This is a genomic window from Micromonospora siamensis, from assembly GCF_900090305.1.
In the GTDB taxonomy this organism is placed as follows: domain Bacteria; phylum Actinomycetota; class Actinomycetes; order Mycobacteriales; family Micromonosporaceae; genus Micromonospora; species Micromonospora siamensis.
Map to the genome: position 1 here is coordinate 3,843,105 of NZ_LT607751.1, position 54,580 is coordinate 3,897,684.

General features: G+C 73.9%; 57 protein-coding genes (2 of these 57 only partly in view). 22 read left to right on the forward strand and 35 right to left on the reverse strand.

From position 1 onward, the window contains the following. Positions 1 to 1,140, forward strand: the 3' portion of a protein-coding gene (locus tag GA0074704_RS17905; RefSeq protein WP_088971570.1) for an aminotransferase-like domain-containing protein. It extends 246 nt beyond the left edge of the window; only the last 1,140 of its 1,386 coding nucleotides appear in the window; its start codon lies beyond the left edge, outside the window; the stop codon is at positions 1,138 to 1,140. 14 nt (positions 1,141 to 1,154) lie between these two features. Here GA0074704_RS17905 and GA0074704_RS17910 read toward each other — a convergent pair whose 3' ends face one another. From GA0074704_RS17910 to GA0074704_RS17935, 6 genes are all read right to left on the reverse strand, one after another. Beyond that, positions 1,155 to 2,204 (reverse strand): aldo/keto reductase, encoded by a 1,050-nt coding sequence (locus GA0074704_RS17910; protein WP_088971571.1) that lies wholly within the window; start codon positions 2,202 to 2,204, stop codon positions 1,155 to 1,157. A 112-nt stretch (positions 2,205 to 2,316) separates the two neighbouring features. Further along, on the reverse strand, positions 2,317 to 3,069 hold the full coding sequence (locus tag GA0074704_RS17915) for a hypothetical protein (RefSeq protein ID WP_088971572.1): 753 nt from the start codon (positions 3,067 to 3,069) through the stop codon (positions 2,317 to 2,319). A 107-nt stretch (positions 3,070 to 3,176) separates the two neighbouring features. After that, positions 3,177 to 3,791 carry a LutC/YkgG family protein gene (locus GA0074704_RS17920; protein ID WP_088971573.1) on the reverse strand — a complete coding sequence of 205 codons (615 nt, stop codon included), beginning with the start codon at positions 3,789 to 3,791 and terminating at the stop codon, positions 3,177 to 3,179. Further along, entirely contained in the window at positions 3,773 to 5,182 is a 1,410-nt protein-coding gene (locus GA0074704_RS17925) for a LutB/LldF family L-lactate oxidation iron-sulfur protein (RefSeq protein ID WP_088973774.1), read from the reverse strand. Before GA0074704_RS17925 ends, GA0074704_RS17920 begins: the two co-directional genes overlap by 19 nt. A 17-nt stretch (positions 5,183 to 5,199) precedes the next feature. After that, positions 5,200 to 5,973 carry a (Fe-S)-binding protein gene (locus tag GA0074704_RS17930; RefSeq protein ID WP_088971574.1) on the reverse strand — a complete coding sequence of 258 codons (774 nt, stop codon included), beginning with the start codon at positions 5,971 to 5,973 and terminating at the stop codon, positions 5,200 to 5,202. A 58-nt stretch (positions 5,974 to 6,031) separates the two neighbouring features. Next, positions 6,032 to 7,108, reverse strand: coding sequence for an NYN domain-containing protein (locus tag GA0074704_RS17935; RefSeq protein ID WP_088971575.1), 1,077 nt, complete (start codon positions 7,106 to 7,108; stop codon positions 6,032 to 6,034). Between the two features lie 112 nt (positions 7,109 to 7,220). On the opposite strand from GA0074704_RS17935, the gene GA0074704_RS17940 reads away from it, so the two are divergent. Together GA0074704_RS17940 and GA0074704_RS17945 are read left to right on the forward strand one after the other, a co-directional pair. Continuing rightward, positions 7,221 to 7,919 carry a response regulator transcription factor gene (locus GA0074704_RS17940; protein ID WP_088973775.1) on the forward strand — a complete coding sequence of 233 codons (699 nt, stop codon included), beginning with the start codon at positions 7,221 to 7,223 and terminating at the stop codon, positions 7,917 to 7,919. Continuing rightward, the gene (locus GA0074704_RS17945) at positions 7,912 to 8,937 is read left to right on the forward strand and encodes a sensor histidine kinase (RefSeq protein ID WP_088971576.1); all 1,026 of its coding nucleotides are present in this window, start codon (positions 7,912 to 7,914) and stop codon (positions 8,935 to 8,937) included. Before GA0074704_RS17940 ends, GA0074704_RS17945 begins: the two co-directional genes overlap by 8 nt. A 41-nt stretch (positions 8,938 to 8,978) precedes the next feature. On the opposite strand, the gene GA0074704_RS17950 is transcribed toward GA0074704_RS17945, so the two are convergent. Genes GA0074704_RS17950 through GA0074704_RS17960 form a run of 3 tightly spaced genes read right to left on the reverse strand, consistent with a single transcriptional unit; the run spans position 8,979 to position 11,112 of the window. After that, positions 8,979 to 9,743: a class I SAM-dependent methyltransferase gene (locus tag GA0074704_RS17950; RefSeq protein WP_231926521.1), complete on the reverse strand. Its 765-nt coding sequence runs from the start codon at positions 9,741 to 9,743 to the stop codon at positions 8,979 to 8,981. Continuing rightward, positions 9,740 to 10,441: a TIGR04282 family arsenosugar biosynthesis glycosyltransferase gene (locus tag GA0074704_RS17955; protein ID WP_088971577.1), complete on the reverse strand. Its 702-nt coding sequence runs from the start codon at positions 10,439 to 10,441 to the stop codon at positions 9,740 to 9,742. The genes GA0074704_RS17950 and GA0074704_RS17955 overlap by 4 nt, the downstream gene beginning before the upstream one ends. Beyond that, the gene (locus GA0074704_RS17960; RefSeq protein WP_088971578.1) at positions 10,438 to 11,112 is read right to left on the reverse strand and encodes a glycosyltransferase family 2 protein; all 675 of its coding nucleotides are present in this window, start codon (positions 11,110 to 11,112) and stop codon (positions 10,438 to 10,440) included. The genes GA0074704_RS17955 and GA0074704_RS17960 overlap by 4 nt, the downstream gene beginning before the upstream one ends. Before the next feature lie 178 nt (positions 11,113 to 11,290). Here GA0074704_RS17960 and GA0074704_RS17965 point away from each other — a divergent pair, with 178 nt between their 5' ends. Next, the gene (locus GA0074704_RS17965) at positions 11,291 to 12,643 is read left to right on the forward strand and encodes a hypothetical protein (protein WP_088971579.1); all 1,353 of its coding nucleotides are present in this window, start codon (positions 11,291 to 11,293) and stop codon (positions 12,641 to 12,643) included. A 37-nt stretch (positions 12,644 to 12,680) separates the two neighbouring features. Here GA0074704_RS17965 and GA0074704_RS17970 read toward each other — a convergent pair whose 3' ends face one another. After that, complete coding sequence (locus GA0074704_RS17970) at positions 12,681 to 13,742, reverse strand: NAD-dependent epimerase/dehydratase family protein (RefSeq protein WP_088971580.1); 1,062 nt, start codon at positions 13,740 to 13,742, stop codon at positions 12,681 to 12,683. A gap of 188 nt (positions 13,743 to 13,930) precedes the next feature. On the opposite strand from GA0074704_RS17970, the gene GA0074704_RS17975 reads away from it, so the two are divergent. Together GA0074704_RS17975 and GA0074704_RS17980 are read left to right on the forward strand one after the other, a co-directional pair. Beyond that, positions 13,931 to 15,283 (forward strand): molybdopterin-dependent oxidoreductase, encoded by a 1,353-nt coding sequence (locus GA0074704_RS17975; protein ID WP_088971581.1) that lies wholly within the window; start codon positions 13,931 to 13,933, stop codon positions 15,281 to 15,283. Next, the gene (locus GA0074704_RS17980; RefSeq protein ID WP_231926522.1) at positions 15,276 to 15,773 is read left to right on the forward strand and encodes a hypothetical protein; all 498 of its coding nucleotides are present in this window, start codon (positions 15,276 to 15,278) and stop codon (positions 15,771 to 15,773) included. Before GA0074704_RS17975 ends, GA0074704_RS17980 begins: the two co-directional genes overlap by 8 nt. Positions 15,774 to 15,783: 10 nt before the next feature. Here GA0074704_RS17980 and GA0074704_RS17985 read toward each other — a convergent pair whose 3' ends face one another. Further along, positions 15,784 to 16,386, reverse strand: coding sequence for a mycothiol-dependent nitroreductase Rv2466c family protein (locus tag GA0074704_RS17985; protein ID WP_157743820.1), 603 nt, complete (start codon positions 16,384 to 16,386; stop codon positions 15,784 to 15,786). 128 nt (positions 16,387 to 16,514) lie between these two features. Between GA0074704_RS17985 and pdxR the strand changes: the two genes are divergently transcribed. The 3 genes from pdxR (at position 16,515) to GA0074704_RS18000 (ending at position 18,763) form a co-directional block, all read left to right on the forward strand. After that, positions 16,515 to 17,948, forward strand: coding sequence for a MocR-like pyridoxine biosynthesis transcription factor PdxR (gene pdxR / locus GA0074704_RS17990; protein ID WP_088971582.1), 1,434 nt, complete (start codon positions 16,515 to 16,517; stop codon positions 17,946 to 17,948). A 125-nt stretch (positions 17,949 to 18,073) separates the two neighbouring features. Beyond that, the gene (locus GA0074704_RS17995; RefSeq protein WP_088971583.1) at positions 18,074 to 18,304 is read left to right on the forward strand and encodes a hypothetical protein; all 231 of its coding nucleotides are present in this window, start codon (positions 18,074 to 18,076) and stop codon (positions 18,302 to 18,304) included. Positions 18,305 to 18,343: 39 nt separating this feature from the next. Continuing rightward, positions 18,344 to 18,763: an OsmC family protein gene (locus GA0074704_RS18000; RefSeq protein ID WP_231926524.1), complete on the forward strand. Its 420-nt coding sequence runs from the start codon at positions 18,344 to 18,346 to the stop codon at positions 18,761 to 18,763. Positions 18,764 to 18,793: 30 nt separating this feature from the next. On the opposite strand, the gene GA0074704_RS18005 is transcribed toward GA0074704_RS18000, so the two are convergent. The 13 genes from GA0074704_RS18005 to GA0074704_RS18065 form a co-directional block, all read right to left on the reverse strand. Beyond that, entirely contained in the window at positions 18,794 to 19,702 is a 909-nt protein-coding gene (locus tag GA0074704_RS18005) for an aminoglycoside phosphotransferase family protein (RefSeq protein ID WP_088971585.1), read from the reverse strand. 60 nt (positions 19,703 to 19,762) lie between these two features. Continuing rightward, the gene (locus tag GA0074704_RS18010) at positions 19,763 to 21,349 is read right to left on the reverse strand and encodes a DHA2 family efflux MFS transporter permease subunit (protein ID WP_088971586.1); all 1,587 of its coding nucleotides are present in this window, start codon (positions 21,347 to 21,349) and stop codon (positions 19,763 to 19,765) included. A 268-nt stretch (positions 21,350 to 21,617) separates the two neighbouring features. Next, complete coding sequence (locus GA0074704_RS18015) at positions 21,618 to 23,111, reverse strand: FGGY-family carbohydrate kinase (RefSeq protein WP_088971587.1); 1,494 nt, start codon at positions 23,109 to 23,111, stop codon at positions 21,618 to 21,620. Positions 23,112 to 23,123: 12 nt separating this feature from the next. Beyond that, positions 23,124 to 24,188: an alcohol dehydrogenase catalytic domain-containing protein gene (locus GA0074704_RS18020; protein WP_231926933.1), complete on the reverse strand. Its 1,065-nt coding sequence runs from the start codon at positions 24,186 to 24,188 to the stop codon at positions 23,124 to 23,126. Between the two features lie 44 nt (positions 24,189 to 24,232). Then, positions 24,233 to 25,240: an ABC transporter ATP-binding protein gene (locus tag GA0074704_RS18025; protein ID WP_088971589.1), complete on the reverse strand. Its 1,008-nt coding sequence runs from the start codon at positions 25,238 to 25,240 to the stop codon at positions 24,233 to 24,235. Next, positions 25,233 to 26,291, reverse strand: a complete 1,059-nt coding sequence (locus GA0074704_RS18030) for an ABC transporter ATP-binding protein (RefSeq protein ID WP_231926526.1) — start codon at positions 26,289 to 26,291, stop codon at positions 25,233 to 25,235. The genes GA0074704_RS18025 and GA0074704_RS18030 overlap by 8 nt, the downstream gene beginning before the upstream one ends. Beyond that, positions 26,288 to 27,214, reverse strand: coding sequence for an ABC transporter permease (locus tag GA0074704_RS18035; protein WP_088971590.1), 927 nt, complete (start codon positions 27,212 to 27,214; stop codon positions 26,288 to 26,290). Before GA0074704_RS18035 ends, GA0074704_RS18030 begins: the two co-directional genes overlap by 4 nt. Then, positions 27,211 to 28,140: an ABC transporter permease gene (locus GA0074704_RS18040; RefSeq protein ID WP_088971591.1), complete on the reverse strand. Its 930-nt coding sequence runs from the start codon at positions 28,138 to 28,140 to the stop codon at positions 27,211 to 27,213. Before GA0074704_RS18040 ends, GA0074704_RS18035 begins: the two co-directional genes overlap by 4 nt. Further along, complete coding sequence (locus GA0074704_RS18045) at positions 28,140 to 29,219, reverse strand: LacI family DNA-binding transcriptional regulator (RefSeq protein ID WP_088971592.1); 1,080 nt, start codon at positions 29,217 to 29,219, stop codon at positions 28,140 to 28,142. The genes GA0074704_RS18040 and GA0074704_RS18045 overlap by 1 nt, the downstream gene beginning before the upstream one ends. Before the next feature lie 29 nt (positions 29,220 to 29,248). Further along, complete coding sequence (locus GA0074704_RS18050; RefSeq protein ID WP_088971593.1) at positions 29,249 to 30,778, reverse strand: ABC transporter substrate-binding protein; 1,530 nt, start codon at positions 30,776 to 30,778, stop codon at positions 29,249 to 29,251. A 48-nt stretch (positions 30,779 to 30,826) separates the two neighbouring features. Beyond that, positions 30,827 to 31,156, reverse strand: coding sequence for a hypothetical protein (locus GA0074704_RS18055; protein WP_197697544.1), 330 nt, complete (start codon positions 31,154 to 31,156; stop codon positions 30,827 to 30,829). 23 nt (positions 31,157 to 31,179) lie between these two features. Next, positions 31,180 to 32,142 (reverse strand): DUF6772 family protein, encoded by a 963-nt coding sequence (locus GA0074704_RS18060; RefSeq protein WP_197697545.1) that lies wholly within the window; start codon positions 32,140 to 32,142, stop codon positions 31,180 to 31,182. A 317-nt stretch (positions 32,143 to 32,459) separates the two neighbouring features. Next, complete coding sequence (locus GA0074704_RS18065) at positions 32,460 to 33,611, reverse strand: phospholipase D-like domain-containing protein (protein WP_088971595.1); 1,152 nt, start codon at positions 33,609 to 33,611, stop codon at positions 32,460 to 32,462. A gap of 390 nt (positions 33,612 to 34,001) precedes the next feature. On the opposite strand from GA0074704_RS18065, the gene GA0074704_RS18070 reads away from it, so the two are divergent. The 6 genes from GA0074704_RS18070 to GA0074704_RS18095 all read left to right on the forward strand — a co-directional run bounded on the left by GA0074704_RS18070 (position 34,002) and on the right by GA0074704_RS18095 (position 38,316). Next, complete coding sequence (locus GA0074704_RS18070; protein WP_088971596.1) at positions 34,002 to 34,334, forward strand: STAS domain-containing protein; 333 nt, start codon at positions 34,002 to 34,004, stop codon at positions 34,332 to 34,334. Beyond that, the gene (locus tag GA0074704_RS18075; protein WP_088971597.1) at positions 34,331 to 34,927 is read left to right on the forward strand and encodes an STAS domain-containing protein; all 597 of its coding nucleotides are present in this window, start codon (positions 34,331 to 34,333) and stop codon (positions 34,925 to 34,927) included. Before GA0074704_RS18070 ends, GA0074704_RS18075 begins: the two co-directional genes overlap by 4 nt. 74 nt (positions 34,928 to 35,001) lie before the next feature. Further along, positions 35,002 to 35,292 carry a BON domain-containing protein gene (locus tag GA0074704_RS18080; RefSeq protein WP_231926934.1) on the forward strand — a complete coding sequence of 97 codons (291 nt, stop codon included), beginning with the start codon at positions 35,002 to 35,004 and terminating at the stop codon, positions 35,290 to 35,292. A gap of 57 nt (positions 35,293 to 35,349) precedes the next feature. Then, complete coding sequence (locus GA0074704_RS18085) at positions 35,350 to 36,696, forward strand: MFS transporter (RefSeq protein WP_157743709.1); 1,347 nt, start codon at positions 35,350 to 35,352, stop codon at positions 36,694 to 36,696. A 145-nt stretch (positions 36,697 to 36,841) separates the two neighbouring features. Further along, on the forward strand, positions 36,842 to 37,330 hold the full coding sequence (locus GA0074704_RS18090; protein ID WP_088971600.1) for a GNAT family N-acetyltransferase: 489 nt from the start codon (positions 36,842 to 36,844) through the stop codon (positions 37,328 to 37,330). A gap of 50 nt (positions 37,331 to 37,380) precedes the next feature. Further along, positions 37,381 to 38,316, forward strand: coding sequence for a quinone oxidoreductase family protein (locus GA0074704_RS18095; RefSeq protein ID WP_088971601.1), 936 nt, complete (start codon positions 37,381 to 37,383; stop codon positions 38,314 to 38,316). A gap of 12 nt (positions 38,317 to 38,328) precedes the next feature. On the opposite strand, the gene GA0074704_RS18100 is transcribed toward GA0074704_RS18095, so the two are convergent. Both GA0074704_RS18100 and GA0074704_RS18105 read right to left on the reverse strand, forming a co-directional pair. Beyond that, positions 38,329 to 38,952 carry a CG0192-related protein gene (locus GA0074704_RS18100; protein WP_088971602.1) on the reverse strand — a complete coding sequence of 208 codons (624 nt, stop codon included), beginning with the start codon at positions 38,950 to 38,952 and terminating at the stop codon, positions 38,329 to 38,331. A 55-nt stretch (positions 38,953 to 39,007) separates the two neighbouring features. After that, complete coding sequence (locus tag GA0074704_RS18105; RefSeq protein ID WP_088971603.1) at positions 39,008 to 40,582, reverse strand: Na+/H+ antiporter; 1,575 nt, start codon at positions 40,580 to 40,582, stop codon at positions 39,008 to 39,010. A gap of 193 nt (positions 40,583 to 40,775) precedes the next feature. On the opposite strand from GA0074704_RS18105, the gene GA0074704_RS18110 reads away from it, so the two are divergent. The 3 genes from GA0074704_RS18110 to GA0074704_RS18120 all read left to right on the forward strand — a co-directional run bounded on the left by GA0074704_RS18110 (position 40,776) and on the right by GA0074704_RS18120 (position 42,651). Next, positions 40,776 to 41,141: a hypothetical protein gene (locus tag GA0074704_RS18110; RefSeq protein WP_157743710.1), complete on the forward strand. Its 366-nt coding sequence runs from the start codon at positions 40,776 to 40,778 to the stop codon at positions 41,139 to 41,141. Between the two features lie 83 nt (positions 41,142 to 41,224). Then, the gene (locus GA0074704_RS18115) at positions 41,225 to 41,833 is read left to right on the forward strand and encodes a phosphatase PAP2 family protein (RefSeq protein WP_377472234.1); all 609 of its coding nucleotides are present in this window, start codon (positions 41,225 to 41,227) and stop codon (positions 41,831 to 41,833) included. A 32-nt stretch (positions 41,834 to 41,865) separates the two neighbouring features. Continuing rightward, positions 41,866 to 42,651, forward strand: coding sequence for an enoyl-CoA hydratase/isomerase family protein (locus tag GA0074704_RS18120; protein ID WP_088971605.1), 786 nt, complete (start codon positions 41,866 to 41,868; stop codon positions 42,649 to 42,651). Positions 42,652 to 42,658: 7 nt separating this feature from the next. Here the strand turns inward: GA0074704_RS18120 and GA0074704_RS18125 are convergent, their stop codons facing one another. Both GA0074704_RS18125 and GA0074704_RS18130 read right to left on the reverse strand, forming a co-directional pair. Beyond that, positions 42,659 to 44,116, reverse strand: a complete 1,458-nt coding sequence (locus tag GA0074704_RS18125; RefSeq protein ID WP_088971606.1) for an SDR family oxidoreductase — start codon at positions 44,114 to 44,116, stop codon at positions 42,659 to 42,661. Between the two features lie 147 nt (positions 44,117 to 44,263). Further along, positions 44,264 to 44,716, reverse strand: coding sequence for a hypothetical protein (locus GA0074704_RS18130; RefSeq protein ID WP_231926528.1), 453 nt, complete (start codon positions 44,714 to 44,716; stop codon positions 44,264 to 44,266). Between the two features lie 82 nt (positions 44,717 to 44,798). Here GA0074704_RS18130 and GA0074704_RS18135 point away from each other — a divergent pair, with 82 nt between their 5' ends. Next, positions 44,799 to 45,188, forward strand: a complete 390-nt coding sequence (locus tag GA0074704_RS18135) for a ribosomal maturation YjgA family protein (RefSeq protein ID WP_088971607.1) — start codon at positions 44,799 to 44,801, stop codon at positions 45,186 to 45,188. A gap of 7 nt (positions 45,189 to 45,195) precedes the next feature. Here GA0074704_RS18135 and GA0074704_RS18140 read toward each other — a convergent pair whose 3' ends face one another. From GA0074704_RS18140 to GA0074704_RS18155, 4 genes are all read right to left on the reverse strand, one after another. Beyond that, complete coding sequence (locus GA0074704_RS18140) at positions 45,196 to 45,903, reverse strand: RraA family protein (RefSeq protein ID WP_088971608.1); 708 nt, start codon at positions 45,901 to 45,903, stop codon at positions 45,196 to 45,198. 68 nt (positions 45,904 to 45,971) lie between these two features. After that, entirely contained in the window at positions 45,972 to 47,195 is a 1,224-nt protein-coding gene (locus GA0074704_RS18145) for a multidrug effflux MFS transporter (RefSeq protein ID WP_088971609.1), read from the reverse strand. 148 nt (positions 47,196 to 47,343) lie between these two features. Continuing rightward, positions 47,344 to 48,033, reverse strand: coding sequence for a hypothetical protein (locus GA0074704_RS18150; protein WP_088971610.1), 690 nt, complete (start codon positions 48,031 to 48,033; stop codon positions 47,344 to 47,346). Positions 48,034 to 48,095: 62 nt separating this feature from the next. Beyond that, complete coding sequence (locus GA0074704_RS18155; protein WP_088971611.1) at positions 48,096 to 48,881, reverse strand: ThuA domain-containing protein; 786 nt, start codon at positions 48,879 to 48,881, stop codon at positions 48,096 to 48,098. 300 nt (positions 48,882 to 49,181) lie between these two features. Between GA0074704_RS18155 and GA0074704_RS18160 the strand changes: the two genes are divergently transcribed. The 3 genes from GA0074704_RS18160 to GA0074704_RS18170 all read left to right on the forward strand — a co-directional run bounded on the left by GA0074704_RS18160 (position 49,182) and on the right by GA0074704_RS18170 (position 53,788). Then, complete coding sequence (locus GA0074704_RS18160) at positions 49,182 to 51,293, forward strand: PQQ-dependent sugar dehydrogenase (RefSeq protein WP_088971612.1); 2,112 nt, start codon at positions 49,182 to 49,184, stop codon at positions 51,291 to 51,293. Positions 51,294 to 51,311: 18 nt separating this feature from the next. Continuing rightward, a complete protein-coding gene (locus tag GA0074704_RS18165) occupies positions 51,312 to 52,259 on the forward strand; it encodes a sugar phosphate isomerase/epimerase family protein (protein WP_088971613.1) in 948 nt (315 codons plus the stop codon). Between the two features lie 299 nt (positions 52,260 to 52,558). After that, positions 52,559 to 53,788 (forward strand): cyanophycinase, encoded by a 1,230-nt coding sequence (locus GA0074704_RS18170; protein ID WP_088971614.1) that lies wholly within the window; start codon positions 52,559 to 52,561, stop codon positions 53,786 to 53,788. A 95-nt stretch (positions 53,789 to 53,883) separates the two neighbouring features. Here the strand turns inward: GA0074704_RS18170 and GA0074704_RS29680 are convergent, their stop codons facing one another. From GA0074704_RS29680 to GA0074704_RS18180, 3 genes are all read right to left on the reverse strand, one after another. Further along, positions 53,884 to 54,009 (reverse strand): hypothetical protein, encoded by a 126-nt coding sequence (locus GA0074704_RS29680; RefSeq protein ID WP_269458902.1) that lies wholly within the window; start codon positions 54,007 to 54,009, stop codon positions 53,884 to 53,886. A gap of 231 nt (positions 54,010 to 54,240) precedes the next feature. Next, positions 54,241 to 54,540, reverse strand: coding sequence for a MoaD/ThiS family protein (locus GA0074704_RS18175; protein WP_088971615.1), 300 nt, complete (start codon positions 54,538 to 54,540; stop codon positions 54,241 to 54,243). Continuing rightward, positions 54,537 to 54,580, reverse strand: the final stretch of a protein-coding gene (locus GA0074704_RS18180; RefSeq protein ID WP_088971616.1) for a WD40/YVTN/BNR-like repeat-containing protein. It continues 1,072 nt past the right edge of the window; the window shows 44 of its 1,116 coding nt (coding positions 1,073–1,116); its start codon lies off the right edge, out of view — the gene reads right to left on this strand; it ends in the stop codon at positions 54,537 to 54,539. Before GA0074704_RS18180 ends, GA0074704_RS18175 begins: the two co-directional genes overlap by 4 nt.

A 54,580-nucleotide genomic window follows, 5' to 3' on the forward strand; every position in this document is an offset into this window, starting at 1 on the left:
ACCGTCGCGCTCGGCCCCCGCCCGGCCGGCGAGGCGGAGATGCAGGCGCTACTGGCGTTACCACCTCCCGGCGCGATTCCCCTCTCCGGTGGCTACCTCGACGCGGACCTGCAACCGGCCGCCGCACTCGGCGCCGCCCTCACCCGTGCGGGCCGGCAGCCCGCGTCGTGGCAGCGGGGTCCGGCCGAGGGGCGGGCCGACCTGCGGGCCTGGTTCGCCCGCGAGGCCGGTGGCGGGCTGCGCGCCGACGACATGGTGATCTGCCCCGGCGGGCAGTCCGCGCTGTCGTCGGCGCTGCGCGCGCTCGCCGCGCCCGGCGACACCCTGCTCGTCGAGTCGCCGACCTACCTGGGCGCGCTGGCCGCCGCCCGGGCCGCCGGCCTGCGGGTGGTGCCCGTGCCCGCCGACGCCGACGGGGTACGCCCCGACCAGCTCGCGGCCGCCTTCGCCCGCACCGGCGCCCGACTGTTCTACTGCCAGCCGCTGCACGCCAACCCGCACGGCGCCACCCTGGCCCTCCACCGCCGGCCCGCGGTGGCCGCGGCGGTACGCGACGCCGGCGCGTTCCTGATCGAGGACGACTACGCCCGCGACCTCACCCTCGACGGCGAGCCACCGCCGCCACTGGCCGCCGACGACCCGGACGGGCACGTCGTCCACCTGCGCTCGCTGACCAAGTCGGCCGCTCCCGGGCTGCGGGTGGCCGCGATCGGCGCGCGCGGTCCGGCCGGCGCCCGGCTGCGCTCGGCCCGGCTGCTCGACGACTTCTTCGTCGCCGGGCCCCTCCAGCAGGCCACACTGGAGTTCGTCACCTCCCCCGCCTGGCAGCGGCACCGCCGCGACCTGCGTATCGCGCTGCGGGCCCGCCGGGAGGCGCTGCTGGCCGCGCTGCGCAGGCGCCTGCCCGATCTCCTCCCGGAGTCGATCCCGCGCGGCGGCCTGCACCTGTGGGCCCGCCTGCCCGACGGCGCCGACGACGTCACGGTGGCCGCCGCCGCAGCGGCCGAGGGGGTGATCGTCTTCCCCGGCCGCCCCTGGTACGCCGCCGAGCCGCCGGCCGCCCACCTGCGTCTGACCTACGCCGCCGCCCCGCCCGAGCAGATGGACGAGGCGTTGCGCCGCCTCGCCCGGGCGCTGTGACCGTTGGCGGTGGCTCAGGCCGCCGCCCGATCACCCGTCGGCCGGCGGCGCCGGGCGGCATCGACGAGAGCCGGGGGCTGCCACACCCCGTCGGGCGGATAGAGGTTGGCGCCCGGCGGGACGATGGCGTCGATGCGGTCCAGCGTCTCGTCGTCGAGCTCGAGGGCGGCGCCGTCGAGCAACCGTTCGAGGTGATCCATGGTGCGCGGTCCGATGATGGTGGCGGTCACCGCCGGGTGGGCGCTGGTGAAGGCGAGCGCCAGCTCCGGCAGGCTGCGGCCCAGATCGCCGGCCAGGTCGATCAGCTGCTCCACGGCGTCGTACTTGGCGACGTTGGCGGGCAGGTCCGGGTCGAACCGGCCGGGCGTGCGGGCGGCCCGGCCGCTGGTCAGGTCGACCGGCCGGCCCCGGCGGTAGCGGCCGGTGAGGAAGCCGGAGGCGAGCGGGCTCCACACCAGCACCCCCATGCCGTACCGCTGGCAGACCGGCAGCACCGACGCCTCGATGCCACGCGCCAGCAGCGAGTACGGTGGCTGCTCGGTGCGGAACCGGCCCAGCGCCCGCCGCTCGGCCACCTGCTGCGCCTCGACGATCTGCTCCGCCGGGAAGGTCGAGCAGCCGAACGCCCGGATCTTGCCCGCCCGGACCAGGTCGGTCAGCGCGGAGAGCGTCTCCTCGATGTCGGTCCGGTCGTCCGGCCGGTGCACCTGGTAGAGGTCGATCCAGTCGGTGTCGAGACGGCGCAGGCTCTCCTCCACCGCCCGCATGATCCAGCGACGGGAGTTGCCGCCGCGGTTACGGCCCTCCCCCATCGGGAAGTGGACCTTGGTGGCCAGCACGACGTCGTCCCGGCGTCCGCGCAGGGCCTTGCCGACGATGACCTCGGACTCACCCGCCGAGTACATGTCCGCGGTGTCGACGATGTTGATCCCGCGGTCCAGCGCGGTGTGGACGATCCGGCCGCACTCGTCGTGGTCGGGGTTGCCGACGGAGCCGAACATCATGGTGCCCAGGCAGTAGGTGCTGACCTCGATGCCGGTGCCGCCCAGGGTGCGGTAGCGCATGACGGATCTCCCCGTGGTCGTCGTCCCGCGGCCGGATCCGACCGCGGTGTCGGGCGCCGACGCTAGGGGCTCCAGTGCACTCGAAGTCAACGGGTGTGGACGGGGTCGCCGCTCAGGTCTCCAGCAGCCCGCGGATCACGTCGTCGAGCACCGGGTCCACCGGGAACCGGGCCGCCAGCCAGTCCAGGGTGGTCCGGGCGGCCTCCCGGTTGCCCTCGTAGCCGGGGACCATCGCGGCCAGTGGCAGCACCTGCGCCGGCCACGCCTGCTCCACCCGCCGGCTCGGGTCGAACGGGTCCCGCCGGTGGGCGGCGTCGGTGGTCAGCCGCAGCAGCGAGATCACCCGGTCCAGGGCGTACGACTGGATGAACCGGCACGCGGTCAGCCGTTCGCCGCGCAGCTCCCGGTGCAGCCCGACGTAGAGGTTGGTCAGCGCCTCGTTGAGGTGGAACTCGACCGTGTCGTACGGCGTCGGGGCGGGTGGCGCCGGCCGGTCGGCCAGCCCGGCGGGCGCGTCGGCACGCTGCCAGACCACCCGGGCGCCGGTGAACGGCAGCCGGGCCAGCTGCGCGACGGTGAAGATCGCGTACTCGACGAAGACGCCGTCGGCGTAGAGCGCCTTGCGGCCGTTGCGCTCGTTGGCGAAGCTCCAGGCCACCGGGTGCGGCGCGGCCAGCCAGGAGACGTCGTCGACGTAGCCGGCCACCGCGCCGTCGTCGACGATCAGGAAGAAGTCCAGGTCGGAGTGGTCGTCCAGGCGGTCGTGCTCGGCCCCGGCGGAGCCCAGGCCGAGCAGGGCGATCACGTCCGGCCGGGTGGCGAGGTGGGTGGCGAGGTCGTCGAGTCGACGCAGCATCGGGTGCATGCCGTCGTCCCTTCCGTGAAGAGTCGACGTTTCATCCCGTACGGCCATGGGTTCCGCCGGGGTCGCGACACCGATGCCCGCCATTCTGGCCCAGACCGGGTGAGGGTTCAACCGGCCAGCACGACGTGCAGGTTCCGCGGGCCGTGCACGCCTTCCACCCGGTTCAGTTCGATGTCGCTGGTGGCCGACGGGCCGCTGATCCAGGTGAGCGGGCGGTCGGGGCGCAGCCGGGCGAGCGCGTCGGGCACCCCGGCGACGACCTGGTCGGCGCGGAGCACGCAGACGTGCACGTCGGGCAGCAGGGTGATCACCCGTCGTCCCTGGTCGGGGCTGGCGTCGAGGACGACGGTGCCGGTCTCGGCGACCGCCACGGCCGCTGCGGTGACCACGCCGTCGCAGGCGGCGATCTGGTCGTGGGTCAGGCCGTCGTCGACGACCGCGTGGACGCCGGCGGGCAGCCAGTGCCGGGGCAGCCCGGCCGGGACCACCACCCGGCCGCCGGGCAGGACGCCGGCGACGACGTCGGCCACCCCGGCGTCGGCACAGCGGTGCACGGTGGCGCGGTAGTCGGTGAGCCGCTCGACCAGCAGGTCCAGGTCGACCGGCGCCCCGGCCGGCCGGTAGTCGCGGGGCACGTCGGCGGGGCGGGTCGCGGCGTCCGCGCCGAGGGCAGCCCGCAGCCGGCCGAGGATCAGCTCCCGGCTCACCGTCGGGCCCACCATTCGCGGAAGGTCTCCCGGGGCGGTTCGGGCAGGTCCCGGCCGAGGGTCCACCCGTTCAGCGGCGGTGGCAGGCCCCGGCCGCGGCGGCCGGCGAGGCGGGACAGTCGCGCGGCGCGCTGCGCGGCCGCGTACAGCGCCGGGTGGTCCATCGTGTACGCGGCCGCGGCCATCGCCGCCGATTCGGCGGGCGGGTGCGGGGCCTCGGCGCGCAGGTGCACCAGCAGCTCCGGAATGTTGATCTTCACGGGGCAGGCGTCGTAGCAGGCGCCGCAGAGCGACGACGCGTACGGCAGGGAGGCGTTGTCGGCCACGCCGGTGAGCTGCGGTGACAGCACCGCGCCGATCGGCCCCGGATACACCGACCCGTACGCGTGCCCGCCGGCGCGTTCGTACACCGGGCAGACGTTGAGGCAGGCGGAGCAGCGGATGCAGTGCAACGCCGACCGGCCGGCCGGGTCGGCGAGCACCGCGCTGCGCCCGTTGTCCAGCAGCACCAGGTGGAACGCCTGCGGCCCGTCGCCGGGGGTGACCCCGGTCCACATCGAGGTGTACGGGTTCATCCGCTCCCCGGTGGAGGCCCGGGGCAGCAGTTGCAGGAAGACCTCCAGGTCCCGCCAGGTGGGCAGGACCTTCTCGATGCCCATCACGGTGATCAGGGTGTCGGGCAGGGTCAGGCACATCCGCCCGTTGCCCTCGGACTCGACCACGGCCAGCGTGCCGGTCTCGGCGACGGCGAAGTTGGCGCCGGAGACGGCGACCGGGGTGCTGAGGAAGGTGCGGCGCAGGTGGGCGCGGGCGGCTGCGGCCAGCGCGGCCGGCTCGTCGGTCAGCGACGGGTCCACGCCGGGCATCCGGCGCAGGAAGATCTCCCGGATCTCGGCCCGGTTGCGGTGGATCGCCGGGACGAGGATGTGGCTGGGGCGGTCCTCGCCGAGCTGCACGATCAGCTCGGCAAGGTCGGTCTCCACCGGTTCGATGCCGGCCGCCTCGAGGGCCTCGTTGAGGCCGATCTCCTGGGTGGCCATCGACTTGACCTTGATCACCCGGTCGGCGCCGGTGGCCCGGACCAGGCCGGTGACGATCCGGTTGGCCTCGTTCGCGTCGGCCGCCCAGTGCACGGTGCCGCCGGCGGCGGTGACCGCCGACTCCAGCTGTTCGAGCAGCTGCGGCAGGCGGGCCAGCACGTCGGCCTTGATCGCGGCCCCGGCGTCGCGCAGCCGCTGCCAGTCGGGCAGCTCGCCGATCACCGCCGCCGACTTCGCGCGGATGGTGCCGGTGGCGTGGCCGAGGTTGCGGCGCAGCTGCGGGTCGGCGAGGCCGCGCCGGGCGGCGACCGGGAACGGCTCGTCGCCGCGCAGGTGCCCGACGCCGCGCGGCGCGGTGGCCGGCATGCCGAGGAACGTCCGGGTCACGACCGCGCCTCCAGCCGCCGTCGCTCGCCGGCGGTCTCGCCGGCCTCCGTGGCGGCCAGGATCTCGGCCAGGTGCACGGTGCGTACGCCGGCACGCAGCCGGGACAGCCCGCCGCCGAGGTGCATGAGGCAGGAGGAGTCCCCGGCGGTGCAGACGTCCGCGCCGGTGGCCAGCACGTGGCGCATCTTGTCGGCCAGCATCGCCGTCGAGGTGTCGGCGTTCTTCACCGCGAACGTGCCGCCGAACCCGCAGCACTGCTCGGCCTGCGGCAGCTCGACCAGGTCCAGGCCGCGCACCGCGCGCAGCAGCCGCAGCGGCTTGTCGCCCACCCGCAGCAGCCGCAACGAGTGGCAGGTCGGGTGGTAGGTCACCCGGTGCGGATAGTACGCGCCCACGTCGGTCACCCCGAGCACGTCGACCAGGAACTCCGACAGCTCGAAGGTGCGCCCGGCGACGTCCTCGGCCCGGGCGGCGAGTCGCGGGTCACCGGCCCGGCGGGCCACCATGGCGTGCTGGTGGCGTACCGACCCGACGCAGGAGCCCGACGGCGCGACCACCGCCTCGTACGGGGCGAAGGCGCGGACGTGCCGCCGGACCAGCGGCAGCGCCTGGTCCGGGTAGCCGGTGTTGACGTGCATCTGCCCGCAGCAGGTCTGCTCCTCGGGGAAGACCACCTGGTGGCCGAGGCGTTCCAGCAGCCGGACGGTGGCCCGGGCCGCCTCGGGGAACATCGTGTCGGCCAGGCACGTCACGAACAACGCGATCCGCATGCTCACCTCCGCCCTGCGACGGTAACCCCGGGCGCGGGCCGCTGCCGCCCGGCCCGGCTCAGGCCGCCGGGACGGTGATCAGGTAGTCGTCGGCCTCGTCGCTCCAGCGCAGGTCGACCGCGCCGCCGGTGGCGGCGGCCCGGCAGAACTGGAGGAAGCCCCGGTAGCCGAGCTTCTTCTCGCTGAAGTCCGGTCGTACCCGGCGGAGCTGGTTCTTCAGCCCGGACAGCGCGACCGCGCCGTCCGCGCCGGCCAGGTCCTGCACCACGCTGCGGACCAGCGCGAAGGCGGCCTCGCGGTCGCCGTGCTCGGGGAGGGTGACCTCGGGGTCGCCCTTGGCCGGGCCCTCGGCCAGCTCGATCACGTTGCGGCCGGCGAGGTGCCGCAGCAGCTCCCCGAAGGTACGGAAGCCGTAGTCGGACTCGCTGAAGGTCGGGTCCTTGCGGCGCAGCGCGCGCTTGAGGGTGGAGGCGGTCACCTCCCCGCCGGAGCTGCCCTGCATCCCGGCCACGGTCTGCGCGACCAGCACGGCGAGGCTGTCGACGTCGCGGGCCGGCTCCTCGGCGGCGGCCTGCGCCTCGACCTCCTGCTCCACCGGCTGCGGCTCCGGGCTGGGGGTACGCGCCGCACGGACGCGCTTCGGTCGGGCCGGCGGCACCTCCACGCCCTCGAGGCGGTCGTAGTAGAGGAACTCGTCGCAGGCCGGCGGCAGCAGCTTCGAGGTGGACTTCTCCACCCCGACCCCGATCACCCGCTTGTTGAGCTCCCGCAGCTTGTGCACCAGCGGGGTGAAGTCGCTGTCCCCGGTGCCGATCACGAAGGTGGAGATGTAGTCGCGTTCGAAGGCCAGCTCGATGGCGTCCACCGCCATCTTGATGTCGGCGGCGTTCTTGCGGGAGGCGCCCATCCGCTGCGGGATCTCGATCAGCTCGACGTGCGAGCGGGTGAGCATCCGGCGGTCCTCGTCGAAGTACGACCAGTCCGCGTACGCCCGGCGTACCACCACCCGGCCCCGCTCGGCCAGCGCGTCGGCGATCGGACGCAGGTCGAACGTGCCGCCGCCCAGGTGCTCACGGGCGCCGAGGGCGAGGTTCTCGTAGTCGAGAAAGAGGGCGATCCGGTCTTCTTGATCCACGCGCTCAGCGTACGCCCGGGTCCGGCCGGGCCGTCGGCGGCGCGTAAGGCTTCCGCAAGGTTCGCCGGGCTCGGTGGCCGCTACGCTGGCCGACACCGGGGAGGAGGTACGCGTGGCGCAACGGGTGCTGGTCGTCGACGACGACCGGACGGTCGCCGACGTGGTCTGCCGCTACCTGGAGCACGCCGGCTACCAGGTGGAGCACGTCGGGGACGGGGCCGCCGCGCTGGCCTCGGTCGCCGCCGCCCCACCGCAGCTGGTCGTCCTGGACGTGATGCTGCCGGTGCTGGACGGGCTGGAGGTGTGCCGGCGGCTGCGGCAGCGGCCCGACGGCGTACCCATCGTGATGCTGACCGCGCGCGGCGACGAGGCGGACCGGATCCTCGGCCTGCAACTGGGTGCGGACGACTACCTGGGCAAACCGTTCTCCCCGCGTGAGCTGGTGCTGCGGGTGGCCTCGGTGCTGCGCCGCTGCGGCGGCGGCGAACCGGTCCCGGGGGCGGCGCGGGAGCTGACCGACGGTGGGCTGGTGGTGGAGACGGGCGCCCGGGTGGCCCGTCTGCACGGCCGGGAGCTGGCGCTGACCCTGCGCGAGTTCGACCTGCTGGAGTTCCTGATGCGGCATCCGGCGCGGGCGTTCCGCCGGGCCGAGCTGCTGGACCGGGTGTGGGGGTGGCGCTTCGGCGACCAGTCCACGGTGACCGTGCACGTGCGACGGCTGCGGGAGAAGATCGAGGCGGACCCGGCCGACCCACGGCGGATCGTCACGGTGTGGGGGGTCGGCTACCGGTACGAGCCGGCCGATGGCTGACCTCGCGCTGATCTTCGCGGTGGCGCTCGCCGCGGCGTGCGGGGTGGGGCTGCTGGGCGCGGCGGCGCTGCGGCTGCTGCGCGGCCGGTCGATCACCGTACACATCTCGGTGCTGCTGGCCACCACCGTCACCGCGGTCGTCGCCGGCGTGGCGGTGATCGCCGAGGCGATGTTCCTGTCCCCGCACGACCTGGAGGTCGTGCTGATCACCGTCTCCGCGGCGGCGGTGGTCAGTGTCGCCGTCGGCTGGCTCTCCGGGCGGCGGCTGGCCGCCGCGGCGGTCTGGGCCGACCAGGCGCGGGAGCGGGAGCGGCGGATCGAGAAGGGGCGCCGGGACCTGGTCGCCTGGGTGTCGCACGACCTGCGGACGCCGCTGGCCGGGCTGCGGGCGATGGCCGAGGCGCTGGAGGACCGGGTGGTCGCCGACCGGGTCACGGTGGACGAGTACCACCGGCGGATCCGGGTGGAGACCGACCGGATGACCCGGCTGGTCGACGACCTGTTCGAGCTGTCCCGGATCAACGCCGGCGCGCTGCGGCTGTCGCTGTCGCCGGTGCCGCTGGGCGACGTGGTCTCCGACGCCCTCGCCGGGACTGCGCCGCTGGCGGCGGCCCGCCGCATCCGGCTGGTCGCCGCCGAGTCGGGCTGGCCGGTCGTGGTGGCCAGCGAACCGGAGCTGACCCGGGTGGTGGGAAACCTGCTGCTCAACGCGGTCCGCTACACCCCGGCCGACGGCACGGTCCGGGTCGAGGCGGGCCGGGACGGCGAGCAGGCCTGGTTCGCGGTGGCCGACACCTGCGGCGGCATCCCCGAACCCGACCTGCCGCGGCTGTTCGACGTGGCGTTCCGGGGCGAGCCGGCCCGCACCCCGACGCCGGGCAACGGCGGGTTGGAGGGCTCCGGCGGGCTGGGCCTGGCCATCGTGCGCGGGCTGGTCGAGGCGCACGGCGGCCGGGTGGAGGTGGGCAACGTCGGCGACGGCTGCCGGTTCGTGGTGCGGTTGCCGCTGGCCGCCTGACCCACCCCGCGTCCGGCCGGGACCGCCTGTCCGGCCCGGCGTCAGCGGCGGGCCAGCTCGGCGAACCAGCGACGGCCGGCCGCGAACACGTCCCGCACCGCCAGACCGGCGGCGTCCGCCGGTTCGCCGACGGTGGTGGCGTCCACCCCCGCCCAGCGGAACGCCGGCCCCCGGTGCCCGGCGGAGAGCACGTACGCCCGTCCCTGCCAGGCGCCGGCGCCCGGCGGGTCGACCTCCACCAGGACGGTCCCCCCGGCGCGCAGCAGCGCGCGGCAGCGGTGCAGCAGCGCGACGGGGTCGCCGCCGATGCCGACGTTGCCGTCGAGGAGCACCAGGTGCGCCCACCGGCCCTCGGCGGGCAGCCGGTCGAACAGGTCGGCGCGCACCGCGACCGCGCCGCGCGCCCGGGTCAGCGCGACCGCCCGGGCGGAGACGTCCACGCCGACGGTGGTCAGGCCGGCCCGGGTCAGGGCGGCGGTGAGCCGACCAGGGCCGCACCCGAGGTCCAGGGTGGGGCCGGCGCAGCGGGCGACGACCGGTTGGGTGGCCGGCTCCGCCGGGCCGTGCCAGCGTTCCACCGGCAGCCGGCGGCGGACCCCGTCCGGACCGACCAGCCAGTGGCCGCCGCCGTCCCGGTCCCGCAGCGCGGGGCCGAAACCGTCGCCGGCCGCCGCCGGCCGGGCTGGCACGCGTGCCGGCGCGGTCACCGTCGCGGCGGCCAGCGGGTGTCCCTGCACCGCGCCGGCCGGCCCGCGCCCCGGTGGGGCCGGCCGCGGCTCGGCGAGCCGGCGACCCCGCCCGTTCACCGCCGGCCGCCGGTGAGCGAACGCCGGCGGGTGCCGGTGGTCGGATGGCGCAGCGCGGCGACCGCCCGGGCGAACCGGCCGCCCGGCGCGAGCGCGGCCACGGCGAGCGCGTCGGCCCAGACGTCCACGTCCCGCAGCACCGGCAGCGGCGCCACCCGCAGGCCACGACCGCGCAACGCCGCCCAGGTGAGCCGGCAGGTGTCCGGGGTCGAGGTGGGCACCGCGCGCAGCGCGGCGGCGTGCCGGGGATCGCGCAGGCCCAACCCCCACCAGCCACCGTCGGCGGCCCGCCCCAGCACGGCGTCACCGTCGGCGAGCCGGCGTACGGCCGCCGACAGCCGGGCCGGGGTGAGCTGCGGGGTGTCCATGCCGATCTGGAACACCGGCCGTCCCGGCCAGGCGTCCGCCACGTCGGCGTGCGCGTGGACGATCCGGGTGGCCAGGTCGTCCCCGCGCTGCGGCAGGACCGGCCAGCCGGCGGTGGCCCCGGCCAGCTCCACCGCGCCGACGGCGTCGGACAGCCGGCCGGCCAGCGCCAGCACCGGGGTCACCGCCTCGGTCGCGCGGATCGCATCGATGGTGTCCAGCAGGGCGGCGGCGGCGATCCGGGCCGCAAGGCGGGGCGTGGCGGGCGGGCAGAGCCGGGTCTTCACCGCCCCGGGCACCGGCGCCTTGGCCAGCAGCAGCAGCACGGTCACCGGGGACCGTCCACGGTGCGCAGCACGGCGGCGAAGTCGCGGGTGGCCCGCAGGGTGCCGCGGACCGAGCCGGAGACCTTGGAGCGGGTGCCGGCGGCGCGGGGTGCGTAGCTGACGTCCAGCTCGTGGATCCGCCAGCCCGCCGCGGCGGCCCGGATCAGCAGCTCCAGCGGATAGCCGAACGCCCGGTCGGTGACGCCCAGGCCGAGCAGCGCCTCCCGGCGGGCCACCCGGATCGGGCTGAGATCGCGCAACGGCACCCCCCGCTGCCGCAGCAGGGCGGCGACCAGCGCCGTACCGGCCCGGGCGTGCCAGGGCCAGACGCCGAGGCGTACCGGCCGGCGGCGGCCCACGGCCAGGTCGGCGACGTCCTCGGTGACCGGGGCGACCAGGGCGGGCAGCTGCCGCGGGTCGAACGAGCCGTCCGCGTCCAGCACGCAGACCAGCTCGGTGTCGGCGGCCTCGATCCCGGCGTGCACGGCCGCGCCGTACCCCCGGCGGGGTTCGCGGACGACCCGGGCGCCGTAGCGGGCCGCCACCTCGGGCGAGCCGTCGCGGGACCCGTTGTCCACCACGATCGCCCGGTAGCCGGGTGGCAGCGCGGTCAGCACCCCGGGCAGGGCGGCGGCCTCGTCGAGGCAGGGCAGCACCACGTCGATCTGAGTCGGCATGCCGCCGACGCTAGGTGCCGACGGGGCCGCCGGGACGCCGATCCGCCTTACGGAAGCCTTACCGTGCACCGATTCCTTACCGTCCGGTGACGGACCGGTGATTCGGCGGACGGGAGGGCCGCGGGGTGCGTACCGTCCGGTCGTCATGAGGCCCGCCACGCTGCCGCACCGCTCCCCCATGCCCCGGCCCCGACCCCGCCACGACCGGGGTGACCTGGTGGTGCTCGGCGTCGAGGCGGCGCTGCTGGCCGCGGCCGTGCTGGTGGGCGCGCTGCTCAACCGGCGGGGCGCCGGCCTGCACGCCGACGCCGCGCCGCTGTACGCCACCTGGTGGCCGCACGTCGGCTGGGGCACCCCGGCCGCGCTGGCGGTGGTGGTGCTGGTGCTCGGTCCCGGGCTGCGCTGGGCCGGCACCGCCCGCTGGGGTCCGCTGCTGGCCGGCGGCTGGGCCGCTTCGGTGGCCTGGACGCTGGCGCTGGCCCTGGTCGACGGGTGGTCGCGAGGGCTGGTCCGGCGGCTGACCGTGCAGGCGGAGTACCTGCACGAGGTGCCGCGCGTCGGCGACGTCGGGGCCACGCTGGCCGGCTTCACCGACCGGATCCTGGACTTCCGGCCGGACTCGTGGTCCACCCACACCGCCGGACATCCGCCGGGCGCGCTGCTGGTCTTCGTCGGCCTGGACCGGATCGGGCTGGGCGGCGGGACCGCGGCGGCGCTGGCCTGCGTCCTGGTCGGGGCGACGGTCGCCGTGTCCGTGCCGGTGGCGCTGCGGGCGCTCGGCGCCGAGGCCCAGGCCCGGGCGGTGCTGCCGTTCCTGGTGCTGCTGCCCGGCGCGGTCTGGGTCGGCGCCTCCGGCGACGGCGTCTTCGCCGGGGTGGTCGCCGCCGGCCTGGCCCTGCTCGCGGTACGCGGGCCCGGGACGGCCCTGCTCGGTGGGCTGCTGCTCGGCTACGCCCTCTACCTGTCGTACGGGTTCGTGCTGCTCGGCCCGCTGGCCCTGGTGGTGCTGGCGCTGCGGCCGGCGCGACGGTGGGCCGCGCTGCTCGCCGGCGCCACCGGGGTGGCGGTGGTGGTAGGGGCGTTCACCCTCGCCGGCTTCTCCTGGTGGCAGGGGTACGACCGGCTGGTGGTCCGCTACTACCAGGGCTGGGCCGCCGACCGCCCGTACGCCTACTGGGTGTGGGCGAACCTGGCGGCGCTGCTGCTGTCGGCGGGGCCGGTGCTGGGCCCGGCGCTACGCCGGACAGCCCTCGCCGGCCGGGACCGGTGGCGGTCGACGTCGCAGCGGATCCCGGCGCGGGCGCGCGACCTCGGACCGACCGTGCTGCTGCCGGCCGCCGCCGCCCTGGCGGTGGTGGCGGCCGACCTGTCCGGGATGAGCAAGGCCGAGGTGGAGCGGATCTGGCTGCCGTTCACGGGGTGGCTGCTGGTGGCCGTGGCGCACCTGCCGGAGTCCTCCCGACGGTGGTGGCTGGCCGGGCAGGCGCTGACCGCCCTGGCCGTCAACCACCTGCTGCTCACCGTCTCCTGATCTCGGCCACCGGCGGCGCGGACGACGGACCGGGCGGTCAGGCCGCCACGGCGGCCGGTTCGCGCAGCGGGTCCGAGGCGAACGCGGTGACCCCGTCGACGAAACCGACCCGGGCGGTGTAGCCGAGCAGCTCCCGGGCCCGCCGCGGATCCGCGGTGACGTGCCGGACGTCCGCGGCCCGGGCGCCCCCGACCACCTCCGGCGGCGGCCCGCCCATCGCCCGGGCCAGCGCGCCGGCCAGCTCGCCGACGGTGTGCGGCTCGCCGGAGCAGACGTTCACCGGCACCAGCCCGTCCGGGGTGGACGCCGTCAGGGCCAGCACGTTGGCCCGGGCCACGTCGGTGACGTGCACGAAGTCGCGCCGCTGGCCGCCGTCCTCGTACACCCGGGGTGGCTGCCCGTCGGCGAGCGCCGAGCGGAAGATCGAGGCGACCCCGGCGTACGGGGTGTCGCGGGGCATCCGGGGCCCGTACACGTTGTGGTAGCGCAACGCCCACACCCCGCCGCCGGTCTGCCGCGCCCACGCGCCGGCCAGGTGCTCCTGGGCGAGCTTGCTGGCCGCGTACGTGCTGCGCGGCTCCAGGGGCGCGTCCTCGGGCACCAGGTCGGGGCGCAGCGGGCCGGAACAGTCCGGGCAGGTCGGGTCGTACCGGCCGGCGGCCAGGTCGGCGGGGCGGCGCAGGGCGGGCCGCACCACGCCGTGCCGGGCGCAGCGGTAACGGCCCTCGCCGTAGACGACCATCGAGCTGGCCAGCACCAGCCGGGACACCCCGGCCCGGTGCATGGCGGCGAGCAGCACCGCCGTGCCGAAGTCGTTGTGGCTGGCGTAGTCGGGGGCGTCCGACGGATCCAGCCCGTGGCCGACCATGGCGGCCTGATGGCAGACCGCGTCCACCCCGGGCAGCAGCCGGTCGAGCAGCTCAGGGTCGCGTACGTCGCCGATCACCGGTTCGTGCCGCCGCGACCAGTCGGGCAGCGCGCCGCCGTGCGCCTGGGGCAGCAGGGCGTCCAGGCAGACCACCTGGTGCCCCTCGGTGACCAGCAGGTCGGCGACCTGCGATCCGATGAAACCGGCCGCGCCGGTGACCAGTACCCGCATTCCGGTCACGGTAGGGCAGCCCGAGGCGACCGGAGGCCGGTTCCGGGTGGACGTCAGCACTCCGTAAGGGCCTGCGGCGGTAAGGCTTCGGTAATGCGGCAAAGCGGACCGGATCGAAGCGGCGGCGGCTAGCGTCCGGCGCAGGACCGCTGCACCGCACGGTCGTCACCGACCGCGAAGGAGGGACCGTGTCCCCGCACCCACCAGCCGCCGGGCCCGGCGACCGGGCGCCGACCACCCCGGCGTACGGCTTCCCCGCAGGACTGTGGCGCGGCCTGGAGCGGCGCCGCCCGCCCGGGGTGGACGCCGTGGCCGCCGCCTGGCGCAGCCCGGTACGCGGCCCGTGGCTGACCTCCGTCCTCGGCGCGGCGCTGCTGGTGGCGCTGCCGCTGGTGGTGGTCACCGGGCTGCTCGACTGGATCGCCTACGGTCCCCGGCTGGGGCAGGCGTTCCCCCGCGACGTGGGTTGGCTGCACCCGCCGGTCTTCGACTGGCCGACCCGGCCGGCGTGGCTGTTCCGGGTCACCCAGGGGCTGCACGTGACGCTGGGCATCGTGCTGGTGCCGGTGGTGCTGGCCAAGCTCTGGTCGGTGGTGCCGAAGCTGTTCGCCTGGCCGCCGGCCCGCTCGCCGGCCCAGGTGCTGGAGCGGCTGTCGCTGCTGCTGCTGGTCGGCGGGATCCTGTTCCAGACGGCCACCGGTCTGCTCAACATCCAGTACGCGTACCTGTTCGGCTTCGACTTCTACACCGCCCACTGGTACGGCGGGTGGATCTTCACGGTGGCCCTGGTCACCCATGTGGCGATCAAGCTGCCCCGGATGGTGACCGCGCTGCGCGGGCCGGGCTCTGCGCGTACCCCGGTGGCGACGACCACCCCGGAGCCGCCGGATCCGGACGGCCTGGTGGCCCGCCGGCCCGTCCCGGCGACGGTCAGCCGGCGCGGCGTGCTGGCCCTGACCGGCGGTGGCGCGCTGCTGCTGGCGGCGTTGACCGTCGGGCAGAGCGTGGACCCGCTGCGCCGCACGGCGCTGCTGCTGCCCCGCGGCCGTCGGCCCGGTCCCGGGCCGAACGGCTTCCCGGTCAACCGCAGCGCCGCCGCGGCGGGCGTCGACCCGGCCGACACCGGCACCGGCTGGCGGCTGGCCCTGCGCGGCGCCGACCGCACCGTGGCCCTGGACCGGACCGCGCTGCTGGCCCTGCCGCAGCACACCGCCCGGCTGCCGATCGCCTGCGTGGAGGGCTGGTCGACGGAGCAGACCTGGACCGGGGTACGCCTGCGCGACCTCGCCGCGCTGGTCGGCCCGCCCGACCCGGCCACCGCCCGGGTCCGGTCGCTGGAACGCGCCGGCCTGTTCAACCAGGCGGTGCTGCACGCCGGGCAGGTCGGCGACGGTGACGCGCTGCTGGCCCTGCGGGTCAACGGCGTCGACCTGGCCCCCGACCACGGCTTCCCGGCCCGGATCGTCGTGCCGGCGCTGCCCGGCGTGCACTGCACCAAGTGGGTCCGGGAGATCACCTTCGCCGGGCGCGACGATGCGTGAGCCGCGCGGCGGGCACGGCGCGGGGCTGCGTGAGCCGCGCCGCAGCTACCGCACGGCGGCGCGTGGGCTGCGCCGAGGCTACGGCGCGGCACCGTGGCACCTGCTGCTCCTGCTCGGCTGCTTCACCGTCGCCGGCTGGATCGCACTGCGGCTGTCCGGGGAGCCCTCCGCGCCCCGGATGCTGCTGTGGTTCCTCGGCGCGGTGGTCGCCCACGACCTGGTGCTCTTCCCGCTCTACGCGGTGGCGGACCGGGGCCTGCGCGCCGTCATCGCCGACCCGGCGCTGATCAACCACCTGCGGGTGCCGGCGCTGGGCGCCGGGCTGCTGCTTCTCGTCTACCTGCCCGGCGTGCTGGGCCTCGGCGACGGAACGTACGTCGCGGCGACCGGCCTGACGCCCCGGGTGATGGTGGGCCGGTGGCTGGCGGTCAGCGCCGGGCTGTTCGCGCTCAGCGCCGTGACGTACGCGCTGCGCCGACGACGGCGCTGACCGGCCACCGTCACCGGGCGATCGGCGGGCGGGTACGACCCCGCTTCAACTCGAAGAACCCGTCGGCGCCGGTCACCTGGAGCACCCCGTCCCAGAGCCGGCCGGCCTCCTCGCCGCGCGGGACGGGGGTGAGCACCGGCCCGAAGAAGGCGTTCAGCCGCCCGTCCGCTCCGGTCACGTGGATGGTGGGTGTGCCCAGGTCCTCGCCGACCGGGTCCAGTCCGGCATGGTGGCTGGCGAGCAGCGCCTCGTCGTGGTCGGTGGTGTCGGCCACGTCGGCCAGCTCCGCCGGCAGCCCCACCTCGGTCAGGGCGTCGACGTACAACGGCCGGCCGATCGGAGTCCGCTGGTGGTGGATCCGGTTGCCCAGCGCCGTGTAGAGGTCGCGCAGCACGTCGTTGCCGTGGGCCGCCTCGGCGGCGACGGCGACGCGTACCGGGCCGAGGCCGGGGCGCAGCCACTCCCGGTACCACTCCTCCAGTCCCTCCCGCCCGTCGTTGAGGACGGACAGACTCATCACGTGGAAGCGCACCCGCACGTCGCGAACCCGTTCGACCTCGAGCAGCCAGCGGGAGGTGTTCCAGGCCCAGGGGCAGCGGGGGTCGAACCACATGTCGACGTCGGTCACGGCGTCTCTCTTCCTGTGTCGCGGGTGGTAGCGGATCTCAATCTAGAAACAGGATTGGCCCCGGCCAAGCGCCAATCGAAGGGCTGATGATTGGGCCAATGTAGGCTCCTGGCGTGGAGATCCAGATCAGCCTGGCGGGTCGGGGTGACCGGGCGGCGCGGATCTACCGGCACCTGCTCGAGGCGATCCTCGACGGACGACTGCGGCCCGGGGAGCGGCTCCCGCCGACCCGTGAGCTGGCGGCGCGGCTGGCGGTCTCGCGCAACACCGTCGCCGCCGCGTACGACCGGCTGACCGCCGACGGATTCCTGGCCGGACGGGTCGGGGCCGGCACCTTCGTGGCCAACGCGCCGGTCGGACCGACGCCGGGGCGCCGGGCGCCGGCCGGGCGGGGCGTGCTGCCACGCGGACACTGGCGCTCCCTGCCCGGCGCGAGCACCCCCACCCCGCCCGGGCGGTACGACTTCACCGTCGGTACGCCCGACCCCCGGCTCTTCCCGCTCGACACCTGGCGGCGGCTGGTGGCGAACCAGTTGCGCATCGGCGCGATGGCCGGCGGCTACGGCGACCCGGCCGGCCACGCCGGGTTCCGCGAAGCCGTCGCGCGGTACGCCGGGGTGGCCCGCTCGGTGCGGGCCCGGGCCGACGACGTGCTGGCCACCACGGGGGCACAGCAGGCGCTGGACCTGGTCGGCCGGGTGCTGATCGAACCGGGTGACTGCGTGGCGGTCGAGGATCCCGGCTACCCGCCGGCCCGGGCGCTGTTCCGGTCCATGGGCGCGGTGGTGGCCGGTGTGCCGGTGGACGACGAGGGGCTGGTGGTGGACCTGCTGCCCACCTCGGCCCGACTGATCCACACCACGCCGTCGCACCAGTTCCCGCTGGGCACCCCGATGTCCCTGCGCCGACGGGCGGCGCTGCTCGACTGGGCGCAGCGGCACGGTGCGGTGGTGGTCGAGGACGACTACGACAGCGAGTTCCGCTTCTCCGACCGCCCGCTGGAGCCGTTGCAGAGCCTGGACCGCGGTGGCCGCGTGGTCTACGTCGGGTCGTTCTCCAAGACGATGCTGCCGATGCTGCGGCTGGGTTTCCTAGTGGCGCCGGAGTCACTGCGGCCGGCCCTGCTGGCCGCGAAGCGGCTCACCGACTGGCACGGTGACCTCACCACCCAGGGCGCGATGGCGCAGTTCATGGCCGAAGGGCTGCTGGCCCGGCACATCCGGCGGGCCAGCCGGGAGTACGCCGCCCGGCACGAGGAGATCGCCGCCCGGCTGGACCGGGACTTCGCCGACTGGCTGGTCCGCGTGCCGTCGGCCGCCGGCCTGCACCTGGCCGCCCGGCTCGCGCCGGGCGCGGACGTCGACGTGGCGGCGGTACCGGCGGCGGCCCGCTCGCGTGGCGTCACCGTCGAAGACCTGGACCGCTACCGGGTGGACGCGGACGCGGCCGGCCTGGTGCTCGGGTACGGACGGATCGACCGGGCCCGGATCGGGCCGGGGCTGGACCGACTCGCCGCGGCGTTCCGGGCGACCGCCGACGCCGACTGAACGACCCCCCGGCTCAGTCGGCGTCGCTGGGTTCCGCGACGATCGCCCGCAACCGGGCCCGACCCCCGGCGACGAAGGCCGGGTAGGGGTAGGCGTGGCGGGTCAGGGCCGGCAGGTCCCAGGTCGTGAACGCCGGGCTGCTCTACCTGGTCCATCTGCCCGGCGTGCTGGGCCTCGGCGACGGAACGTACGTCGCGGCGACCGGCCTGACGCCCCGGGTGATGGTGGGCCGGTGGCTGGCGGTCAGCGCCGGGCTGTTCGCGCTCAGCGCCGTCGGGTACGCGCTGCGCCGGGCCCGGCACCGGGGCGGAGGTCCCGCGACCGGAAGCCGGAAGGACCTGCCGCGACGCCGGTGACGGGTGTCTGCTGGGTGGGAGCGACAGGGGGTGACCGGGATGAGCCAGACACAGGGCGTGACGACGATGGACGTCAGGTTCGTGGCGGGCGAGGCGTACGAGGTCACGGTGCGGGGGCACCGGGTGACCGTGGACCAGCCGGTCGGAGACGGTGGCGCGGACCAGGCGCCCACGCCGACGGAGCTCTTCGTCGCGTCGCTGGCCACCTGTGTGGCGTTCTACGCCGGCCGGTACCTCGACCGGCACGGGCTGAGCCGGGAGGGCCTCGGCGTCACGGCATCCTCCCGGATGGCCGCGGATCCGCCGGCCCGGGTGGCGGAGGTCCACCTGGCGGTGCGGGTGCCGCCGGACTTCCCCGAGTCGCGGCGGTCGGCCCTGCTGGCGGTGGTCTCCCACTGCACGGTGCACAACAGCCTGGCCGCGCCGCCCGACGTGGTGATCGACGTGGCACGGCCCTGACCGGTCACCGGCTTCCGGCCCGCCAGCGGCTCAGTGGTCGGCGGAGTCGGCGAGGATCGCCCGCAGCCGCGCCCGGCATTCGGCGACGAACTCCGGGTAGGTGTGCCAGTAGTAGGAGACGCCGCTGACCCCGACCGCGATCGCCCAGGCCCGGGCCCGCGCCCAGGTCGCGTCGTCGACCTTCAGGGCGTCGCGGTAGGCGTGGCGGGCCGGGGCCGGCAGGTCCCACACGGCGGCGTGTTCGGCGTCCGGAAGGCCGATCGAGAGGGCACCGAAGTCGATGACGGCGCACAATCTGCCGTCGCGTACCAGCAGGTTGGCCGGTCGCAGGTCGCCGTGCAGCCAGACGTGCGGGCCGGCGGGCTCGGGCAGCGCCAGCGCGGCTCGCCAGAGCCGGTGCAGGGCGTCGACGTCGAGTTCCCCGCCGACGGTGGCGCGGCAGTCCTCGAGACACCGGCTGATCCACTCGTCGCAGTCCCGCAGGCTGCCCCCGCGGTACCAGCTCAGGTCGCCCTGGCGGGTGGCCCCCATCAGGTCGATGTCGTGCAGTTCCCGCACGAAGGCCGCGAGGTCCGTGCCGAAGGCGGCCCAGTCCCCGACCGCGTCGGACCGGACCTCGCCGCCGTCGATCCACCGGTAGACCGACCAGGGCAGGGGGAACGCGGCGGTCGGTGTGCCGGCGTGCCGCGGTGCCGGCACGGGGCAGGTCAGCAGGGGGGCCAGTCGGGGCAGCCACTCCTGCTCCTTGCGTAGGGAGCCCGCCTTCTCGGCGGTACGCGGAAGCCGTACGAGCAGGTCGTCGCCGAGCCGGTACATGGTGTTGTCCGTGCCCGCTCCGGCAAACGACAGCGGGAGCCGCTGCCACTGCGGGCACTGCTCCCGCAGCACCGACCTGACGATCTCCTCGTCGACCGGGACCTCGTTCTCGTGCAGGCTCACGCGGGTGCTCCTTGGCTGGTGCCGGGCCGGCGGGGCGGGTGCCCGCCGGCCCGGCGAGGCTCAGTGGATGGCGACCGGCACCGGCGGCTGCTGCCCGCCCGGCTCGCCGTCGAGCAGGTGCGACGGCTCGCTGCGCCGAGGCAGGAACGCCGCCGGGATGAAGGTGAGCAGCACCAGTGCGAAGCCGACCCAGAAGGTGGTGGCGAAGGAGTTCGCCGCGAAGTCCAGGCCCCGCTCGATCAGCGACGGCGGCACCGGGAACTGCTGGGCCAGCTCGGGCCGCTGCTGCACGCCGATGGCCAACGCTGCCTCGGTGACCGGGTTGCCGCTCGGGTCGGTCGCCCCGGGGATCGGCTGGGAGCCGTTGAGCTCGTTGGTGAGGATCACCGACATCACCGCGGCTCCGATGGAACCGCCGATCTGCTGGAGGATGTTGACCAGCGTGGAGCCGCGGGCCACCTCCTGGGCCTGCAGCGTCTTCAGCGCCGACGTCATGATCGGCATCATCGTGCCGCCCATACCGAGCCCCATCACGAACAGCGCCCCGCAGAGCAGCCAGTACGAGGTGTCCGGGTCGACCTGGGTGAAGGCGAAGAAGCCGGCGGCGATGAGCACCAGGGCGAACGGCACCGTCCGGCCGACCGGGACCCGGTCGGCGAGCATGCCGGCGATCGGCATGGTGACCATCGCGCCGATGCCCTGCGGCGCCATCAGCAGGCCGGCGGTCAGCGTCGTCTCGCCCCGGATCTGCAGGAAGTAGCTCGGGAAGAGCAGCCCGGCGCCCATGAACGCGATGATGAACACGAACATGGTGACCGAGGCGATGGTGAGGCTGCGGTTGCGGAACAACCGCAGGTCGAGCAGCGGGTGCCGGGGCTTGAACGAGTAGGCGACGAAGCCGATCAGCAGCGCGGCGCCGACCAGCATCGGCAGCCACACCTCGGGGTCGGTGACGGTGCCCGCCTCGGGCAGCGACGAGACGCCGTAGAGGAACAACGCCAGGCCCGGGGAGAGCATCAGCATGCCGAGGAAGTCGAACGACTCCGACGGCTCCGGGGCGTCCCTGGGCAGCGCCAGCGCCGCGTAGACGAGGGCGACGGCGCCGACCGGGATGTTGATCAGGAAGATCCAGTGCCAGCTCGCCGTGTCGATCAGCCAGCCGCCGAGGATCGGGCCGCCGATCGGGCCGAGCAGCATGGGGATGCCGAGCACCGCCATCAGCCGGCCGATCCGGGCCGGGCCGGCGGCCCGGGTCATGATGGTCATGCCGAGCGGCATCAGCATGCCGCCGCCGAGGCCCTGCAGCACGCGGTAGCCGATCAGCTCCCCGATCGTGTCGGCGGTGGCGCACAGCCCGGAGCCGATGGTGAACAGCGCCAGCGCGACCATGTAGAGCCGCTTGGTGCCGAACCGGTCCGCGGCCCAGCCGCTGAGCGGGATCACCGTGGCCAGGGCCAGCGTGTAGGCCGTCATCGTCCAGGCGACCCGGGCGTACGACGCGTCGAACTCGGTCTGGAACGTCGGCAGCGCCACGCTGACCACGGTCACGTCGAGGATCGACATGATCGCGCCGAGCACCACGACACCGGCGATCTTGAGCACCGCGGCATCGAGCTTGTCGGATGTCCCGATGGGTTGTGAGGTCACGGAAACGGTCTCCTGGGTTCGGTCCGGTCGCCGGCGGTGGCGGCAGCACGCCGACGGGGGTGGGCGGTCACGCCTCGTGACCGACGTCCGCAGGCAGACTAACGACCACGACCGACACCCGACGTCCGAATTCCGGTTCCGTCGTCGTGTGGGCGGCCCCACCGGGCGGCAGGCCGCCGGGATTGTCCCGTCACACCCCGTTCGGCGCGGGCCGATGTGTCGGAGCGCACACTCCACACTGCACCACCGTCACCGCCCGACCGGCCGGTCAGCCCGGCGGCTGTCCCTGCACCGCGGCCAGGTCGTGCACCACGTCCCGGGTCGCCGGATAGAGCGTCCCGTACCCGGCGAACAGCCGGTCGTACAGCTCGGCGCGACTGCGGTCCGGGGTGACCGTGCGGGCCACCCGGGACCAGTCGGTGTCCGGCGGGACCAGGCCGGTGCCGATCGCGGCCAGCAGGGCGTCGCCGTAGCTCGCGCCGATGGTCTCGGCCGGCAGATGCTGTTCCCGCCCGGTGATGTCGCTGACCACCTGGGTCCAGAGCCCGGCCCGGGCGCCCCCGCCGACGGCGACGATCCGCCCCGCCGGGCCGCCGGCACTGTCGAGCAGGTCGACGATCTGCCGGATGCCGTAGCCGATTCCCTCGTACACCGCGCGGAACAGGTGACCCCGGCCGTGCCGCAGGCTCAACCCGGCGATGACGCCCCGCGCCGCCGGGTCGAAGATCGGGGTACGTTCCCCCGCGAAGTACGGCAGCAGGAGCAGCCCGTCGGCGCCCGGTGGGACGGCCTCCGCCTCGGCGAGCAGCTGCTCGTACGGCACTCCCCCGGTGAGCCGCTGCACCCACTCGGTCAGCAGGCCGGAGGTGGACATCCCGGCGGCCAGCGTGTACGAGCCGGGTTCCACGCCCGCGGTGGTCCAGAGCAGCGGGTGGGTACGCGGTGCCGACAGCACCTGGACGAAGAACATCGTCGAGCCGTACATCAGCATCAGGTCGCCGGGCCGGCGCACGCCGGCGCTGAACGCCTCGGCCCAGGCGTCGACGGTGCCGGCGCAGACCGGCGTGCCGGCCGGCAGCCCGGTCCGGGCGGCGGCGTCCCCGGTGACCGTCCCGGCCACCTGCCCCGGCCAGAGCAGCTCGGGAAAGCGCAGCCCGGGGGCGACGTCGGCGGCCCACTCGGGGTGCCAGCGCCGGGCGGACACGTCGTAGAGCGGGTCGCACTGGCTGGCGGTGTGCTGGTCCAGCACGTACTCGCCGGTGAGTCGGGCCACCACGAAGGAGCTGGAGTTGTACCAGCGGGTGGCCCGCTGCCACACCTGCGGCTCGTGACGCCGGACCCAGAGCAGCTTCGGCCCGACCGCCTGCGACGACAGGGCCGAGCCACCCCGGGCGACGATCTCGTCGGCGCCGTACCGCCGGGTCAGCTCGTCGATCTCGGCGGTGGCCCGCATGTCGATGCCGTACAGGATGGCCGGGCGCAGCGGCCGGACCTGGTCGTCGCAGAGGAGCAGGCACGGGCCGACACCGCTGACGCAGACCCCGGCGATCCGGCCGCCGGCCGCGGCGGCGGTCAGTTCCCGGCTGATCGCCACCACGTCGGCCCACCAGACCGCGTCGGCGTCCACCTCCGCCCAGCCGGGACGCGGGTAGGACACGCCGTGGGCGCGGGTGGCCGTGGCCACGATGGTGCCGTCCGGGCGGGCCAGCACCCCCTTGCTGCTGGCAGTGCCGAGGTCGATGCCGATCAGGTAGTCGCTCACGCCGTCGCCGTCCTATCCGGGGATCAGGGAGACCTTGACCGACCGGGAGCCGTCACCGACCAGGTCGAGGCCCTGCTGGAAGTCGGCCAGCGGGAGCTGGTGGGTGCAGATCCGGTCCATCGGCAGGACGCCGGACTCCAGCATCCGGATCGCCGCCGGCCAGCAGTGCGGGCCGAGGTGGGCGCCGCGGACGTCGAGTTCCTTGTCGTCGCTGATGATGCTCCAGTCGACGGTGACGTCGGAGCCGAAGACGCCGTACTCCACGTAGGTGCCGAGCTTGCGGAGCAGGTTGAGGCCCTGGCCGACGGCGGCCGGGTGGCCGCTGCCCTCCAGGTAGACGTCCGCGCCGTACCCGTCGGTCAGCCCGCGCACCACCTCCAGCGGGTCCTGCCGGGAGATGTTGACGGTGACGTCGGCGCCGCAGGCGGCGGCCAGGTCGAGGCGGTCGTCGGAGACGTCCAACGCCACCACGTGCGCCGGGGACTTCGCCCGCGCCCCGGCGACCATGCCCAGCCCGATCGGCCCGCAGCCGGCGACGACCACCACGTCGTCGAAGGTGATCCCCCCGCGTTCCACGGCGTGCAGCGCGCAGGACAGCGGCTCGGCGAACGCGGCGTGCGCCGGCGGCAGGTCCCGGGAGACCCGGTGTACCAGGGCGGCGGCCGGGAAGACCATGTACGACGCCATCGCGCCCGGGGTGCGGCGCTTGAAACCGTAGATGTCGTGCGGCCCGCACATCCAGTACTGGCCGCGCCGGCAGTACCGGCACTCCCAGCAGGGCACGATCTGCTCGGAGACCACCCGGTCGCCGACCTCGACGCCCCACCGGGCGCGGGCGGCGTCGTCCAGGGCGACCACCTCGCCGACGAACTCGTGGCCGGGCACCACCCCGGTCTCCGCCCACGCCGGCCGGGTGTCGTCGCCCCAGAACTTGCTCGCGCCGTGGTAGCACTTGAGGTCGCTGGCGCAGATGCCGACGGCCTCGACCCGGACCAGCGCCTCCCCCGGCCCGGGCACCGGCACCGGCACGTGCTCCAGGCGGTAGTCCTCGGGTCCGTGACAGACCACGGCTCGCATCGTCTCGGGCACGCCTGCTCCTCGGGGTGGGGGTGGGGTGGGGGTCATCCGGCGATCCCGTACCGCGCGTCGGCCTCGGCGAAGTGGCAGGCCACCCGGTGGCCGGCGGCCCGCTCGGTGAGTTCCGGCTCGACCTGCGCGCAGGTCGTCTCGGCCTTCGGGCAGCGGGTACGGAACCGGCAGCCCGACGGGGGCGACAGCGGGGACGGCACCTCGCCGCCGAGGACGATCTCCTCGGGGCGGTCGTTGCGCCAGTCGTCGACGGCCGGCGCGGCGGACAGCAGCGCCTGGGTGTACGGGTGGGCCGGGGCGCCGAACACCTCGTCGGTGCGGCCCTGCTCGACGAAGCGGCCGAGGTACATCACGGCGACGGTGTCCGCGACGTGGCGCACCACCCCCAGGTCGTGGGAGACGAAGACGTACGACACGCCCGTCTCGTCCTGCACCTCGCGCAGCAGGTTGAGGATCTGCGCCCGGATGGAGACGTCGAGCGCGGAGACCGCCTCGTCACAGACGATCACCTTGGGGCGTACGGCCAGCGCCCGGGCGATGCAGATGCGCTGCCGCTGGCCGCCGGAGAACTGGTGCGGTCGCAGGCCGCGCTGGCTGGTGCGCAGGCCGACCAGTTCGAGCAGCCGGTCGACCTCGGCGTCCCACCGCTCCCGGGGCACGATGCCGGGGTGGATCTGCCACGGCTCGCTGATCAGGTCCCGGACGCTCATCCACGGGTTGAGCGACGCGTACGGGTCCTGGAAGACCATCTGCACGTCGGGTCGCAGCCGGCGGCGGGTGGCCCGCGGCGCGGTGGCCAGGTCGACGTCGCCGAGGAGCACCTGCCCGCGGGCGGGCGGCAGCAGCCCGACGATGGTGCGGGCCAGGGTGGACTTGCCGCAGCCGGACTCGCCGACGATGCCGACGGTGCTGGCGGCCGGCACGGTCAGGTCGACGCCGGCCACCGCCCGGACCCGCCGGCCGCCGGAGAAGAGCCCGCCGGCGAGCCGGTAGTCGACGTGCAGGTCCCGCAGCCGCAGGACCGGGGTCGGTTCAGACATGTCCGCTCACCTCGCTGGTGTCGGCGCTGGGCCGGTCGGGGGCGTCGCCGACCACCTCGTCGGCGAAGTGGCAGGCGCTGGCGCGGGCCGGCGCGACGGGTCGCAGCGCGGGCACCTCCGTGCGGCAGCGGTCCCGGGCCATCGGGCACCGGGGGTGGAAGGCGCAGCCGGCGGGCACGGTCCGCGGGTCCGGCGGCTGGCCGCCGATGGCCTCCAGGGTCGCGCCCGGGCGCCGACGGTCGGGCACCGAACGCATCAACCCGACGGTGTACGGGTGGGCGGGGCGGCTGAGGACGTCACGGCTCGGCCCGGACTCGACGACCCGGCCGGCGTACATGACGACGACCTGGTCGGCGGAGCGGGACACCACGCCGAGGTCGTGGCTGATCAGGATCATGGTGAGTCCGCGGGCCTGCTTGCGCTCGGCCAGCAGCCGCATGATCTGCGCCTGGACGGTGACGTCGAGCGCGGTGGTGGGCTCGTCGGCGATGAGCAGCCGGGGTTGCAGGGACAGCGCCATGGCGATCATGACGCGTTGCCGCATGCCACCGGAGAACTCGTGCGGGTACGACCGGGCCCGGTTCGCCGCGTCCGGGATGCCGACCTCCACCATGGACTCGACGGCGCGGTCGCGGGCCTCGCGACGGCTCGCCCCGGCGCGGCGGCGGAACATCTCGGCGATCTGGTCGCCGACCCGGATGCACGGGTTCAACGCCGACAGCGGGTCCTGGAAGATCATGCTGAGTTCCCGGCCGCGCAGCGGCTGCCACTGGCGTTCGGTCAGCCGGGCGACCGGCGCGCCGTCGAGGACGATGTCGCCGCCGCCGACGGTGACGCCCGGGGGCAGCAGGCCCATCATGGCCAGCGCGGTCAGGCTCTTGCCGCTGCCGGACTCGCCGACGACCGCCACGGTCGTGCCGGCCGGTACGTCGAGGCTGACGCCGCGGACCAGGTCCACCGCGCCGGCGCCGCGGCCGAGGCTCAGCCGCAGGTCGGTGACGCGCAGCAGGGGCTCGGGGGTGCCGCCTTCGGACGGCCTGATGTCGGTCACAGCGCCGCCCTCGGGTCGGTGTGGTCGCGGTAGGCGTCGCTGACCAGGCCCACGGCCACGACCACCAGGGCGAGGGCCACGCCGGGCAGGGTGGAGATCCACCAGGCCGAGGAGAGGTAGTCGCGGCCGTCGGAGATGGTCGCGCCCCAGGAGGCCTGGGTGACGGGTACGCCGAGGCCGAGGAAGCTCAGCGAGGCCTCCCCCACCATGGCCAGCCCGATCTGCGCGGTGCCGGCCACCAGCAGCGGCGCCCAGCAGGACGGGAGGATGTAGCGGATCAGGATGCGCAGGTGGCCCACGCCCAGCACCCGGGCCGAGTCGACGTACTCCAGGGCGTGCACGGTGATCGCGGAGGCCCGGACCACCCGGGCGAAGATCACCCACCGGGTGACCGCCAGGGCGATGATGATGTTGGTGAGGCTTGGCCCGAGCACGCCGGCGATGAGGATGGCCAGCAGCACGCTGGGGAAGGCCAGCTGCACGTCGCCGAGGCGGGAGATCAGGGTGTCGGCCCAGCCCCCGAAGTAGCCGGCGAGCAGCCCGAGGACCAGCCCGACGAAGCCGCCGATCAGCACGGTGGCCAGGCCGACGACCACCGAGACCCGGCTGCCGGCGAGGATCTGGGCGAGCAGGTCGCGGCCGAGCTGGTCGGTGCCGAGCAGCGCCACCCCGCCGCCGGAGAGGCTGGCGCCGGGCGGCAGCAGCCGGTTGGGCAGGTCGGTCTCGGTGGCCGAGTAGGGCAGCAGCACCGGCCCGAACGCGGCGGCCAGCACCACCAGGGCGAGGAAGGCCAGGGAGATCCGGGCGCGCGGCGGGATCCGGCGGCGGGTCGGGGCGGACGCGGCGGGCGTCGGGGTGACGGCGGGTTCCCCGGCCGGGGCGCGGTCGGGGGCCTCCGCCGGGGAGGCGGGATGCAGGGTCATGACATGTGCTCCGGATTCAGCCGCGGATCCAGCTTGACGTAGAGAAAGTCGACCAGCAGGTTCAGCAGGACGTACGCGACGGTGATGGTCATGATGACCGCCTGCACCACCGAGTAGTCGCGGTTGGTGATCGAGTCGATCATCAGCGAGCCGATGCCGGGCCAGGCGAAGACCACCTCGATGATCACGGCGTTGGCGATGAAGTTGCCGACCAGCAGGCCGAGCAGGGTCACCACCGGGATCATCATGTTGCGCACCACGTGGCGGTAGAAGACCACCCGGCCGTCGACGCCCTTGGCGCGGGCGGTGCGGACGTAGTCCTTGCCCAGCTCCTCCAGCACGCCGTTGCGGACCAGCCGGGCCAGCCAGCCGAGGAACGGCAGCGCCAGGGTCACCGAGGGCAGCACCAGCGAGGCGACCGTGCCGTTGGCGGTGGCGGGCAGCACGTCCAGGGTGCGGGAGAAGACCAGGATCAGCATCACGCCGACCCAGAAGGTGGGCAGCGCCTGGCCGAGCAGCGTCGGCACGGAGATGGCCCGGTCGATCCAGGAGCCGGCCCGCCGGGCGCTGAGCACGCCGAGCGGGAAGCCGACCGCCACGGTGATCAGCAGCGCGAAGGCGGACAGTTGCAGGGTGGCCGGCAGCCGCTCCAGCACGTTGGCCAGGGCGTCGCCGCCGAGGCGCCAGGAGGTGCCGAAGTCGCCCTGGGCGACGCCCTGCAGGAAGGTGAGGTACTGCCGCAGCAGCGGCTCGTCGAGCCCGAGCTGGGTACGCAGCGCGGCGATGTCGCTCTGGCTGGCCGAGGCGCCGAGGATCAGCGCGGCCGGGTCGCCGGGGGCCACCCGGACGACCAGGAAGACCACGGTCAGCGAGGCCAGGATGATCAACACGGCCTGGGCGAGACGTTTCAGGACGAACCTGAGCATCAGCGGCTCCCGGGGTCGGCGGCAGTGGACTGCCGGTGGTTGGAGGAGCCCCGTACGACCAGCTCCCCGGGGAAGCTGATCCGGGTCCGGGGGGCGCCGGAGCCGCGCCGGCCGATCCGGGCGACGAGCTGGTCGACCGCGGCGGTGCCGACCTGCTCGGCGGGGAGCCGCACGCTGCTCAGCCCCGGGTCGAGGTAGGCGGAGAACGGGTGGTCGCCGAAGCCGACGACCGACACGTCCTCGCCCACCCGGCGGCCGGCCTCGGTCAGCGCCCGGTAGACCCCGAGGGCGAAGTAGTCGTTGCCGACGAGGATGCCCGAGCGCGGCGGCACGTCGGCCACCAGGCGCTGGGCCAGCTCGTACGCCTCGGCCGGCTCCCAGGGCAGGGTGTTGGCGGCGCGCCGCCGGGTCGGTACGCGCAGCACGCGTACCGACTCGGCCGGCACCCCCCGCTCGGTCAGCGCCCGGTCGAACCCGGCCATCCGGGCGCCCACCGTGGATATCGCCAGGTCCTCCTCCAGCAGGTACATCCGCTCGACGCCGCTGTCGAGCAGATGCAGGGTGGCCTGGTACGCGCCCCGCTCGTAGTCGATGCCGACCAGGTCGCAGTCGAGTTCCGGCAGGTCGCGGTTGACCAGCACCAGCTCGGTGCCGGCCGCCACCAGCCGCCGCCAGTGGTCGACCTCGGGCTGCACCGGCACCACCAGGGCCCCGTCGACGCCCCAGCGCCGCATCGACTCCACCGCGCGCAGCTCGTTGGCGTGGTTCTCCTCGGAGACCACCAGCAGCACCGAGTAGCCCAGCGTGCTGCCGCGCTGCTCGATGGCGCTGATCATGCGGGAGTAGAACGGGTTGGACGGGTTGGTGATGACCACCCCGATGGTCATGGCCTGGCCGAGGACCAGGGATCTGGCCATGGTGTTCGGGACGTAGCCGAGCCGGTCGGCCTCGGCCTTGATCATCGCCCGGGTCTCCTCGCTGACGGCGCTCTTGCCGGCCAGCGCGCGGGACACGGTGTTGACCGAGAGGCCGACCGAGGTGGCGATGTCTTGCAGGGTGACGCGTCGGGGTGAGTTCATGGCGACGTCGAGCGGCCGGTGGGGACCGCTCAGCCTCCCATCAGCACTGTGGACAGGTCGGGTTGGTTGCTGGGAACCGGCGTGAAGCCCCGCACCGTGTCGCGGACCGCGTAGGCGGTGGTGATGGTCGCCGGGAAGATCCCGACGGCATCGTCCCAGATCGTCTTGCACGCCTGGGCGTACAGGGCCTTGCGCTCGGCCTGCTCCGCCGAGCCGCGGGCCTTGGCCAGCAGCTCGTCCAGCGCCGGGTTGCGGTAGCCCATCCGGTTGGCCTTGGAGGTGTAGAGCCGGCCGAGGGTGAAGTCGGCGTCGCCGGTGGTGACCGTGTTGGTCTGCAGGTCCATGTCCCAGTCGAGCTTGTTGAGCCGCTCCAGCCAGGTCGCCTTCTCCACCTGCTGCGCCTCGACGGTGATCCCCACCTTGGCCCAGCTGGCGATCATCGACTGGGCCAGCTGGGAGATCAGCGGTCCACTGGTGGCGAACCACATCATCGAGGTCTTGAAGCCGCCGCCGAGGCCGGCCTCGGCGAGCAGCTGCTTGGCCCGTGCCGGGTCGTAGGCGTACGGCTGCTGCGGCGCGGCGCCGAAGACGGTGGACGGGATGGGCGAGTCCATCACCGTGGCGGCGTCGCCGTACAGGTCGCGGACGATGTTGTTGACGTCGACCGCGTGCCACATGGCGCGCCGGACCCGCGGGTCGGTGAAGGGCTTGCGGGAGCAGTTGAACCAGTTGAGGAAGTAGACGTAGCTCGGCACCCGGTCGACCTTGACGCCGTCCTTGCCGGTCACGTCCCGGACCTGGTCCGGCGGCACCGGCCAGAACGCGTCGACGTCGCCGGTGAGCAGCGAGGTGATCGCGGTGGAGGTCTCCGCGATGTACGGCAGCTCGACCGCCGGGCTCTTGGCCGCGTCCCCCCAGTAGGTGTCGGCCTTGACCAGGCTGAGCTTCGACGACGGCGCGAAGGCGTCCACCTTGTACGGCCCGCTGCCGATCGGCTTGCGGAAGAAGCCGGGCTCGGCCAGCCGCTTGGCCGGCGGGATGAACAGCAGGGTCAGGTTGACCAGCAGGGTGCCCAGCGGCCCGTCGGTGCGGACGGTGACCGTGGTCGGGTCGGTCGCCTCGGCCGACTTCACCGAGCCCCACAGGGCCGAGAGGTTGGTGGTGGTGTCGATCGCCTTGCGGATCGAGGCGACCACGTCCTCGGCGGTGAGCTTGCTGCCGTCGTGGAAGGTGACGTCGTCGCGGAGCTTGAACACCCAGGTCTGCGGGTCCGGCCGGGCCCAGGAGGTCGCCAGGGCAGGGCCGTAGCCGTCGCCCTGGCGGCGCACCAGGGTGTCGAAGATGAGCCGGCGGGCCATCAGGGCGGGCTCGTCCACCGTGGTGTTCGGGCTCAGCGGGTCGAGGTCGGTGATCGGCTGTGCGAAGCAGACCTTGAGGGCGGCCTTCGCCTTCTCCGCGTCGCCGCCGGCCACCCCGCAGGCCGCCAGGTAGGTGCTCGCCGCTCCGATGCCGGCGACGGTCAGGAACCGCCGGCGGTTGATGGTGGTGTGGTTGTCCATCGCCTTCTCCTCAGAAGGGTTGGGCCGTCGGCGACGCGGGAGGCGTCGTCAGGCCTTGAGCGCGAGATAGATCAGGGTGGGCACCTGGGTGCCGGCGGAATCGCCGTGCACGGTGGCGCGCAGTCGCAGCCAGCCGCCGAACTCGCGGCTGACCCAGGTGACCAGTCCGGCGGCGTCGACCGAGGTGGCCGGCTCGTCGAGGTCGACCCAGTTGAGGCCGTCCGGGGAGACCTGGACGGTGCAGTCGAAGCCGCTGACGCCGGCCGGCAGGTCGAGCACCCGCAGGAACCAGCGGGCCTCCCGGGCCCAGGCGACCTCGTAGGGCTCGGTGGTGTAGTGCGGACCGGTGATGCCGTCACGTTCGAGGACGGCCGTCATGGAGTTGTGCATTTTTTGTTGGCCTACCAATCCGTCGAGATAAGGACGGAGTCGAGGTACACGAAATTGCGTACGTTGGTGTGGGTGCGGACACTCACGTAGAAGTTGAGCAAATTGTTGAGCGAACCGTACGTTTCGTCGTAGGGGGGAACCGGAACGTCGGAGAGGTCCATGATCCGGTCGTTCACCTGAATTTCGACGTTGCGCCGGGTGCCGGTGTCGATGACCCAGCGAAGGTAATGCCAGTTGACCTTCGTCGGCACCTCGTTGTAGCACAGTTCCTGGCGCTCGCCGACCGGGCTCCAGTCGGCCGGGTCCGGCGCGGTGAAGTCGGCGGTGCGGGGCAGCTTCAGCTTGCCCTCGAAGTGCTCGCGCGGGGTCGGCTCGGGCACCGTCGGGTAGACCCACTGCTGGGTGAGGTTGTTGTCCAGATCGGTGTTCAGGTAGCGCATGACGGTGTGGTAGCGGGTGCCGTCGCAGATGTCGGTGGCCACGGTCAGGGCGCCGAACTGGGTCTCCGACGGGTGGAAGTTGGCGTCCCAACCGCTGCTGCCGGCCTGCTCAGCGGCCTGGTTCTCGTCCGACGCGGCCTCGGCGTTGTAGGAGAAGTAGGTCTCGAACTGCACCTTGCCCCGGCCGGCCATGGTGAGCCGGCGGATGGCGACCCCGGTGTGGCCGCTGACCGGCCTGGTGGCGACCTTCAACGCGTACGTGCCGCTCATGGCGCCGTGCGTGCCGATGTCGAAGAAGTTGCACGCGCTCAGCTGCGGCGGCCGGAAGTCGCGCATGTGGTCGTCGACGACGGAGAGGTCACCCTTCTCGTCGTGATTGCCGATCAGCTCCGTCCAGCCGTGGGTGCCGGTGTTGAAGTCGTCGTGGCAGAGGATTCTCGGCAGCGGGTTGAATCGGGACAGCCGCGGATCGGCGGCGATGGTCGCCCGCCGGATCTGCTCACCGATGTCAACGGTTTGAGGTGCCTGGGTCACGCTAACTCCGCTCGTCACCATTAACGTTCATGTGGCTCCGCCGTGAAAAGCGGCGGCATTAACGTTGAGATTGCTGCCAGGTTACGGGCGGCCCACAGGGGTGTCAAGGGATCGAAAATGCGCTTCCGGTGCCGGGTGACCGAATTGGTGACGGTCGGGGAACACCCGCCGACGGTGGGTGACCCGACGGCCCGACTGATGGCCGGGTGTCGGTTTCGTCCACCCGGCGGAGCCTGCCGACACTTTTTCGTCGGGCCGGAACGCACCGGGGCCCGGTGGCCGGCATCCGCCGACCACCGGGCCCCTTCGGGGCGGGATCAGCCGGCGACGGCGTACATCGCCTCGAAGCCCGCCCGGTACTGCTCGTACACCGAGGCGATGTTCGTCCGCACCATGGCCTCGTCGTTGCGGCGCAGCGAGGTGCGGTTGAAGTTGGGGCTGCCGGTCATCACGAACCGGGCGCCACCGTTCTCCACCAGCAGGAACTTGGAGTGGATACGGCCCGGCAGGGTCGAGGAGTTGAGTTCCCGCAGGGTGATGTTCGGGTGCGAGGACAGCAGCGCGTGGACCTCGTCGTCCATCAGGCCGTGCACGATCCGCACCTGACAGCCCCGCTCGGCGAGCGCGACGATCCGCTCGGCGATGCCGATCCGGTAGCTGTCCCACTCGGACATCCCGATCCGGATCGTGGCGTCCGCCCCGCAGCCGACCTTGTCCAACTGCTCGACGATCGGGTCACCCTCGGCGCGGGGGAAGAAGTAGGCGGTCACCGAACCGCCGGGCATGCCGGTGGTGACGGTCCGGTAGTAGTCCTCGGTGCGCCGCTCGGCCGCCAGGTCCTCGAAGTAGGCGTCGTAGGCGGCGTAGAGACGGTGGTTGCCGACCAGCGTCATCGCGTTGTTCCAGTAGGTGGCGGAGTTGACGTCGGTGAAGTTGGCCGACGACTGCACCACCACCTCGGACTGCCCGCCGGTGGTCGAGAACAGGTAGAACTTGTTGTGGTTGCCCTTGGTGCCGATGCAGGCGGCGGTGTTGCCCTCCGGGGAGAGCCCGGTGCACACGTGCAGCCACGACCCGCCCGAGCGGTCGGTGCCCAGCTCGGCGCGGAGTGCCTGCACGGCCGGGTTGGTCACCTGCCAGCCGTCGAGGACCAGCTGCACGTCGACGCCGCGCCGCCGGGCCGCGATCAGCTCGCCGGCGAAGTCCAGCCCGGCGGCGCCGGAGATGACGAAGTGGGCGATCCGGATCCGTGAGCCGGCGGGCGCCTGCCGGACCAGGCCGCAGATCTGACGTACGACGGCGGTGGGGTCACCCGCGGCCGGGTTGTTGAGCACGGCGCCGGTGGTCACCGGGTTGGTCGGGGCGCCCTGACAGGGCTGGGACACCGTGCTGGCGGCGGCGGGAACCGCGGCCAGCGTCGACAGCAGCGTCGCCGAGGCGGCCGTGGCCAAGATCGTCGGAATACGCACAGGTGTTCTCCGTTCGGGAGACAGGGATGGAGGCTCGGCCGGAGGAGGCGGGAACCGGGGAACGATCGCGCGCAGGAGATCCTCCGGGATCGCGCGACCAGCCAAGCACGGCTGGAACAGGCCCGAGCAACGATGACATTAACGTTCATGTAACAGCGACCACAACCCTCCTCTGTGGTCACCGGCCGGGCACCCTCGGTGCCGGAGGCCGTCCCACCTGCACCGGAGTCCACCGGCGGGAGCAGGATCCGGGCCACAACGACGAGCCCGCTTCCACGTCCGGGACCGAGTCCCGGTTTGTCACGCGACTGTCATACCGCCGCGCGGTGACCGCCACACGGGCCGGTGAGGGTGGCATCCGGAAGAGCCCGCAACGGAGAGGACGGAGCTGTGACAACGCCACCGCCACCGCCACCGCGCCGGCTCGCGCTGGTCGAGGTGCGCATCGACGAGGACGACCTGACCCAACTGTCGGAGACCCGGGCCTGCTTCGACCGGTTGCTGGCCCTGCGGCCCGGCCGGGTGGAGGTCGACCTCTCCGGCTGTCGGTGGCTGGACCTCGCCGCGCTCCACCTGCTGCGCGACGTGCACCGGCGGCTGACCGGGGCCCGGGCGGTCCTCGCCGTACGCGCCGCCGACCCCGACGTGCGCCGCGCGTTGCGAGCGGCCGGACTGGAGCCCTCGCTCCCGGTCCCGGCCGGCCAGGAAGGGAGAGTGGGATGACCGTCGTTCCGAACGACGACCGGATGACGCTGATCTGCGACAGCTGCGGCGACACCGTCTCGGCCGCCGCCACCGTGCTGCCGGACCCCGAGGTCGTCTGGACCCTCATCTCCGAGCTCGGCTGGAGCGGCTCGCCGTTCGCCACCGGGTCGCACCGCTGCCCGTACTGCAGCCTCCAGGAGCCGGCCGACGCCGGCCGACCGGCCTGCGCCGGGCACGGGCCGGGCGGCATCGTCGGCATCGACCATCTCGGCGACGTCACCGTGGTCACCGCGACCGGCGACATCGACCTGGACAGCGGCGACACCCTGCGCGCCGCCCTGCGGCACGCCGCCGACATGGGCGGTGACGTGGTGGTCGACCTGAGCCGGGTGCACATCATCGACTCGACCGGGCTCGGCGTGCTCGTCCGCGCCCACCGTGACGCCCGGGACCGGGGAGCCCGGCTCTGCCTGGCGGGACCGTCCCGGTTCGTCCGCACCGTCCTGCACACCATGCGACTGGACGGGCTCTTCCCGACCTTCGACACCGCCGCCGCAGCCGTCGCGGCCCTGTCGGCCACCGAACCGACGCCGGCGCACACCCGCTCCTGAGCTCCCACCGCGCTGGCCCGGCGGCCCGGCGCGGCGTCCGTCCCCGCTGCCGAGGAGGCTTGTTCCCCGTGGTGATGTTCTGGCCGTTCCCCGACGATCACACCTGGGGCGGCGCGGCCGGCGTCCCGGACCTCGGGGACGACGACGCGCGGATCGCCACGGCGGTGGCCCGCCTGCTGGCCACCCACGCGGCGACCCGCCGGCAGCGGCTCACGGTGAGCGCCCAGAACCGGGTGGTCATCCTCACCGGTGCGGTCAGCGACCCGCACGCCCGGCGGATCGCCGGCACGCTGGCCTGGCAGGCCCCGGGCGTGGCCGACGTGTGCAACGCGCTGCGGCTGCCCACCCCCCGGCAGCGGGCCTGACCGTCGCGGGTGGGTGGCCGCGACGGCGCCGGCCGCCGGCCGTACGCTGAAGAGATCATGGCAGATCGCCGCACTCACAACCTTCGTGCCGTTCTCGGGGCGCCCGCGTTCCGCCGGCTGCTCGGCGTCCGACTCGGCGGCCAGTTCACCGACGGGGTGTTCCAGGCCGCCCTGGCCGGCAGTGTGCTGTTCAACCCGGACCGGCAGGCCACCCCTACCGCGATCGCGCTGGCCGCGGCGGTGCTGGTGCTGCCGTACTCGCTGGTGGGCCCGTTCGCGGGCGTGCTGCTGGACCGGTGGAGCCGCCGGTCGGTGATCTGGTGGACGAACGTGCTGCGGGCCGGGCTGGTGCTGCCGATCGCCGCGCTGGTCCTCGTCGGCGACGAGGGCGGGCTGTTCTTCACCGCGACACTTGTCGTGATCGGCCTGGGCCGGCTGCTGCTGTCGGGCCTGTCGGCGGCCACCCCGCACGTGGTCACCGACGACCGGCTGGTCACCGCGAACGCGGTGGCGGGCACCGCCGGCTCGGTGGCGTACTCACTGGGCATGGGGTGCGCGCTGGCGCTGCTGCGCACGGTCTTCCCGGCCGGCAACCACGGGTACGCGGCCCTGGCGCTGCTGGCGCCGGTGGGCTATCTGGCCTGCGCCGTGGCCGCCCGGGCCTGTTTCACCCGTGGGCAGCTCGGCCCGGACGAGGTGGTGCCGCACCGGCCCGGCCTGGCCGGGGAGGCCGGCGCGGTGCTGCGCGGCATGGTCGACGGGGTCCGACACCTGGGCTCGGCGCGGGGCGCCGCGTACGCGATGGCCGCCCAGGCCGGCTTCCGGGTGCTGTTCGGGGCGCTGGCGCTGGCGCTGCTGCTGCTGTACCGCAGCGTCTTCGGCGCCGACGACCTGACCGGCGCGTCCACACAACTGGGTCTGGTCTTCGCCGCCGGGGCGCTGGGGGTGCTGGCGGCGGCCACCGTCACCCCGCCGGTGTCTCGGCGCGTCGGTGGCTGGCGCTGGGTGACCGGGCTGCTCACCGCGGTCGCGCTGGCCGTGCCGGTCTTCGGGCTGCCGTTCGCTCCCCCACTGTTGATCATCCTGGTCCTCGTGGTCAACGTCGCGGGGCACGGCATCAAGATCGTGGTGGACACGATGGTGCAGCACGAGTGCGCCGACGCGTTCCGGGGTCGGGTCTTCGCGGTCAACGACACCGTGTTCAACCTGGCGTACGTGGTCGGCATGGTCGGCGCGTCGAAGTTCCTGCCGGTGGACGGGCGCTCGTCGGCGCTGCTGGTGGCCGCCGCCCTCGGCTACGCGGCGCTGGCCGGGGCGTACGCGCTGGCGGCGGGGCGGTGGGCCCGGCGGGCCGGGGACGACATCGCCGACCCGGAGCGGATGGCGCTGCTCAGCCACCGCTGAGGCCACCGGCGGCGAGCCGCGGCCCGGCACCCACCGGCGTCTCGGCCGTCGGTCGACCGAAACCCGGTCGACCTGGTGGCCGACCACCGAATACATTCCGGTCCGACCGATCCGGTCGACCGGCGCCCGAGCGGGGAGGAAGCTTATGATCCGCGCGATCACCGCGGACGACGCGTCCGACGTGGTGACCCTGGCGGTCGCCGCCGAACTGTTCGCGCCGGACGAGGCCGGCATCGTGCGGCAGATGATGGCGGACTATGTCGCCACCCGGGCGGCCGAGGGTCACCGGTGTCTGGTCGACGACCGCGACGGTCGGCTGGTCGCCGTCGCGTACTACGAACCCCTGCCCGCCACCGACCGGACGTGGGAGCTCACCATGATCGGCGTCGACCGAGAGCACCACCGGCGGGGTCTGGGCACCGGGCTGCTGGAGGCCGTGGAGGCCGACCTCGCCGGGCGGGACCAGCGGCTGCTACTGGTCGAGACGTCGGCGACCGCCGCCTTCGACCGCGCGCGGGCCTTCTACCTGGCGCGTGGCTACGACGAGGAGGCGCGGGTCCGGGACTACTACCAGGCCGGCGACGACATGGTGCTGTTCCGCAAGGCTCTCGTCCCGGCCTCCGCCGACATCTGAGGGCGCCACGAATCGGGCTGGGTGAGGGTCACCGGACGAAGGAGGCCGCCGTGCGCAGGATCCGCTACCACGAGTACGGCGGCCCCGAGGTGCTGCGCCTGGAGGAGGCCCCCGAGCCGGTGCCCGCGCCGGGCGAGCTGCTCGTGCGTACCAGCGTTATCGGGGTCACCCTGCCGGGGGTACGCCGGGTGCGCGGCGACGGCGCGTCGGCGCCCCTGCCGGCGGTGCTCGGCGGCGAGGTAGCCGGCCGGGTCACCGCCGTGGGCGCCGACGTCACCGGGTTCGCCGTCGGCGACCGGGTCACCGCGTTGGCGTTCGCCGGCGCGTACGCCGACACGGTGGTCGTACCGGCCACGATGGCCAGTCTCGTCCCCGACGGCGCCGCCGACTCCCTCGCCGTGGCGCTGGTCCGCAGCGGGCACGTGGCGCTGGGTGTGCTGGCCACCGCCGCCGTCGCGGAACACGAGTCCGTGCTGGTCACCGGCGCGGCCAGCGGGGTCGGTCATCTGGCCGTGCAACTCGCGAGGCTGGCCGGCGCCGCCCGGGTGGTGGCCGCCGTCAGCAGTCCGGCCAAGGCGCCGTTCCTGCGCGGGCTCGGCGCCGACGAGGTGGTCACCTACGACGACGGGCGGTGGGGCGAGCCGGTCGACGTGGTCCTCGACGGGGTGGGCGGCGACCTGCTGCCGCGCGCCCTGGCGGCCGTACGGCCCGGCGGCCGGCTGGTCTACTTCGCCTCCGGTGGCGGCACCGTGTCGGCGTCGGACCTGCTGGCCGGGGCGAAGACCGTGACCGGCTTCGCCACCGCCCGCTTCGCCGCCACCCGACCCGACGAGTACGCCGCACACCACCGGCGGCTGTGGGAGCTGGCCCTGGCCGGCCGGCTGCGACCCGCCGTACACGCCGAACTGCCGCTGACCGCCGCCGCCGAGGCGCACCGGATCATCGAGGCCCGGGCCAACCTTGGCAAGGTGGTCCTTCGCCCCTGACCACCGGTCCGTTCAGCGGGCCACCGCGTACGCCAGCGGCAGCGGCGCCTGCCCCTGCCAGCCACCGGTCAGCCGGGCGCCCGGCAGACCAGGGTCGGCGCCGAGCCGCCGCAGCACCGACAGTTCGACGGTGTCGGCGACGACCCGGGTCGGATCGCCGTCCTCGACCCGCTCGACCGTCCGCACCCGGGGCGCGTCCGCTCCGGCGCCGTCGGCGGCGATGCTCATGCTGGCCGCCCGCCGCTCCAACCGGCCGTCGACCTCGAAGTGCTCCTCCGCCTGGCCGCCGTCGGCGAGGATCGCCCGGGCCAGCGCGTCGGCGTAGACCGGGTCGCCGCAGGCGTCGTACACCCAGCGGCGGCCCAGCACGGAGTGCTCGCAGGTGCCGACCAGCCAGCGCTCGGCCCCGGTCAGCGGCGACCCTCGGTAGGTCAGCGGCACCTGGTGGACCGGCCCGGCGCCGAGGCGTACCAGGATGGTCTCGACGCCGACCTCGCCGGCCGGGTCGTCGAACCGGTACGCGGCCACCCGCTCGACCGGGCCGTCGCCACCGGCGAACCAGGGGCGACCGGGCAGCCAGGGCGCCAGGAGTTCGAGCTTGGTGGGGCGCAGTTCCGCGCGGTGCAGCAGGGCCATGCCCACGATCCTAGATCCACCGTCGCCCACCCGGCCGCCCCTGCGCCGCCCGCGGTCAGTCCTCGGTGACCGGGCCGATCAGCCGGATCTCCTCGACGTCCAGGGCGGCCTGCACCTCGCGCAGCACCACGTCGTCGATGGCGTTGGTGTCGCGGAGCCGGGTGACCTCGCGGCGCTTGTGCTCGAGTACGCCGAGGCGCAGCCGCCGGGCGATCTCCCGTTCCTGCTCGGTGCCCTCCCCGCCGGAGCGGCGGGCGTCCTGCAGGTGGTCCTGGTAGTCGGCGCGGAGCCGTTCGACGACGTCGGGCGCGGCACCCACCTCGGCGGCCACCTGCGGCAGGGCGGCCAGGCCGGCCTCGGTGGCCCGGATCCGGGTGGCCCGCAGCTCGTCCTCGCGCCGTCGGTCGCCCTGCAGGCCGGCCCACCCGACGACCGCCGGCAGGGTGGTGCCCTGGATCAGCATGGTCAGCACGATGACCGTCACGGTGACGAAGATGATCAGATCGCGCTCGTGCACGGGTGCGCCGCTCATGGTGGTCATCGGCACCGCCAGCGCGGCGGCGAGGGAGACGGCGCCCCGGAAGCCGGCCCAGCCCATCGCCGTACGGACGCGGGCGTCGAAGCGGCGTTCCTGCCGGGAGGGGCGCCGGTCGACGCCCTGGAGGGTGGCCAGCGCCAGGTGCACCCAGCCCATCCGCACGGCCACCACGACGGCGGTCACGGCGGCGGCGATGCCCAGCGACTCCATCGGCGAGTGGCTGGTGATGCCGCGCAGGGAGCGGGGCACCTGGGTGCCGAGCAGCACGAAGAGACTGCCGTTGATCATGAAGGTGGTGATGTCCCAGAAGGCGTAGGCGGCCACCCGGGAGCGGGCCCGGATGATCCGCGGGCCGGTCCAGGACAGGATCAGCCCGGTGACCACCACGGCGAGCACGCCGCTGGCGTGCACGGTCTCGGCGAGCAGGAACGCGATGAACGGCACCAGCGCGCTCAGGCCACCCTCGCGCAGCGGGTCGTCGAGCCGACGGCGGATCAGCACGACGATGCCGCCGACCACCATCCCGGCGGCGATCCCTCCGGCCGCCGAGCCGGCGAACCGGCCGACCAGCCGGAAACCGCCGGGGACGGCGCCGCCGACGATCACCGCGACGGCGACGGCGTAGAGCACCAGGGCCGTACCGTCGTTGATCAGGCTCTCGGCCCGCAGGGTGGTCAGGATGTTACGGGGCATCCGCTTGGCCAGGCCCGCGACGGCGGCGGCGTCGGTCGGGGCGAGCACCGCGCCGAGCACCCAGGCCGCGGCCGGTTCCACCCCCAGGGCCTGGGCCGCGTACGCCACGGCGGCCATCGTGAGGACCACCAGCGCCACCGCCAGCAGGGTGATGACCAGGAAGTTCGACCGGATCTCCCGGATGCTGGTCACCAGGGTCTCGCGGTAGAGGATGGCCGGCAGGAAGAGCAGCAGCACCACCTCCGGCTCGAGGCTGATCCGGTCGAAGGGCGGCACCAGCCCGATCAGGGTGCCCAGGCCGATGAGCAGGACGGGCGGCGCGACGCTGTACCGGCCGCCGAGCGTGGTGCCGATCAGCACGGTCACGCCCAGCACCACGATCAGTTCGAGCCCGACCACGTCACCCCCGTCAGCTGCGCGGTCCCCACGGTGGCCGCCTCCACATGGTGGTACCGGTCGGACCCGACCGGCGGGCGAAACGACCGAATTGCCGGCCACCCCGGCCGCGTGCGAGAATTTTTCCTCGGCCGGCAGGTTTCGGGGCGGGCGCGGCCGGAAACTGTGGGTCCCGTTGAAAGAGGGGGGACCACGCGTGTCCAGTTCCAAGTCTGAGCAGCCGCGTCAGGGCGACGAACGTCCGGCCGAGGTGCGCGACCCGCTGCTGTGGAAGCTCGCCCTGGGAGTGGCCGACGCCCACGGGCCCGATGACGACGGCACCTGCAACAACCTCGGCTGCGCCGGCCAGAGCTGGCCGTGCACGGCCTGGAACAACGCCCAGCACGCGCTGAAGATGGCCCGGACCGAGCCGGCCGGGCAGCCCTCGGCGGTCCCCGCCGGACCGGCCACCGCCGAGCCGAGCGGCCAGCGCCCCGAGCCGATCATCGGCTGGTCCACCGACCTGGCCAGCCGGGCGACGTCCCGCGACCAGCATCCGGTGGTCGTCAGCTCCGCGGCGTGACACCCCACCGCCGCCCGGCCGCCTAGAGTGACCGGGCGGGCGGCACACCGCCGGCCGCACCCGTCTCGACAGGGGGCCTGGCCGTGTCCGAAGCCGTCGGCGTCTCCACCCGCAGCGGCGAGGACCGGGCCGCCCGGGTGGTCACCGAGGTCTTCGCCCCGGCCGTCTGGGCCGCCGCGATGCCGCTGGTGGTCGCCGTGCAGGCCGCCGGTTGGGTACGGGGACCGTTGTGGGGCCTGCTCGCCGTGTTCTTCTCCGCCGCGCTGCCGTACGGGATCGTCCTGCTCGCGGTGCGGCGGGGGCGACTGACCGACCACCACATCGGCGTACGCGAGCAGCGGCGCGGGCCGTTGCTGCTCGGCATGGTCTGCGTGCTGGTCGGTCTGGGGCTGCTCATCGATTTCGACGCGCCCCGGCGGCTGGTCGCGATGGTGGCGGTGATCCTCGCGGTGCTGGCGGTGGTCACCGCGGTGAACCAGGTCTGGAAGCTCAGCGTGCACTCCGCGGTCGCGGCCGCCTCGGTGACCGTGCTGACGGTGCTCCTCGGGCCGCCCCTGCTGGCCGGTTACGCGCTGGTCGCCCTGGTCGCGTGGTCCCGGGTTCGGCTCGGCGACCACACGACGCCGCAGGTCGTCGCGGGAACGGTCGCCGGGGTCGCGGTCGCCGCGCCGGTCTTTCTCGCCCTCACCTGACCGGGGCCGACGACCCCGCCTAGGCTGCACGGATGACCGAGCCCGCGCTGACCCGCCTGGACGTCGAGCCCTCCGGCCTGGCGGTGCTGACCGTCGCCGCCGGCCCGCTCAACCTCTACACCGCCGAGCTGCACGACGCGTTCGACGCCGCCCTGGACCGGCTGACCGCCGACACCCGGGCCCTGCTGCTGCGGGCGGAAGGGCGGGTGGTCAGCGCCGGCGTGGACGTCAACCTGTTCGCCGCCCAGCAGACCCCCGAGCAGGCGAAGGTCCTCTTCGACCGGATGCTGGAGCTGCCGCGGCGGATCGCCGGGCTGCCCTTCCCGACCGTCTTCGCCGCGCACGCGCTCTGCCTGACCTGGGCGTTCGAGGTGGCGGTGGCCTGCGACCTGATCGTGGCCGCCGAGCGGGCCAGCTTCGGCCTGGTGGAGAAGGTGGTGGGGTTGACCCCCACCATGGGCGGTACACAGCGGCTGGCGGCGCGGGCCGGAGTGGGCCGGGCCAAGGAGTTCGTCATGACCGGCGACCGCTATCCGGCGTCGGTGCTGCACAAGTGGGGTGTGGTCAACCGGGTGCTGCCCAACGAGGGGTTCGACGCGGCGGCCCGGGACTTCGCCGCCGGGCTGGCGGCCGGGCCCACCCGGGCGCACGCCGCCACCAAGCGGGTCCTGGACCATTTCGGCGACGGCGGGGTCGAGGCGGCGGACCAGGCCGTCACCACGATCGCCGCGGACCTCTACCGCACCGATGACCTGCGCAACGCCGTCCGCTCGTTCCTCGCCGACGGTCCGGGCAGGGCGACGTTCACCGGCCGCTGACCGGGTCTCACCAGGCGCAGGGGGCGTAGTCCTTGAGGAAGCAGCCGTAGACGTCCTCGCCACGCTCGCCGCGCACGATCGGGTCGTACACCCGGGCGGCGCCGTCGACCAGGTCCAGCGGGGCGTGGAAGCCCTCGTCGGCGAGGCGCATCTTGGTCGGGTGCGGTCGCTCGTCGGTGATCCAGCCGGTGTCGACGCTGGTCATCAGGATCCCGTCGGCGAGCATGTCCTCGGCGCTGGTGCGGGTCAGCATGTTCAGCGCCGCCTTGGCCATGTTGGTGTGCGGGTGGCCGGCACCCTTGTAGCCGCGCCCGAACTGCCCCTCCATCGCCGAGACGTTGACGATGTAGGTGCGTCGGGCCGGCGACGCGGCCAGCGCCGGGCGCAACCGGCTGACCAGCACGAACGGCGCGGTGACGTTGCACAGCTGCACCTCGAGCAGCTCCACCGGGTCCACCTCGTGCACCCGCTGCACCCAGCTGTTGACCGGCCCGAGGTCCGGGGCCAGGCCGCCGGCGTCGACGGCGGTTGCCGCGGCGATCCGCTCCGGCGAGGCGGAGCCGGTGGTCAGCGCGAGCGCGGTGAGGGCGTGCGGGGTGATCGTCGGGGATCCGGTCAGGGCGCCGGCCGGACTCTCCCGGTCGGCTCCGGGCTTGGCGAAGGTGAGCAGCTCCGGCAGCGGACCGTCGGGCAGGGCCGCGGACTCGGCGGCGACCAGATGGGCGTACGCCCCGGGGGTGCGCCGGACGGTCTGCGCCGCGTTGTTGATCAGGATGTCCAGCGGGCCCTGCGCGCTGACCGAGTCGGCGAGGGCGACCACCTGGGCCGGGTCGCGCAGGTCGATGCCGACCACCCGCAGCCGGTGCAGCCACTGGTCGCTGTCGGGCATCGCGGTGAACCGGCGGACGGCGTCGTGCGGGAACCGGGTGGTGATGGTGGTGTGGGCGCCGTCGCGGAGCAGCCGCAGCGCGATGTACATGCCGATCTTGGCGCGGCCACCGGTGAGCAGCGCCCGCCGGCCGGTCAGGTCGGTACGCGCGTCGCGCCGTTCCCGGTTGAGCGCCGCGCAGGACGGGCAGAGCTGGTGGTAGAACGCGTCCACCTCGCGGTAGCGGACCTTGCAGATGTAGCAGCCGCGCGGGTTGATCAGGGTGCCGGCGCTGGCACCCTCGGCGGTGGAGGCGAGCGGGAGGCCGCGGGTCTCGTCGTCGATGCGTCCCGGGGCGCCGGTGGCGGTGGCCGCGGTGACCTTACGGTCGTGGGCCAGTACGGCCTCCCGGCGCTCCTCGCGCCGCCGCTGCTTGATCACCTTGTACAGCCGCGCGGTGGCACGCTGCACCCGCACCACGTCGGGGTGGTCCGACGGCAGCGCCTCCAGCGCCTCGAAGACGCTCAGGCAGGTGGCCAACTGCTCCGGGCCGATGCCCCCGTCCGGTCCCGACTGTCCGACCTTGTCCTCAATCATCCCGCTACCGTCTCGCCCTCGTCACCGCGCCGATCGACCCGGGAACTCTACGCACCCGGGGCCCCGCCGCGCGACGGGCGGCGCGGTGATCTCGCCCGCACCGGCCGGCCGCTCCCCCGCCCCGACGGGCGGGTCACCGGGCTGCGGTCACCAGCCGGGCCACTGCACGGGCGGCACGACGGTCAGGCCCGGCTCGCCACTGATCGGCTCCAGGGCGTACCGGATGCGCAGCTCACCCTCCTCGTCGGTGAGCACCAGGCCGCTGCTGCCGTCGGCGGCGACGAGGATCCACCGGTCGGGGTGGCTGCTGTGGTCGTCGACCAGCGCCCGCACCCCGAACACCGGCGCCAGGGCGGTGGCCAGCTCCCACTCGTCCTGACCGGTGGCCTCGAACAGTTCCCGGTCGCCGATCAGCAGCCAGCCGAAACTCTCCCCCTCGCGCGGCGGCGTGCACATCACCACCGGGCGCGGTTCGCCGGGCGACCGGTCCTCGATCCGGCCGCAGTACACGTCCTGCGGCCGGATGCCGTACCGCTCCCGCAGCACCTGGCGCAGCCGCTGGGCCGGCAGTTCCTCCTCGAAGTGGATCTCGTAGAGCATCCCCGCACCTCACCGCTCGTCCGCCGCTTCGTACAGTGTGGAGCAGGTCGGCCACCACGGCGCGGGCATTAACATCCCGGGGGTGTCGATCACCCCCCGAACCGTCCGGCTGCTCACGCCGATGGCGGCGGCCCTCTTCCTCGGCGTCGCCCTGCTCATCCGGGTGGTGGACGACGGCGCACTGCGCCAGTACTCGGGGACCGCTCTGTACGGATCGATGGTATGGGCGGCGGTGCTGTTCCTCAAGCCGGCGATGCGGCCGGTCCTGGTCGGGGTGCTCGCGACGGTCTTCTGCTGGGCGGTGGAGTGCGCCCAGCTGACCGGGGTGCCCGCGGAGCTGTCGGCGCGCAGCCTGCTGGCCCGGTTGGTGCTCGGCGTGCAGTTCGACCCGGTGGACCTGGCCTGGTACCCGGTGGGCGTGGTGCCGCTGGTCGTCCTGCACCAGCTCCTCCGGGCGCCGGGCCGACGATAGTGGACGGTCACTCCTCGATGGCGCCACCGACCGAGCGCAGGTGCTCACGGAAGGTCAGCGCCGGGTCGTCCGTGCGGGCGGCCAGGAAGGCGGCGAAGCCCACCTGCTCGCGCAGCGGCACCCCGGCGCGGATCCGCTCGGCCTGCCGGCGTTCGGTGGCCCGGATCGACTCGGCGGCCTGGAAGAGCTCACCGGCCCGGCCGGCCGGCAGGAAGAGCACCCCGTCGTCGTCGGCGACGGCCAGGTCGCCGGCGTCGAGGGTCCACTCCCCGACGGTCGCGCTGGTCAGTGCGGACGCCGGCCGGGGGTCGAGCCGCCGCGGCCCGGTGGGGATCGCGCCGAGGCTGAACACCGGCAGGCCGACCGCGCGGATGTCGACGGTGTCGCGGTGCAGACCCCAGATCACCACGCCGGCCAGGCCGGCGGCGGCGGCCTCCAGCACCACCAGGTCACCCACGCACGACTCGTCGACGCGTCCGCCGTTGTCGACGACCAGCACGTCGCCGGGGGCGGCGCCGTCGATCGCCTCCAGGAAGACGTCGACGCTGCCGACGTGCCGGGCCGGCACGACCGGCCCGAACAACTGCCCGCCGGGTACGACCGGTCGCAGCGCGGCGGGTCCGCAGCGCACCGGCACACCGGCGCGCAGGCAGGCGTCGGCCAGGTGGGCGGTGGTCAGTGTGGCGAGGCGTCGCCGCAGGTCGTCGATGCTCATGGGCCGACCGTAGTCAGCCGGTGTGCCGCTGGGGCGAGCCAGTTCCCGGCCGGTGGCCTGCCGGCCGGTCAGTGCGTCGCCACCGCCTCGGCGGACGGCTCCAGCTCCGCGAGGCGGGCCGGGCGGACGACCAGCAGCAGCACGGCCACGGCGGCGACCATGCCGCCGGCGACGACCACGGCCATCGCCACGGCGCCGGTGCCGAGCAGGCCGACCAGCGGCGCGGAGAGGGCCCCCACCCCGAACTGCACCGCGCCGAGCAGCGCGGCGGCGGTGCCGGCCGCCTCGCCGTGCCGGGACAGGGCCAGCGCGGGGGCGTTCGGCATGGCCAGGCCGGCCGCGGCGAGCACCACCCACAGCGAGGCGAGGACGGCGGCGAGACCACCGACGCCGGTGGCGGCGAAGGCGACCAGCACGAGCCCGGCGACGGCGCCCGCGGCGAGGGCGGCGACCAGGATGCGCTGCGGGGTGAAGCGACGCAGCAGGCGTACGTTGAGTTGGGTGGCCGTGATCAGGCCGACCGCGCCGGCGCCGAAGGCGAGGCCGAACTGCTGCTCGTCGAGGCCGTACTGCTGCTGAAAGACGAACGACGACCCGGCGACGTACGCGAAGAGCGCGGCCATGGCCAGGCCCGCGACCAGGACCAGGCCGACGAACGTCCGGTCGCGCAGCAGCGTCCCGTAGTCGCGCACGGTGCCGGCCACCCCGCCGTGACGGCGGCGCTGCGGCGGCAGGGTCTCCCGGATCCCGATCGCCGCGACCACCACCAGCAGGGTGCCGAAGACGGCGAGGGCGGCGAACACGCCCCGCCAGTCCGACCAGCGCAGCAGCGCGCTGCCGAGGGTGGGGGCGAGGATCGGGGCGGCGCCCATGACCAGCATCAGGCGGGAGAAGAGCCGGGCGAAGGCGGAGCCGCTGAACAGGTCGCGGACGATCGCCATGGCCACCACGGAGGAGGCGGCGACGCCGAGGCCCTGGAGCACCCGCAGGACGCCGACGGTGGCGATGGTCGGGGCCACCACGCAGAGCAGAGAGGCCACGATGTGCAGGCCGATGCCGGCGAGCAGCGGACGGCGGCGGCCGACGGCGTCGGAGAGCGGACCGATCAGCAGCTGGCCCAGGGCCAGGCCGGCCAGGGTGCCGGTGAGGGTGAGCTGCACGGCTGCGGAGGTGGTGTGCAGGTCGGCGGCGATGGCCGGCAGCGCCGGCAGGTACATGTCGATGGTCAGTGGACCGATCGCGATCAGCGAGCCGAGGACCAGCACGAGGCGCAGCCGTTCCCGCCCGGTCATCAGGTCACCGGGGGTTTCCGCGGTCTCGGTGGCGGTCGTCGGGGCGGGTCCGTGCGGACCTCGGCGAGCAGACTGGGCAACGGTCACACCTGGCAGCAAATCCCCGCCCCTGCGATCCATTCCCGCTGGTGGGTCAGCTCACACCGGGTCAGTCGGCGTGGCCCTCGGGCTCGCTGTCGGCGGTCAACGCGCCCGTGCCGGGCCCGGCGGGCAGGAAGACGTGGGCGTGGCCGAAACCCGCGTCGACGTTGACGGCGTCGAGCTGGGTGGCGGCGGTGGACCAGGTGGCCACGGCGATGTCGCGCTGCTCGGCGGCGAGCGCGAGCAGTTCCGGGCGGGTGGCGGGCGGGGCGGCCCGGGCCGCCTGGTAGGCGCGGACGGCGGCGTCGAGGGCGCGGACGGCGGCGGCCAGCCCGGAGCGGGCGACGTTGACGGCCGTGCCGCCGGACGGCGGGTGGGCGAACCGCTGCACGGCGGCCCGGGTTGCGGTGCGCCCCGCGGCGATCCGGTCCTCGGTGGGCGGCTTGGCCGGGGTAGCCGGGTCCACCGGGAGGGCGGCGGCCAGGTCGGACAGCACGGGCAGCAGGCTGGCCTGCACCTGGCGGGCGGTGGCGGTCAGCTCGATGGTCTGGGTCCGGTCGCGGGCCGCGTCCTGCTGGCGCAGCCGCTCCACCTCGACCTGGACCGGGTCACGGTCGGGCCGGCCGGCGGCGTAGCCGATGCCACCGGCGAGCAGCGCCCCGGCGACGAACGCCGCGAGGGCGGCCACGACGAGGGTACGTACCGGGCGGGTGCCGCCACGGGCCGGCGGTCGGGTCGTGCGTCGGCGGTCCGGCACGGCTGCTCCTTGTCCGTCGAGGGGGTGGCCGGGGCGCCCGTGCGCCCCGGCCACCGCACCGGTCACTCGTTCGGGTCGCAGTTGAACTTCGCCTGGCCGGCGGCCATCTTGATGCTGCCGAGCAGGTGGGTCAGGAAGAGCGGCTCGGAGTACGAGGCGTCGGTGTGGCCGAGCGCCGTGTAGACGGCACGGCCGCCGTCGTAGTTGTGGCACCACGCCATCGGGTGGTCCCCACCCATCGACCCGCCGGTGTAGCCGACCGGGTTGTAGGTCGACTCGTCGATGCGGGCCAGCACCCGGACCTCGCCGCGCGGGTTGGTGCGGAAGTTGTACCACTCGTCGGTGCGCCACCACTTGTTCGGCAGTCCGCGGGTGGCCTCGGTGCCCTGTCCGATGACCCGGACCATGGCCGGCTGGATGGCCGGGTGGTCCCGGAAGTACGCGCCGACCAGGCCGCCGTACCAGCTCCAGTTGTATCCGCTGTCCGAGGCGGCGTGGATGCCGAGGTAGCCGCCACCGGCCTCGATGTAGCGCTGGAAGGCGGCCTTGGACTCCGGCCGGGTCACCGGGTCACCGGTGGTGGACAGGAAGATGACGGCGTCGTACTTCGCCAGGTTGGCATCGGTGAACTGGGCGTCGTCCTCGGTGGTGTCCACCCCGAAGCCGTTCTCCGCGCCGAGCTCCTTGATGACGGCGATGCCGACCGGGATGGAGGCGTGACGGTAGCCGGTCGTCTTGGAGAAGACGAGGACCTGGTGGTCGGGGCCGTCGGCCGCCGCCGGTACGGCGGGCGCGACCAGCCCGACGACGAGCGCCAGTACGGCGAGCGCTCTGGACGATCTCTTCATGGCTCTCCTTCGGGCGTACCGGGATTATGCCTGTCGGCTGAACAAACTATTCCCTGGTCAGTGCGACCACAAGGGATTCGTGCCAACTTTTGTCGATGCAGAGAAAAGTTGAGCGCGATCCACCGGAAGGTATGGACACATCGACGTCGGTTTTGTAGCGTCGCCCGGGTGACGAACCTGTTTCGTCGACGTGAACCGCTGATCACCTGCCGCGCGGCCTCCACAGCGGACCTTCCCTCCGACAGCACCGCACCGCACGTCCCGACCCTGCCCCGTTCCCCTGAAGAGAAAGAGAGGCAGATGAAGAGACGACTCGCGCTCGCCGTGGCCGGCCTGACCGCCACGGCGCTCGTCGCCACGCCCACCGCGTCCATGGCGGAGCCCACCGCGGCCGCCGCCCCCGCGGAATCGGACTTCCAGAAGGTCACCCTCAACGACCACCCGGGCGAGCCGATGGACCTCGCCGTGCTGCCCGACCGCCGGGTGCTGCACGTGACCCGGGCCGGCCAGGTGTGGATGCACCATCCGGACAGCGGTCGCAACACCCTCGCCGCCACCCTGGACGTCTACCGCCACGACGAGGAGGGCCTGCAGAACGTCGCGGTCGACCCGAACTTCGGCAAGGGCGGCAACAACTGGGTCTACCTGTACTACTCGCCGCCCGGCAACACCCCGGTCGACGACCCGGCCACCCCGAACGTCAACGAGGGTGACGCGCCGACCACCGGCACCGCCGCCGACTTCGCCAGGTTCAAGGGTGCCCTGCAACTGTCCCGGTTCCGGCTGGTCGAGGACACCTTGGACCTGACCACCGAGCAGAAGATCCTCCAGGTCCCGGTCGACCGGGGCATCTGCTGCCACGTCGGCGGCGACATCGTCTTCGACTCCCAGGGCAACCTGTACCTGTCCACCGGGGACGACACCAATCCGTTCGAGTCCGACGGCTACGCGCCGATCGACGAGCGGGCCACCCGCAACCCCGCGTTCGACGCCCAGCGCAGCGCGGCCAACACCAACGACCTGCGCGGCAAGATCCTGCGGGTCAAGCCGGGCGCCAACGGCGGCTACACCATCCCGGCCGGGAACCTCTTCCCGGAGGGCACGGCCAAGACCCGGCCCGAGATCTACGTGATGGGGCTGCGCAACCCGTACCGCATCGAGCTCAACCGGGAGAACGACGAGCTGTACATCGGCGACTACTCCCCCGACGCCCGCCAGCCGAACCCGCAGCGCGGGCCGGCCGGTCAGGGCCGGTGGATCGCCACCCAGAAGGCGGCGAACTTCGGCTGGCCGTACTGCGTCACGCCAGACCAGCCCTACCAGGACTGGGACTTCGCCACCAACACCTCAAAGGGCGCGTTCAACTGCGCCGCGCCGGTCAACGACTCGCCGAACAACACCGGGCTGCGTAACCTGCCGCCGGTGGCGCAGCCGGACGTCTGGTACGGCTACGGTCTCTCCCCGCGGTTCCCGGAGCTGGGCACCGGCGGCATCGGCCCGATGGCCGGCCCGGCCTACCAGTTCGACCCGAAGACCACCAAGGGTCGTGCCCCGGTCGCCTGGCCGGAGTACTACGACGGCAAGCCGCTGTTCTTCGAGTGGACCCGCGACTACGTGAAGGCATTCACCCTGGACGCGCAGCGCAATCTGGTCGGCATCGAGCCGGTGGTCCCCTCGATCGTCACCGACAACCCGATGGACATGGAGTTCGGCCCCGACGGCGCGCTCTACGTCCTGGAGTACGGCGACGGCTACTTCAGCGAGAACCCCGAGGCGCAGCTCGCCCGGATCGACTACATCGGCTGGAAGGGCAACCACACCCCGGTTCCCCAGGTCTCCGCCGACCCGCTCAACGGGGTCGCGCCGCTGACCGTGCGGTTCTCCAGCGAGGGCACCACAGACGCCGACGGCGACAAGCTGAAGTACGCGTGGGACTTCGACAACGACGGCAAGGTCGACTCCCGCGAGGCGAACCCGACCTTCACGTACACCGAGAACGGCCTCTACGACGCGACCCTCGACGTCAGCGACAGGGGCGGCCTGTCGGCGTCCGCGTCGGTGCGGGTCGTGGTCGGCAACACGGCCCCGGTGGTGGAGCTGGTCAAGCCGGTGGAGGGCCAGCCCTTCCACTTCGGTGACACCGTCACCTACGAGGTCAAGGTGACCGACGACCAGCCGGTGGACTGCGCCAAGGTCACCGTCACCTACATCCTCGGCCACGACCAGCACGGCCACCCGCAGACCACCGCCAGTGGCTGCACCGGCACCATCACCACCACGGTGCCCGGCGGTCACGACCCGGCGGCCGGCAACCTGTCCGCCGTGTTCGTCGCCTCCTACACCGACCCGGGCGGTGCCGGCCTGCCCTCGCTGACCGGGACCGACGAGGTCCGCCTGACCCCCTCCGCGTGAGCTAAGGAGAGACATCCTATGTGTTACGGATTCGACGGAGAGGCCGCGCTGCGGCGGTCCGTCATGGACCGGCGGAGCCTGCTACGCGGCTCGCTCGCCGCGGCGGCCGGAGTCGGGCTCGCCTCGGCGGGGCTCGGCGCCACCCCGGCGTCGGCCACCACCAAGCACACCGGCCGGCACCTCGTGCCCCCGGGCCTGATCAGCATCCAGCTCTGGACGATGCGCGACGCCCTCTGGGGCGCTCCCGGGTACGACGCCACGCTCACCCGGCTCGCCCAGATCGGCTACCCGAAGGTGGAGCTGGCGCTCGGCTACTTCGGGCGTACCGCGGCCCAGCTGCGGCAGTTCCTCGACGGCATCGGCATCAAGGCCAGCTCCAGCCACGACGGGATCGCCGAGAACGCCGCCGGCCTGCAGCAGAAGATCCAGAACGCGGTCACCCTGGGCCAGCAGTACCTGGTGGTGCCGTACCTGAACTCCGACAAGGCCGAAGACTGGAAGCGCTGGGCCGAGCAGATGAACGTCGAGGCCGCCGCGGCGGCCCGGGCGGGCCTGCGTTACGGCTACCACAACCACGCCCACGAGTTCACCACCGACCTGGGTGGGGGCCTGCGGCCCTGGGACATCCTGACCTCGGAGCTGGACCCGAAGCTGGTGCACCTGGAGGTCGACCTGTACTGGGCGGTCACCGGCGGCATCAACTCCGGCGAGGGCGTCGACGACCCGGAGGGCTTCGCCCTCGACGTCATCCGCGACGCCCCGCAGCGGGTGCTGCAGTACCACGTCAAGGACCGGCACGCCGCCGACGGCGACATGGCCGACCTGGGCACCGGGCACATCGACTTCGCCCGGATCTTCCGGGAGCACTCCGTGCAGGAGTACATCGTCGAGAACGACACCCCGGACGTGACGCCGCAGCAGACCGCCGAGGTCGGCTACCGGTACCTGCGCAAGATCCGCTTCTGATCCACGAGTACGGCGAGGCGGCCGGGCCCTTCGGGGTCCGGCCGCCTCGGCTCGTCACGGGGTCAGCGGGTCGCGGTGCTCGCGTGGGAGGGCTTCGGTCGGGCCGTGCCACGCGGTCCGAGGCACAGACGCGACCAGCGTCGCGGCGATGACCATCGCGAGCGTGATACCTCAGAGGAACAATGATGACTCTGAGGTATCACACTCGCCCGCGACGTGGCGCCCGGCCGGCCTCCCGAGGCGATCAGCGCATCGACGCTCCTTGACGCCCACCGGGCAGCTGTCTAGCGTCGGTGGGCATGACCCGGCCGAGAATTCTGCCGCTGCTCAGCGCCCTGATCGTGACTGTCGCGGCCGGCATCGCGCCGACCGGAGCCGCCTCCGCCGCGCTAGCCGGCATCGCCCCCGCCGCGCCGGCCACCGGACCCGGGGCGGTCCTGCTGGTCGGCGGGGCGCTCGCCGACGACAACGCCGCCGTCTACGGCGAGTTCGTCCGCGAGGCCGGCGGCGCGAACGCCCGGATCGGCATCCTGAGCGCATCGTCGGCGGTCCCGCACTCCAGCGCCAACGCCGTGGCCAAGGTCCTCAAGCGCTACGGCGCCGCCGAGACCACCTGGATCCCGGTGACCACCAAGAAGGACGGCAGCGGTGACGACCCCGCGTTGGCCGCCCAGGCCACGTCGATGACCGGCTTCTTCTTCACCGGCGGCGACCAGTTCCGGTACGTGCAGTCGATGATCCGCCCGGACGGCTCCGACGGCGCGGTGCTGGCCGCGATCCGGCAGCGCTTCGCCGTCGGCGCGCCGGTCGCCGGTACCAGCGCGGGCATGCAGATCCTCGCCGGCCGCGACATGATCACCGGCGGGTCCAGCTACTACGGCGTGCGCGACGGCGCGAAGCCGGGCTACTACGACACTGACGCCACGCTCGGCTACTGGCCGGCCGGGGGTTTCGGTTTCGTCACCTCCGGGCTGGTCGACACCCACTTCGACGCCCGCGGTCGCGGCGGCCGCTCGCTGCGGCTGGCCGCCGACACCGGACATGACCGGGTGTACGGGGTCGGCGAGGACACCGCGCTCATCGTCACCGGCGCCGGCACCGCCCGCGAGACCGCCCGGGTGGTGGGCAGCAACGGGGTGTCGATCCTCGACCTCCGGTCGGCCCAGGTCGGTCAGGTCGGCGGCCACTGGTCGATCGGCGGGGTGCGGTGGAGCCACCTCACCGACGGCGACGCCTACGACTCGGTCCGCTGGCAGGTCACCAAGGCGCCGACCAGCACGCCTGTCGTCCCGCAGGACCGGGTGGCGGGGCCGCCGACCGGCGACGTCTTCGGCTCGTACGCGATGCGCGACGCCGCCCTGGACCTGGCCGGCGCCGGCCGGTCGACCAGCACGACGGGCACGACCGCGGAGACCGACCCGCGGTTCGTCGTCGGGTTGACCGAGGGTGACGCCTTCCGGGCGTACGCGGCGGGCGGCGCCGCGCCGACGTCCTTCACCGACCTGACGCTGTCGGTCCAGGCCGGCTGACGTCGCGCTCGCCGTAGCGGTGGCAGCGACGCCGGACGCGGGCGGCGGTAGGCCGGCGCGCCACGCCAGGTCCTGGCGTGGCGCGAGCCGGTGACTCAGTGGTCGGTCGGCGGCACCGCGGACGACTTGTCGGCGTGCTTGGCCTTCTTGGCCGCCCGCTTCTCCTTCAGCGTCATGGCGGGCTTCTTCATGTTGTTCTTCTGCGGAGACTTGTCGGACATCTCGACCCTTCCCACGCGACCTCGGAATGGCGGTCCGCGCCGGCGGCGTCGGCGCCCTGGCCGGGGCTGCCGCCGGACGGAACCGTAGGGGCGGCGGGCGTCGCCCACCGCGGGCACCCTCGGGTCCACGAACATGATCAGACGACCATGCCCCCAGCCTAGATTCCTCGGACGACACCGTCTGGCGTTTCCCGCGACCAGGCGTCCCCGCCCATCGGCGCAGTTGGTCGGCTACCCCCCGGCCATCGCGCCGAGGATGATGAGCGGCTCCCGGCCCGCGACGACCTCGTCGGGAAGCGGCGTGTCGGGCGGATCGTTGGACAGGTCCTCCTCGCAGGCGTAGAACCGGACGAAGGCGCGCCGCTTGCCGCTGTGCCGGTCTCGGATCGTGCCGAGCAGCATCGGGTACCGCGCCTCCAGGGTGTCCAGCACCATGCGCTGGGTGGCGACCGGTCCGGCCACGTCGAGCCGCACCTCGCCGGTGACGTGCGCCAGGTTCTTCAGGTGGGCCGGGAGGACCACCCGGATCACGGCAGCACCTGGACTTCCACCGACAGCACGGCGGGCAGGT

Bases quoted from the DNA above. Each gene is read 5' to 3' on its own strand.
- GA0074704_RS18155 (WP_088971611.1), bottom strand. From the start codon at position 48,881: ATGAAGAGATCGTCCAGAGCGCTCGCCGTACTGGCGCTCGTCGTCGGG.
- GA0074704_RS18000 (WP_231926524.1), top strand. From the start codon at position 18,344: ATGAGCCAGACACAGGGCGTGACGACGATGGACGTCAGGTTCGTGGCG.
- GA0074704_RS18020 (WP_231926933.1), bottom strand. From the start codon at position 24,188: ATGCGAGCCGTGGTCTGTCACGGACCCGAGGACTACCGCCTGGAGCAC.
- GA0074704_RS18045 (WP_088971592.1), bottom strand. From the start codon at position 29,219: ATGAACTCACCCCGACGCGTCACCCTGCAAGACATCGCCACCTCGGTC.
- GA0074704_RS18050 (WP_088971593.1), bottom strand. From the start codon at position 30,778: ATGGACAACCACACCACCATCAACCGCCGGCGGTTCCTGACCGTCGCC.
- GA0074704_RS18140 (WP_088971608.1), bottom strand. From the start codon at position 45,903: ATGAGCATCGACGACCTGCGGCGACGCCTCGCCACACTGACCACCGCC.
- GA0074704_RS18125 (WP_088971606.1), bottom strand. From the start codon at position 44,116: ATGATTGAGGACAAGGTCGGACAGTCGGGACCGGACGGGGGCATCGGC.
- GA0074704_RS18035 (WP_088971590.1), bottom strand. From the start codon at position 27,214: ATGACCCTGCATCCCGCCTCCCCGGCGGAGGCCCCCGACCGCGCCCCG.
- GA0074704_RS17960 (WP_088971578.1), bottom strand. From the start codon at position 11,112: ATGCCGACTCAGATCGACGTGGTGCTGCCCTGCCTCGACGAGGCCGCC.
- GA0074704_RS17965 (WP_088971579.1), top strand. From the start codon at position 11,291: ATGCCCCGGCCCCGACCCCGCCACGACCGGGGTGACCTGGTGGTGCTC.
- GA0074704_RS18075 (WP_088971597.1), top strand. From the start codon at position 34,331: ATGACCGTCGTTCCGAACGACGACCGGATGACGCTGATCTGCGACAGC.
- GA0074704_RS17945 (WP_088971576.1), top strand. From the start codon at position 7,912: ATGGCTGACCTCGCGCTGATCTTCGCGGTGGCGCTCGCCGCGGCGTGC.
- GA0074704_RS18130 (WP_231926528.1), bottom strand. From the start codon at position 44,716: ATGCTCTACGAGATCCACTTCGAGGAGGAACTGCCGGCCCAGCGGCTG.
- GA0074704_RS29680 (WP_269458902.1), bottom strand. From the start codon at position 54,009: ATGTCCGACAAGTCTCCGCAGAAGAACAACATGAAGAAGCCCGCCATG.
- GA0074704_RS18080 (WP_231926934.1), top strand. From the start codon at position 35,002: ATGTTCTGGCCGTTCCCCGACGATCACACCTGGGGCGGCGCGGCCGGC.
- GA0074704_RS17980 (WP_231926522.1), top strand. From the start codon at position 15,276: ATGCGTGAGCCGCGCGGCGGGCACGGCGCGGGGCTGCGTGAGCCGCGC.
- GA0074704_RS18055 (WP_197697544.1), bottom strand. From the start codon at position 31,156: ATGACGGCCGTCCTCGAACGTGACGGCATCACCGGTCCGCACTACACC.
- GA0074704_RS17915 (WP_088971572.1), bottom strand. From the start codon at position 3,069: ATGCACCCGATGCTGCGTCGACTCGACGACCTCGCCACCCACCTCGCC.
- GA0074704_RS17910 (WP_088971571.1), bottom strand. From the start codon at position 2,204: ATGCGCTACCGCACCCTGGGCGGCACCGGCATCGAGGTCAGCACCTAC.
- GA0074704_RS17920 (WP_088971573.1), bottom strand. From the start codon at position 3,791: ATGGTGGGCCCGACGGTGAGCCGGGAGCTGATCCTCGGCCGGCTGCGG.
- GA0074704_RS18040 (WP_088971591.1), bottom strand. From the start codon at position 28,140: ATGCTCAGGTTCGTCCTGAAACGTCTCGCCCAGGCCGTGTTGATCATC.
- GA0074704_RS18120 (WP_088971605.1), top strand. From the start codon at position 41,866: ATGACCGAGCCCGCGCTGACCCGCCTGGACGTCGAGCCCTCCGGCCTG.
- GA0074704_RS17970 (WP_088971580.1), bottom strand. From the start codon at position 13,742: ATGCGGGTACTGGTCACCGGCGCGGCCGGTTTCATCGGATCGCAGGTC.
- GA0074704_RS18100 (WP_088971602.1), bottom strand. From the start codon at position 38,952: ATGGCCCTGCTGCACCGCGCGGAACTGCGCCCCACCAAGCTCGAACTC.
- GA0074704_RS17985 (WP_157743820.1), bottom strand. From the start codon at position 16,386: ATGTGGTTCGACCCCCGCTGCCCCTGGGCCTGGAACACCTCCCGCTGG.
- GA0074704_RS18165 (WP_088971613.1), top strand. From the start codon at position 51,312: ATGTGTTACGGATTCGACGGAGAGGCCGCGCTGCGGCGGTCCGTCATG.
- GA0074704_RS18160 (WP_088971612.1), top strand. From the start codon at position 49,182: ATGAAGAGACGACTCGCGCTCGCCGTGGCCGGCCTGACCGCCACGGCG.
- GA0074704_RS18090 (WP_088971600.1), top strand. From the start codon at position 36,842: ATGATCCGCGCGATCACCGCGGACGACGCGTCCGACGTGGTGACCCTG.
- GA0074704_RS18025 (WP_088971589.1), bottom strand. From the start codon at position 25,240: ATGTCTGAACCGACCCCGGTCCTGCGGCTGCGGGACCTGCACGTCGAC.
- GA0074704_RS18170 (WP_088971614.1), top strand. From the start codon at position 52,559: ATGACCCGGCCGAGAATTCTGCCGCTGCTCAGCGCCCTGATCGTGACT.
- GA0074704_RS17930 (WP_088971574.1), bottom strand. From the start codon at position 5,973: ATGCGGATCGCGTTGTTCGTGACGTGCCTGGCCGACACGATGTTCCCC.
- GA0074704_RS17925 (WP_088973774.1), bottom strand. From the start codon at position 5,182: ATGCCGGCCACCGCGCCGCGCGGCGTCGGGCACCTGCGCGGCGACGAG.
- GA0074704_RS18085 (WP_157743709.1), top strand. From the start codon at position 35,350: ATGGCAGATCGCCGCACTCACAACCTTCGTGCCGTTCTCGGGGCGCCC.
- GA0074704_RS18145 (WP_088971609.1), bottom strand. From the start codon at position 47,195: ATGACCGGGCGGGAACGGCTGCGCCTCGTGCTGGTCCTCGGCTCGCTG.